The sequence below is a fragment of the Xenorhabdus hominickii genome (genome assembly GCF_002632725.1).
Classification (GTDB): Bacteria; Pseudomonadota; Gammaproteobacteria; order Enterobacterales; family Enterobacteriaceae; genus Xenorhabdus; species Xenorhabdus hominickii.
This window is the reverse complement of sequence record NZ_NJAI01000007.1, coordinates 203,356-261,026: the sequence shown is the minus strand read 5'-3', so window position 1 is coordinate 261,026 and position 57,671 is coordinate 203,356. Positions and strand designations below refer to the sequence as shown.

Sequence of the window (57,671 nt, the reverse complement as noted above, 5' to 3'; positions counted from 1 at the left end):
ACGGCGCCAATACACATTATCGAGAGAGGAACGAATTACACCTTTGCTGGTAGATGCATGAATAAATTGATTGTTAGTATCATAAATACCGACATGTAAGCCACTCTCTCCACTACCCGTCTTGAAAAACACCAAATCCCCCGGCATCAGGTCATCTTTATTAATTCTTGTGCCTAATTTGGTTTGTTCACTCGTTGTACGTGGCAGTTGGATATTGAAACGATCATGAAACGTACGGTAGACAAAACCTGAACAATCAACTCCTCGTCTATCTATACCTCCATAGCGATAAGGTGTGTTATGCCATTTAGCCAGTTGATCTTTCAGGGACACAATAACCATAATTGGGTCAGAAAGAGCAGACCTCAATGGAGGTGGGTTAGATTTGGAAACAGGGTTGCTACAACCAACGAGGAACAGGCTGAATAATAAGCATAAACACCCTGCTCTTATCATCATCTGTATTTCTCCCTGTAATTAAAAACATCAGATACTCAATGCGTTCATTTTGTTTCTGGCCGACTGATCAACCAAACACCCAATAAGATAAAAATAACACCCACCGTTTTCAACCATGAGATGGTTTCATTGAACCAAGGCAATAAAGCCGCCATTAGATATACAAAAACATAACTCAGGCTGAGAATAGGATACGCCTTATTCAACGGCAGATATTTCAGGGTAAAAAACCAACATAGCATGGACAAGGCGTAACCCATTAATCCTGCCATAACTATCAGCAAATGATTACAATTTAACCAAAGCCATTCAATATCCAACCAATATGTCGACAATGAAAACTCAGGTAGATGGGCCACACCCCATTTCAATAATAATTGTGCGACAGTGACCAATAAAGCACTTACCAATCCCCAAAAATAACCTTTCATTGACTCAAACTCATCAACAAAATCCCAAACATAATGACAAAAACACCTATCCAGTGTTTTAGCCCCACTTTTTCCTGATACAGGAATTGTCCAATTAGGGTCACTACGACAAAATTTATGCTAAGCATGGGATAGGCGATACTTAGCGGCAAAAATTGCAATAACCGCAGCCAAAATACCATTCCTATCCCTAACAGAAGAATAGCACCAGACAGCCATATCGCTATAGATACCCCTTTATAGGGGGTATCTCTTTGCCAGCAAATCACAGCCTGTTTTTGGCATAACTGACCCGCGCAGGTTAGCAAGCTCACCAAAATCAATAACACTATATTGCTGCTCATGGTTGTTTCTTATAAATCACAAGAACAAAACGGTGGCTGCGGTGTACCAGATCTGGTTTTGGTAATTCTGGCAGTTCACCTTTTGACGATAATAGGAAAACCATTGCTACCTGACCTTCTTTACGTGCTTTCGCTAACCATTCAGGAAACTCTTCTTGTGTCACATATCGGTGTTGGCTATCAGGATAGGCAAGCCCGTACTCCAATTCTCCAGTACGATCAAACATATAAATATCACTGCGCTTCAACTCCCATGCAATCGCTGCACCCACCCCAACGGACTGAGACAAGATATATTTGCTGTCAGCCAACTCTGTTTCATTTTGTCTGATGAAATGCTGGGGTAATTTAGAATCAATCGTATTGATGGGCAGTGCACTACCGATTGATAAACTGAGGACAAGTGAACAAGATGCTGCCCATAACCAATGTTTACCATTACGTATAAAGCACAGATAACCAATGCTTCCCCAAAAACCAAAGGCAATAATTCCTATCAGCAATTTCAGCCATTCATGAGGCTGATAGAGTGGGCGGCTGCCAATCACTGCCGTGACAACCAGTACCAGAATCGCAATGAGTCCAATGAAGACATTCACCAATCCATTCATCTTCAAGGCTTTCATATTGCCATTTTTGACACAATCAACGCTATATTTTGCCATCATCAATGCCAAAGGGCCGATAAATGGCAACACATAAGTTGGTAATTTTCCTTTTGCGATACTGAAAAATATAAATGGAATAATGAACCAACAAAATAGGAAAAACATTTCTGGATGGCTTTTTTTCTCTTTCCAACTCTTAATCAAAGCCCCGGGTAAAAATCCTAACCATGGGATCACCCCTAAGATTAGGATCGGCAAATAATACCAAATGGGTGCTATATGTTGTGCCTTATCAGAAGAAAAGCGTTGTATATGCTCTACCCAGAAAAAATAATGCCAATAATCCGGCTCACGCAGAGCAATCGCAATCACCCAAGGTAAGCTGATTAGCACTGCGGTAATAACAGCAATCGGCCCAAAACGTACCATTTCCCAAAAACGTTTCTGATATATCGTAATAGGTATCATGGCAATCACTGGTAATGCTAATGCCAAAAATCCCTTAGTCATAAAAGCCATACCACAAGTCAGCCCCAATACTGACCATGCCAAAACCCGTTCTCGGGTACTCCCCGCCTTAAGTGCCCAATAGCAACTCACAATCCCCGCAGTCACCCATAAAGAAAGCATCGGGTCAAGGACACTATAAGTGCCAATCGAAAGAATAATGAACATAGAAATGTAAATCAGGCTAGAAACAAAAGCCGTCCGGCGGCATTGCCACATCATTATCGCCAATCGATAAAGCAGTAATGTACTGATTAATATGCTAAGCACGGAGCCAAAACGAACAGCAAAATTATTATCACCAAAAATCCACTGGCTAATGTTATTGATCCAATATCCAGCAACTGGTTTTTCGAAATAGCGAATATCCAAGAAATGGGGCACTATCCAATCCCCACGTTGCAGCATTTCTCGGCTAATTTCAGCATACCGGGTTTCATCCGGCTGCCATAACAAGCGCCCTTCTAATGGCAATAGGTAAGTAAGGATAAAAAAAAGAGCCATCAAAACGGCTCCTGCTTTACTCGTCCGAGTATTCAACATATCTGCGTTATACCTCTTGTTGGCAACCTAACCAGCCTTCACGACCAGGGAAATCCGCACGAACAATTTTCCCTACAGGAAGCGTATCTCTATTTTCAGGTAGCAAATAACTTAATTTACAGAACGTAATATCTTGCTGATGAAGCATGTTCAGTAATGTTTCAAATTGAGAAGACTTCGACATACCTTCAACTTCAGTATGAATTGTATAAACAGGAACTCCGCAGTCATTTTTGATCGCTTCGAGGATAAAATGATTAAAATCTGCATCACTGACCTGTGTTCCAACAACTTCATCATAAGTTGGCAATGTAACCGGAATTTGTACAGCACCTAGATTTCCATCAGGCAAAAGCGGTCTGAATGGATGAGTCCCACGACAATCGCTGTTGTAATCAAAACCAAAACGCTGTTTAACTGCCAGCACTCGTTCATCAGCTCGCCAACCTGCAACTGCTGAGCAGGTAACAGATTGCCCTATCGCGTTTTTCAACGCATCAATCCCTAATTTTACTTGCTCGATCAATTCAGCCTCTGACCAACGCCCTACTTTTGCCTGCCAGCCTTGGTGATCCCACGCATGTAAACCAACTTCATGACCTGCATCCTGGGTTTGTTTCATCAAATGCCCCAATTCTTTGGCGATTGTTCTCCCTGGCCATGCTGTACCAGCCAGTAAGATATCCAGACCATAAAGGGAAGCAGCATTTGACCTCAACATTTTCCAGAGGAACTTCGGGCGCAACAAGCGCCATAAATGGCGCCCCATGTTATCCGGCCCAACACTGAAAAAAAAGCTGGCTTGAATACGATGCTTCTGCAAAATCTCAAGCAATTGCGGTACACCTTCCTTAGTGCCTCGATAGGTATCCACATCAATTCTTAAACCAACTTGTTTCATGGCCTTATTCCTAATTCCCGATTTCGTCCTAATTTTTCCTTTCTAATCCTTTTTCAGTTCTTCAACTGCTCCTCGCAGGAAGAAATCCAGTGTTTCATCGATGGTTTGTTTCATATCAATGGTCGGCTTCCAGCCAAGCAATTTTTCCGCATTTTTAATGCTTGGTTTACGATGTTCAACATCTTGATAGCCTTGACCATAATAGCTGCTACTTTCGATCTTTTTAAATCCAGAGAACGGCGGAAAATGCCCACGTAACTCGTGTTTTTCAAAACTATCCAGCAGCATTTCGGCCAATTGGCGAATACTGGCTTCATTCGTTGGATTACCAATATTGATAATTTGGCTATCACACAAACCATCCCGGTTTTCGATGATTTTGAACAGCGCTTCAATGCCATCATGAATATCTGTAAAACAACGTTTTTGCTCTCCACCATCTACTAATTTAATTGGCGAACCTTCCACCAAGTTCAAAATTAATTGGGTAATTGCTCTTGAGCTGCCAATACGCGCTGAATCCAAATTATCCAATCTTGGCCCCATCCAGTTAAATGGGCGGAATAAGGTGAATTTTAAACCTTCTTTCGCACCATATGCCCAAATAACCCGGTCAAGTAACTGTTTAGACACAGAGTAGATCCAACGCTGTTTATTAATTGGTCCGACAATCAGGCGCGAAGTATCTTCATCAAATTCCTTGTCGTCACACATGCCATAAACTTCAGACGTTGACGGGAAAATGATCCGTTTATTGTATTTCACACAATAACGGACAATTTTCAGATTCTCTTCAAAATCCAATTCAAAAACACGCAGTGGGTTGCGGGTATATTCAATTGGGGTCGCAATCGCCACGAGTGGGAGGATGACATCACATTTTTTGATATGGTATTCAATCCATTCAGTATGGATACTGACATCCCCTTCAATGAAATGAAAACGAGGATTGCCAATAAAGCGCTCAATGGCAGAAGAACCTATATCCATCCCGTAGATATCATAATTGCCATCATCCAAAAGGCGTTCGGTCAAGTGATTACCAATGAATCCATTAACCCCCAAAATCAGAACACGCTTACGACGGCTGATTTGTGTGGTTGCTTTCGGGCCAACATAAACACCAGCCACGATCCCCATTTCAAGTGCCAGTCGTTTTCCCTGAACATAAAGACCTGATTCACCCTGCCCACTAATAATTTCCAGAGCGCCATCACCACAAGCAATGACCAACGGCGCAGTAGAAATGACGGTTCCAGGGCGTTTGCCATGATCCTGGTTAAGTGGACGTGAGCGCCAAATTGTAATTTTACGCTCGCCTAAGAAAGTAAAAGCACCCGGGTATGGTTCAGTTACGGCTCTAATTAAGTTATTAATTTCTTTAGCAGGTTTATGCCAGAATATTTCACCATCTTCAGCCGTGCGGCGACCAAAATAAGTTGCCTGACTTTCGTCCTGTGAAATCGATGGATAATCGTTTTGTTTTATCTGAGGTAGAATATTATCCAATAACTCAACAGCGGCTTCACGTACCTTTCCGTGTATGTCCAGAGAAGTATCGGTTTCGCCAATCTGTACGACCTGCTGCGCAACAATATCTCCAGCATCTGGTTTCGTCAGCATTTTATGCAGCGTGACTCCTGTCTCTGTCTCTCCATTAAGGACAGCCCAATTGACCGGAGCACGACCGCGATATTTTGGCAATAAGGAACCATGCAAGTTAAATGCGCCCTTTTCAGCCAGTGATAAAATTTCCTGACTCAGCATATTGCGGTAGTAAAAAGAGAAAATAACATCCGGTTTCATCTCACTAATACGTTCTACCCAAAGTGGATGATTCACATTTTCCGGTGCAAATACAGACAATCCCAAATCTGCGCCAACACGGGCAACAGATGAGAAAAAGTGATTTTCATTCGGATCATCGGTATGTGTAAATACAGCCTGAATATCAAAGCCTGCTTTTATTAGCGCATTAAGTCCGACACAACCAATATCATGATAGGCAAAAATAACTGCTTTCATTAGCTTTTTTCCTGATTGTCGTTGGTCTTTTTAACTCCGACCACTTTTTGAATAAAGTAACGAGGGCGAGCACGAACGTCGTTATATATCCGGCCAATATATTCACCGAGCAATCCCATTGCGACGAACTGAGCACCAATAAACATAAAAAGAATAGCAAACAGCGTAAACACCCCTTCAGCAGCCCACATTGAGCCAAAGATAAAGCGTAAAATAATTAACAATACCGATAACAGGAAACCTGTTATCGCGATAATGCTGCCTACCACACTCAATAACCGTAATGGTGCCGTTGTTAAGCAGGTCAGAAGGTCATACATCAGGTTAATCAGTTTCATGAAACTGTATTTAGAATCCCCAAACTCACGCTCGGCATGAGCCACATCAATTTCTATCGTTTTGCGTGCAAAGGTGTTTGCAAGGATAGGGATAAATGTACTGCGTTCATGACACTGTAGCATCGCAAGGACAATGTGGCGGCGGTAGGCACGCAGCATACAACCGTAATCCCCCATTGAACGACCTGTCGCCTTAGTTATCATCGCATTGATGAGTTTGGATGCACTTTTACGGAACCAAGAATCTTGACGGTTGGCACGGCGTGTACCGACAACGTCATACCCTTCTTCGGCCATTTTTACTAAACGAGGGATCTCTTCTGGCGGGTTTTGTAAATCAGCATCAAGTGTAATCACCAGATCACCTTCAGCCTGATGAAATCCTGCCATTATCGCTGAATGTTGCCCATAATTGCGGTTAAGTAAAATGGCAATAACATGATTTTCAGGTATCTCTGCCGCTTGAGTTAAGATATTGACAGAATTGTCACGGCTACCATCATCAACCAAGATTAATTCATATTTCTGCTCAAGTTTTTGACAAGCCGCGATTGTTCTTTCCAATAATTGAGGCAAACTTTCTTCTTCATTGTAAACGGGAATAACAACCGAAATTTTATTGATCTTCTCAAATGTCACTTATTTATGCTCCGCAAGAATTTCAGTTATCGCCTTAACGACACGATCTACATCATCATTGTTCATGTCTGGAAAAAGTGGTAATGAACAAAGCGTTGCCGAGTTCCAGTCCGATGCAGGCAAGGAAAGTTGAGGGTAACGTTCCCGATAATATTTCTGCGTATGGGCTGCTCTAAAATGCAAACCTGTGCCAATATTTTTATCTTTCAGGCGGGCCATAAATGTATCGCGGTCAATACCACAAATATTTTTGTCGACACGTACCATAAAAAGATGGTGGGTATGCAAATGCTCATATTCGGGAGTACTGAGCATTTTTAAAGGTGAATTTGTCAGGGCAGCAGAATATCGTTCTACCAGCTCCCGACGCCTTGCATTCATTGATACCAACCGGCTTAGTTGTACGACCGCAATTGCCGCATGAATATCCGATAAATTGTATTTAAACCCCGGTTCAACTACTTCTGCCTGAGGTTTTCGACCTTGAATTTGCCGATCAAAAGCATCAACAGCCAACCCATGAAATTTTAGACAGCGGATCCGTTGTGCAAGTTCATCATTATCTGTAACGAACATACCACCTTCAGCACAGGTCATGTTTTTAATCGCGTGAAAAGAAAAAATCGCCGTTCCATGCTCTCCCACCCACTCATTTTTATAACGAGTGCCTACAGCATGAGCTGCATCTTCTATCAGCGGAACATTGGCTTCTTTGGCAACAGCGCGCAGAGCATCAAGATCACAAGGTGCTCCTGCATAATGAACAGGGATAATCGCTTTGGTTTTTGGTGTAATCGCTTTTTTGATTGTTTCTGCGTTGACCATCAGCGTATCACGGTCAATATCAACCATGACTGGCTCAGCACCCAGCAAACAAATCATATTGATAGTGGAAACCCAGGTTTGAGAGGGAGTAATCACTTCATCACCAGGACCGATACCCAATGCCAGCAAAGCCAAGTGCATGCCAGCAGTGGCAGAACATAATGCAATCGCATGCTTGCATCCAAACATACGGGAAAAATCTTGCTCTAATTGGTAATTATGTGGCCCTGAAGTAATCCAACCTGAACGTAAAACTTTCTCTACTGCGTCTATCTCTTCACTTCCAATCGACGGAAGGGAAAATGGCAGAAAATTATCCATAATTGCCTTAAGCCTTGTATAACCTGATTTTCTTTATAATCAGAAACTCTAATAGATGATTGTTTAACGAAACCTAAACAGACAGACAAATCTAATTCAACCAGAGCACTAAAAGGCAGTAAAAAGCAATTAATTAAAGTGGATTTCACTCATGGTTGACTCTCCATAATTTATAGTTGTTATTTTGGATATGTACAATCTTTACTTCAAAAATATCCGATAAATTTCGTTCGCTCATTACATTTTCTGGCACACCCGATGCCAATAACTTTCCATGTGAGAGCAACCATACACGAGTAGCCTGTTCATATGTATGATTAAGATCATGACTACTCAACAATACCGTGCCACCTAATGAGCAAAATCGTTTTGTTAACTTACCCAAAATAGCTTGTTGGGTTATATCAAGGTTATTAGTTGGTTCATCAAGCAAGAGTAACTTTCCATTTGGATTCAATTCCGGCCAAACCTGAAAAAAAGTCCCCGCCAGCCTAACACGTTGCCACTCTCCCCCTGATAACTGCCCAATCGATGAAGAAAGTAACGGAAGAAGTTTCATTTGTTGACAAAGTTCATGTAATACCTTTTCACTTTGAGCGAATGGCGCCATTTCAGGACGGAACATGTCCAGATATTGGAAAACAGGCATAACAGGAATAGAGGCTGATTGAGAGAACCAAGCCCGGCATTTTGCCAGTACGTTTGGGCGGTAATTCACCAAGTTTCTGCCATCCAAGTGAATACTGCCGCTGTAGGATAAAACTCCCGCTACTGCTGAAAGTAGAGTACTCTTCCCTGAACCGTTTAAACCAACCAGATGAATTTGCTCCCCAGCCATAACAGAACCAGATAATGCACTTAGTCTGTTATCAACAGTAACATTATTCAAAATCAAAATTGGTTGGTTGGTCATACGATCGTCCTCATTCCTTTCCCCATCTACGGATCTCACACATATTTATCCATTCATTGTTCTTAATAAAAGCCATATAAATATTGGTGCTCCTAAAGTTACAGTGACAACACCAATTGGAACTTCTGCGTGAGATAATGCTAAACGGGAAAATAAGTCAGCCAGCAATAAGCTACTTCCTCCCGCCAATGCACTGGCAGGAAGCAATGTTTTATGATCCATCAAGCCAATCAACCTTAAAATATGGGGGATCACTAAGCCGATAAAACTTATTGCTCCGGCTAAAGCAACACTCAAACCCACTAATAATCCAACCACGAGTACAAATAAATTACGCCACCTATGATGAGAAATACCCAATTGCCGAGCCTGTAGTTCCCCCAATGAGAGATAATTCAAAATATGACCTTTGCAACTTAGCCAGAAAATAGCCGGGAACAATGCAATAACTAGCCATTTTTGACGCCAGTCAATGCCACTGAAACTCCCCATCATCCAATACATCAACTGTCTTAAATCTAAGCTAGTGCTGAGATAAACCATCCATGTCATCAAAGCACCAAATATCACCCCAAAGGCGACACCAATCAGTAGCAGACGACTGTTAGTCACTTGAGATTTTCTGGCAAATTCTAGCAGAATAAGCGTCATAAAAAGCGCCCCAAATACTGCACCAACGCTCAATAACCACAATGGAGCAATGCCATGAAGAGCAAGTATTAAAAATACCACTACAACACCCGCTCCATTGCTGATCCCGAGTAATCCTGGCTCCGCCAAAGGGTTTTCAAATAACGCTTGCATGGTTGCTCCTGATACAGCCAGACTCGCACCGACTACTATCACAGCAATAACTCTGGGTAATCTCAGTTGCCAAATAAACAGTTGAGCCGGATCAGATAGCCATTGATTAGGCCAGAACCAAATTTCGCCAGCGCATAATGACAAGATAAATAGAACAACGAAGAAAACAGATAAAAACGCCATCACTCTATAGGCACGTTTTTTCTGATAAGTGAGTAAATCATAAACAGAATGCATGACGATATGGGATCATTCAGAAAAGAGAGGCATATCTGGTCGTATACGATCAGATAGACAAGATAAGAAAAAGACCGCACAAGTGCGGCCTTTTTTTATGTTTTATTCTTTTGGTAACGCTTTTTCCACCCGATTTTTCAACTTTTGACCCGGACGAAAAGTGACAACACGGCGAGCAGTAATTGGTATATCTTCGCCTGTTTTTGGATTACGGCCAGGACGTTGATTTTTATCTCTCAAATCAAAGTTGCCAAATCCAGATAACTTCACCTGCTCTCCATTCTCTAAAGAACGACGCACCTCTTCAAAGAAGATTTCTACTAGATCCTTAGCGTCACGTTTGCTAATACCCAGTTTTTCAAACAGATTTTCTGACATCTCAGCTTTAGTAAGCGCCATAAGTTCAGTCCCTCAAGGATGCTTGGAATCGCTGTTCTAATGCAGCAACGCATTTGTTGACGGTCGCAGCAATCTCTTCTTCTTCCAGTGTACGCAAGGTATCCTGTAAGATTAAGCTAATAGCAAGGCTCTTATAACCTTCCGCGACACCTTTACCACAATACACGTCAAATAAGTTTATGCCAACTATATGATTTATGCCAACTTTCTTACATTCAACAAGAACATCTTCTGCGGCTACATTATCAGGCACAACTATTGCGATATCACGGCGATTAGATGGGAAGCGTGAAACTTCCTTCATTTCAGGAATTACGCGGTCCACCAGACTGGTCCACAGTAATTCGAATACCACGGTACGGCCGTTCAAGTCAAGTTTGCGTTCCAGTTCTGGATGAACAACGCCGATATAACCAATATAATTATTTTCCAAATAAATCCCAGCACTCTGCCCAGGATGTAAAGCAGGATGTTCTTCTGCCTTAAAGGAAATGCCAGATAGTTTACCAGTCAATTCTAAAACGGATTCTAAATCACCTTTCAAATCGAAGAAATCAACTGATTGTTTTTCCATCGACCAGTGTTCTTCAAAACGATTTCCTGCAATAACGCCACCAAGCATCAATTCCTGACGAATAGCATGTTCCGCATTTTCATCTGGCACAAAACGCAGTCCTGTCTCAAATAGACGGACGCGATTCTGCTGACGATTCTGGTTATATGCAACTGTAGTCAATAACCCTGTCAGCAAAGACAAACGCATTGCAGACATGTCAGCCGAAATTGGGTTAGGCAGGATTAGTGCTTCTTCCTGTGGATGTAAGTGTTGTTGAATCTTAGGATCAACAAAGCTATAAGTAATCGCTTCTTGGTAACCTTTATCCACCAACATTGTTTTGACACGTTTTAGTGACAAATCTGCTTCACAGTGTGAAGTCATAACTAGGTCAGCACGTACTGGTACATCAGGGATGTTGTTATAACCGTAAATACGGGCAACTTCCTCAATCAGATCTTCTTCGATCTGCATATCAAAACGCCAGCTAGGCGCAACAGCTTGCCAGCTATCGTTCTGAACAGTGACCTGACAACCTAAACGCGACAGGATATCAGTGACTTGTTCGTCAGCAATATAGTGACCAATCAAGCGATCCAATTTCTGGCGACTCAGAATAATCGTTGCTGGTTTTGGTAGATGTGATTCACTAGTAACACCAACAATTGCTCCCGCTTCGCCGCCACAAATGGCGATCAGTAGCTGAGTGGCATACTCCATCGCTTTATATTGAATCTGTGGGTCAACACCACGTTCAAAACGATGTGAAGCATCAGTATGCAGGCCATAACGGCGCGCACGACCTGTAATTGCCAGCGGTGAGAAAAACGCACTTTCCAGCATAATATGCTGAGTTTTAGCATTAACACCAGAATATTCCCCGCCAAAAATCCCTGCCATAGCAAGTGCTTGCTTTTCATCAGCAATTACTAATGTTTCAGCAGAAAGTTCGGTTTCATTGCCATCTAACAGGGTAAGTTTTTCACCTTGCTCAGCGAGACGAACAATAATTGAGCCATTTAAACGTTCCAGATCGAACGCATGCAGTGGTTGTCCTAGCTCGAGCAAAACATAGTTGGTGACATCAACAACCGGATCGATCGAACGGATGCCACCACGACGCAGTTTTTCACGCATCCACAATGGAGTGGTCGCTTTGACGTTCACGTTCTTGATAACACGCCCCAAATAACGTGGGCAGGCTTCAGGGGCGTCAACACGAATAGGGAGTGTCGCCTCTGTGGTTGGTTTAACCGCTTCGATTTTGGGCTCTGTCATAGACAACTTATTAATAACAGCTACGTCACGGGCAACACCCATAATGCTCAAACAATCAGCACGGTTAGGCGTAATACTTATCTCAATCGTATTATCATCTAGCTTCATGTAATCACGCAGATCAGTCCCAATCGGGGCATCCAATGGCAGTTCGATGATACCACCCTGATCTTCTGCAATACCTAGTTCGGAAAATGAACACAACATCCCCTCAGAAGGCTCTCCGCGCAATTTAGCAGATTTTATTTTGAAATCACCCGGAAGTACTGCTCCTACTATAGCGACAGCAACACGAAGCCCCTGACGGCAATTAGGCGCACCACAAACGATGTCCAACAGACGCTCACCGCCAACATTGACTTTTGTCACACGTAATTTATCTGCATTAGGATGTTGGTTACATTCAACCACTTCACCAATAAATACACCGTGGAATTGACTGGCTACTTTTTCAACACCATCAACTTCCAAACCAGCCATGGTGATTTGATCAGATAATGCTTCACTGTTAATGGCTGGGTTTGCCCACTCGCGTAACCAGAGTTCACTGAATTTCATGAGATATACCCGCCTTATTTAAATTGTTTGAGGAAACGCAAATCATTTTCGAAGAACGCACGCAAATCAGTCACACCATAACGAAGCATAGTAAGGCGCTCCATTCCCATGCCAAAGGCAAAACCAGAATAGACTTCAGGATCAATACCCACATTGCGCAATACGTTTGGATGTACCATACCGCAGCCCAAGACTTCCAACCATTTGCCATTTTTACCCATGACATCAACTTCTGCGGATGGTTCAGTGAATGGAAAATAGGAAGGACGGAAACGAACCTGCATATCTTCTTCAAAAAAGTTATTCAAGAAGTCATGCAATGTACCTTTCAGGTTGGTAAAACTGATATTTTTATCAACGATCAACCCTTCTATCTGATGAAACATTGGAGTATGGGTCTGATCATAATCATTTCGGTATACACGCCCTGGAGCAATGATGCGGATTGGCGGCTGGCGATCTTTCATGGTGCGGATCTGTACTCCAGAAGTCTGGGTACGCAGCAGACGCGTTGCATCAAACCAAAAAGTATCATGATCAGCGCGCGCTGGATGATGCGCAGGAATATTCAAGGCATCAAAATTATGATAGTCATCTTCGATTTCTGGGCCAGATTCAACAGAAAAACCCAATTCGCCAAAGAAAGTTTCAATACGTTCAATGGTGCGAGTTACAGGATGTAATCCACCATTTTCCATACGACGGCCAGGCAATGAAACATCGATTTTTTCGGCTACCAAGCGGGCATTCAGAACCTCTGATTCCAGCTTTGCTTTACGCACATTCAACGCTTCTTGAACTTCTTGTTTAGCCTGATTAATAACAGCCCCTGCCGCTGGACGTTCTTCGGTGGGTAAGTCACGCAGCGATGACATCTGGAGGGTTAAATGGCCTTTTTTTCCCAGGTATTCAACTCGCACCAAATCCAACGCGGCAACATCCTGGGCTTCTTCTACGGCTGCTTTTGCCTTTGCAACCAGCTCAGTAAGATGTGACATCGTTTTCCTCTTCCTTTGGCCAGATGGCCCTTTTAGTTGTTATCGACTATGCCCCAAACTAATTGATTAGTAGGGTCATAAAAATAAAAAAGCCTCCACATCGGAGGCTCAAGCGCTATTTTTCGTTTCTTTTCTTACGCGCAAAGCCCCCAATTTCAGGCGCTAAAGTAAAAAAAGAAACGAAAAATAGCGGCTTTCATCATGATTATTTTCTCCACTGTATTCTTTTTAACCTGCTCAATAGTAAGCCATATTTTGAGTAAAAGTAAAAGAGGGAGCTTGCTCCCTCTTTTAATCTGACTTATGCCAGAGCGCCCTTCGCTTTTTCAACCAGAGCAGCAAATGCTACTTTGTCGAATACAGCGATGTCAGCCAGAATCTTACGGTCGATTTCAATCGAAGCCTTTTTCAGGCCGTTGATGAAACGGCTGTAAGACATGCCGTTCTGACGTGCAGCAGCGTTGATACGTGCAATCCACAACTGACGGAATTGACGTTTACGCTGACGGCGGTCACGGTAAGCGTACTGACCAGCTTTGATAACAGCCTGGAAAGCAACACGATAAACACGCGAACGAGCACCGTAGTAGCCTTTCGCTTGTTTTAAAATTTTCTTGTGACGTGCACGGGCAATAACACCACGTTTTACGCGAGCCATATACTTCTCCTATCGTCTCTGAGTTCTAATCTAAAAAAATTGCTTATGCGTAAGGCAGGCAAGCAACAACCAGGCCCAGATCTCCTTTGGAGACCATACCTTTTGGACGTAAATGACGTTTACGCTTAGTTGATTTTTTAGTCAGAATGTGACGAAGGTTAGCGTGCTTACGCTTGAAACCACCACTTGCGGTTTTTTTGAAGCGTTTAGCTGCGCCGCGTACTGTTTTAATCTTTGGCATTTTTATTTCCACTTCGCATTGTTGATTACAACGAACTAGTAAGGCGAATAAACTCCATCCAGAACTGGCTGGAGTTTTATTACTTGTCTGCCTGACTATTTCTTCTTAGGAGCGAGCACCATAATCATCTGGCGGCCTTCGATCTTCGATGGGAAGGATTCGACCACAGCCAGTTCATTCAGATCGTCACGGATGCGGTTAAGCATTTCGATACCAATCTGCTGATGCGCCATTTCACGCCCACGGAAACGCAGGGTGATTTTAGCTTTATCGCCATCTTCCAGAAAACGAATCAGGTTGCGTAGTTTGACCTGATAGTCGCCTTCATCTGTACCAGGACGGAATTTAATTTCCTTGACCTGAATAACTTTTTGTTTCTTTTTCTGTTCTTTGATTGACTTACTCTTCTCATAGAGGAACTTGCCGTAATCCATAATACGACAAACCGGCGGTTCGGCATTTGGGCTGATTTCAACTAAATCAACACCAGCTTCCTCAGCTTTCTCAAGAGCTTCCCTCAGATTGACAATACCAATCTGCTCGCCATCTAACCCAGTTAAACGAACTTCAGAGGCGCGAATCTCTTCATTAATGCGATTTGGGCGCGCCGGTTGAATTCTTTTTCCGCCTTTAATACCTTATTCCTCCAATTGGTGAAGATTGCGACTGCGTATTTCTGTCAGCAGTTTTTCTGTAAACTCGCTGACATCAATGCTACCTAAATCCTTGCCTCGGCGAGTACGAACAGAAATTTTTCCTGATTCGACTTCTTTATCGCCACAAACAAGCATGTAAGGTACTCGACGCAAAGTGTGTTCGCGAATTTTAAAACCAATCTTCTCGTTTCTCAAGTCTGCTTTTGCACGAATGCCTACATCTTGAAGTTTTTTAACCAATTCCTGTACATAATTTGCCTGAGCATCGGTAATATTCATGACAACGACCTGCTGAGGTGCCAACCATGTTGGGAAAAACCCAGCATACTCTTCCGTCAGGATGCCGACAAACCGTTCCAGAGAGCCAAGAACGGCACGGTGAATCATTACAGGAACCTTACGTTCGTTATTTTCACCCACATATGACGCACTCAAACGTGCTGGCAGTGAAAAATCGAGCTGCACAGTACCACATTGCCACGCTCGATCCAAACAATCATATAGAGTAAATTCAATTTTAGGGCCATAAAATGCGCCTTCACCCGGTTGGTATTCAAATTCGATACCATTTTGGGTCAGTGCCTTAGCAAGGTCTGCTTCCGCTGTATCCCACTGTTTGTCAGTGCCAATACGTTTTTCTGGGCGAGTCGACAGTTTAACCACTATTTTCTCAAAACCAAAGGTATTGTACACATCATAAATCATTTGGATACAACTACTGACTTCTTGGTTGATCTGCTCTTCTGTACAGAAGATATGCGCATCATCCTGAGTGAAGCCACGTACACGCATCAAACCATGCAGAGCGCCGGATGGTTCATTACGGTGACAACTGCCAAATTCGGCCATACGCAATGGCAAGTCACGGTAAGATTTCAAGCCCTGATTAAAAATCTGGATATGTCCTGGGCAGTTCATCGGCTTCACGCAATATTCGCGGTTTTCCGATGATGTTGTAAACATATCTTCTCTGTAGTTTTCCCAGTGCCCGGTTTTTTCCCACAAGATACGATCCATCATGAATGGACCTTTTACTTCTTGATATTGGTACTCTTTCAATTTAACACGGGCAAATGTTTCCAGTTCACGGAAAACCGTCCAGCCATCATTATGCCAGAATACCATACCTGGTGCTTCTTCCTGCATATGATATAGATCTAACTGTTTACCGAGTTTACGGTGATCCCGCTTAGCCGCTTCTTCCAAGCGTTGCAAATAAGCATTCAGCTGTTTTTTATCTGCCCATGCAGTGCCATAAATACGCTGCAACATTTTATTGTCGCTATTACCGCGCCAGTACGCGCCTGCAATTTTTTGCAGTTTGAAGTGGTGGCAGAAATGCATGTTAGGTACATGCGGCCCACGGCACATATCAACGTATTCTTCATGGTAGTACAGGCCAGGACGATCATCATGGCTAATGTTTTCATCCAAAATTTGAATTTTATATTCTTCGCCACGAGCCGCAAATGTGTCACGGGCTTCCTGCCAACTGACTGTTTTCTTAATGACGTCATAATCTTTTTTGGCAAGTTCCAACATGCGCTTCTCAAGCAGCTCGATATCTTCCTGCGTCAAAGAACGATCCAAATCAACATCGTAATAGAAACCATTGTCAATTACAGGACCGATAGCCATTTTCGTACCGGGCCACAATTGCTTGATTGCATGACCAAGCAAATGTGCGCATGAATGGCGGATGATTTCCAAACCCTCTTCATTCTTGCTCGTGATAATCGCAAGATTAGAATCGGTTTCAATTAATTCACAAGCATCAACCAATTCACCATTAATACGACCGGCAATGCACGCTTTTGCCAAGCCTGCTCCGATATCGCGCGCGACATCCATTACGGAAACAGCATGTTCAAATTGACGTTGACTACCGTCAGGAAGAGTAATTACAGGCATTTAAAATCCTTATCTACAGTGGTGACCCATACGAAAGATCACTTGCATTAAATCAAATTAATTATTAGTCAGCACGTTAGAAACAAATTCTTGCTTCACTCCGCAAGATGTGTACGCATTTAAGGACACAATTTCAGAAGGATCCGGTACATTTGTCCTAACTCACCCCACATACTATCACACAGAGTGGGTGTTAAAATAGTTCATCTTGACATTAAATCAGCCTCATCAATTGCTTGATAATTATTCTGGTGTGAAATCAAGAATTATATTTTTGAAATGTATACCATCAGGAAATTCCGGTATTTTGGCAAGTGTAACAGTCGTTTTAACGTATTCACAAAGTACCTTGTCACTGGTTTCAATGTTTTTTTGTTTAGGCTGTTGTTTTGCTACTGAATACTCTGACACTGATTGAACTGAACTATCAGAGTTTAACTTAATGTATAACGTACAACGTTTTTCTTCATGAGTCTTGCATTCGCATAATAAGTGCCATTGATTGAAAAAAATAAAGAAATTACCAATATCCTTTTCATAAAAACTCCAAATGTGCTTATAAAAATCTTTAAGGAACAGAAGGGTTATTTTAGACCAGAAAAATTCTATGACAAGGCCAATTAACTTGGCAGATACTTAAGCATTACCATCCGTCGTAAGCTCTTTTGCTTCAACATCACCATTATCGCAAATTTCAGATATGGTGAAATAAGAATAGCATTGGAATCAATAGGAAGTGATAGCTTCATCACCATGACTATTAGATTTCTATTTAGTACAAATATACTAGTTTTTATTATCAATACATTCATCAGTCATAGAGCTAAACTCCATTACTCCCAAAATTATTCCGGAATTTAATTTCTTCATAGCATATCCATGTAATTAATTTTTTCTTATGTTATCGCAACAAGATAACAGAATATTTAATATTTAATATTTATTAAAAAATCATTAAACAAGCCAATGTGCACTCTTTGTTTAACATATAAAAATATATGAACTTTATAAACTTGCAATATGATAAAACAGAGTTGTATATTCTCTATATGATTCAAATAGGGAAAACTCAAGGATGTACGCAACATCCATTTAGTTTGTTAATTTACTCTTTTAAAAATACAGCAAATATAAGACTATAATTATGCCGTCTAGATACAATCAAAAAACTCCTGAAGAACTAGTTAAACAACTAAAATACAAAATAGGAGGTATTCAGCCCAATCATCTTGTAGAATTACAAAAATATTCTTCGGAACAACAATGTATTATTGGTTTTCGTTCCGTAGAAAATGTTGCAGGAGACTGGATTGCTGCAGGCTATCCAACAAAATCATTTCATATTAAAGGAAAAAGCTCATCATGGGGACCACAAGCTGGGTTCATTCCTGTAGAGCAGAAATATAGTAAGGTTCAAGGTTCAAGGTTCAAGGTTCAAGGTTCAAGGTTCAAATAAAATTCAAGAGTCTAATAAGAAAATAAAAGAATGTATCAGAAATAGAAATGCCTATGCAATTCCTTTGAAATTAGAAAAACAACTATTTCAAGATAGAGTTAATAGAGGTATATATAAGAGAACAGAAAATAATACTTATACTACACAAGATAAGTACCATTTTAATTTTCAAGCAATACCTGACGAAAAAGAGGATTATACAATTTATCATAACAAAAAACCAATAGAAGTTTTATCGTCTACTAAGACAGGTAAACCTTTAACTGCAGATTATGATCTTTTCTTAATTGCTCCTAAGCTCTCTCTCTATGGCAACGCCGACATTATAAAAAATCCTGAAGTAACATATGAGAATTATATACAACAACGTAGCCATTACAGAGAAAAAAATGCAAAAAATCTCCTTAACAAAGAAGAATTTAATAGCAAAGAAGATCCCAATTTAGGTAACATATCTAATCGCATTGAAAAAATAATTGAAGGAATAAACCAAAAAATCGCATTAAATAAACCAAATCTTGTTCATCACAGTGCTGATTCTGGCAATCCTACAAGCAATATATATGATAATTTTCCCGCTCTATTTTTACTACCAGAAAAAATAGAGGAATTTGAAATCATATTTGTTATTAAAAATTACGAAGAATTTTGTTATTTTGTTCAGCAAGCCAAAAATGCCCACTACTACGTACCAATCAATCCTCTCTGGCCTAATAAGTTAAGAAAATTAAGAAGTGACAGCTTTACGCTCAGCAAACAATTTTTCGAAAAACAATATAAGAAAAATCTGTAAATACAGTGATAATTTTGGATATTTATAGAAAATATAAACATCAGTCACTATGTAATTTTCAGTTAGTCAATAATGGCTAAAGAATGATAAGCATTTTTCACTTTCCATAAATAACGTGGAGCCTGTGGTGCAGGATGGTTGTTCTGAACATATTGATAAAACTCATTTGCCGTCATTCGATTGATTTTATTAATGGCTAAAGCCCGGTTTGAATCAAACGTTCGTAACAATGCTCCTGCACCATTCACATAAGCAACTATCGTTGCATAATACAGTGTTTCTGGATTAACGATGCCTTCTAAATGTTGTTTTTTCAAGATACTGATATAAGCAGTCCCAAGATCAATGTTGGTTTCAGGATCTTTCAATTCATGTATCGTTGGCTGCCCTAATTTTCCTTTTATTCTGTAAGCATCCCGCCCCGCCGTGGACGCTTTAATTTGCATCAGCCCAACCGCATTAGATTTACTGACGACTTCTGGACGAAAACCAGATTCCACCTGAATAATTGCTTTGATAAGCGTTTCATCGACACCATAGCGTTTTGCCGCTTGTTCAATAAAACCATCAAACAGAGTTGATCCAGATAGATTTGTAGACCTACGAGAACCAAAAGCAACATTATTTTTATCAAGCATATTTTTTGCCATTACTTGCCTTTTGACATCAGATTGATGTATTTTTTTGCCTGTACATCCCGTCAATAACAATGCCAACACAATGAAACTAAATGTTAATTTCACGTTACTTTCTCCAAGATTAAGTTTATTCCTATAAATCATATATAATTTTGCTGATAAGCCAAAAATATTTGGCTATCGCGAATTAAAATAAATTAATCCATTTTTCATCTACCTCTAGACAGGGGACTTGTTTTTTGCTCGCATCGTGTTTATTGCCATCATGCAATGCGACAAAAAGTTAAGGGGAGCTGCCAAATCTATACCCCAAAAATTTTAATTTGTAACAGGATGGTAAGAAAGTAAATTCAAAGAAGTATAAATGATTCTGTTCGTGGGATAAATGAGCACGGCAAACGAAGCTGCGACTTTGAAAATTAAGGATATATCACTAATTTGATTCGATATCACCTTGACTTTACATAAACGATACTGATAATCATTATCAATAATGATATATATAACGAGTAAGGTTTGCCATGATGAACAAAAAACGCTCTCTTTCTGTTTTTCCGATATCCAGTATGATCATTGCATTATTAACAATGACTTTATTCTCTCAGCAAGCTCATGCAGATAAAAAATTCAGAATTGTTACGACATTTACTATTATTCAAGATATGGCTCAGAATATCGCTGGAGATGCTGCCATTGTTGAATCCATCACAAAACCCGGTGCAGAAATTCACGATTACCAACCAACACCAAAAGATATTATTAAAGCACAGCGTGCAGATCTCATTTTATGGAATGGCTTAAATCTTGAACGTTGGTTTGAACGTTTTTTTGAAAACATGAAAGAAATACCTGTAGCTGTCATTACTGAAGGTATTACTCCTTTGCCAATTCGTGAAGGCCCCTACAATCAAAACCCCAATCCCCACGCTTGGATGTCACCCCAAAATGCGTTGATTTATATTGAAAATATACGTAAATCTCTCGTCAAATACGATCCCAAAAATGCCGACGTGTATAACCGAAATGCCAAAATCTATGCAGAAAAGATAGCTCAATTGGACATCCCTCTCAGAGAAAGGCTATCCCGTATTCCCAAAGAACAACGCTGGTTGGTAACCAGTGAAGGAGCCTTTAGCTATCTCACGCAATATTATGACTTCAAAGAAGTCTATTTATGGCCGATTAATGCTGAAGAACAGGGTTCTCCTCAGCAAGTTCGTCAAGTCATTGATACAATCAGGATAAATAAGATCCCAGTCGTCTTCAGCGAAAGTACAGTTTCAGACAAACCAGCAAAACAAGTTAGTAAAGAAACCGGGGCGCGTTACGGCGGAGTGCTTTATGTAGACTCTCTCTCAGCTCCAAAAGGTCCTGTACCTACCTACATTGACCTGCTTGACACTACCGTAGATACTATCGCAAAAGGATTTAATCAATGAATCGCACATCATCAAATCGTCAGCCATTATTTGAGCAACCTCACCTAATTGTTGATAAAGCTACTGTCACTTATAACAATGGACATACTGCTATTTATGACGCTAGTTTTGATATTACTGGCGGTACAATCTGTGCGTTAGTCGGTATGAATGGCAGTGGGAAATCTACATTATTTAAAACCATCATGGGATTAGTCACACCTTCTCAAGGGAAAATCACCCTTAACACGCAATCTATTAAAACTGCATTAAAACAAAACATAATCGCATATGTTCCTCAAACAGAAGATGTAGACTGGAATTTCCCAGTGTTGGTTTCCGATGTCGTAATGATGGGACGTTATGGAAAAATGGGATTCTTACGCCGACCTAGCAAACGTGACCATGAAATAGTCGATGATGCACTTGAGCGCGTTGGCTTAACTGAATTACGTGATCGCCAAATTGGTGAACTTTCTGGTGGCCAGAAAAAAAGAACATTTTTAGCCCGTGCACTGGCTCAAGAGGGGAAAGTTTTACTATTAGATGAACCTTTTACTGGTGTAGACGTTAAAACAGAGAATGCCATTATCGATTTGCTTCGTGATTTGCGTGATGAGGGGCATTTAGTGTTGGTATCAACACATAACCTCGGCAGTGTGCCTGAATTTTGTGACCATGTTATTTTAATCAACCGTACTGTATTAGCTAGTGGTCGCACTGAATCCACTTTTACCCAAAAAAATCTGGAAATTACCTTCGGTGGCGTTTTACGCCATATTAATCTTTCCGGCTCTGAACTACATAATGATGATGATCCACGTTCACTGACCGTCATTACTGATGATGAGCGTGCCGCCGTCTTTTATGGGCATAACCATCATGTTCCACCACGACAAAGTCCAAAACAAAAGGAAAAACAACCATGATGGAGCTGCTGCTACAACCATTCAGTTACAACTATATGGTAAAAGCCATGTGGGTAAGTGCCATTGTCGGTGCTGTTTGTGCTTTTTTATCTGCTTATTTGATGTTGAAAGGTTGGTCATTGATGGGAGATGCTCTCTCTCACTCGGTTGTACCGGGTGTAGCAGGTGCATACGCTCTCGGGCTACCTTATGCCGGAGGGGCTTTTTTTACCGGAATGCTCGCAGCATTGTCGATGACACTGGTGCGTCATATTACGCGGCTGCGTGAAGATGCGGTGATAGGATTTATATTCTCTACTTTTTTTGCTGTTGGATTACTCATCGTCTCTTTAAATCCGACGTCCGTGAATGTACAAACTATTATTCTGGGTAATATATTGGGAATTGCTGATGAGGACGTTTTACAAGTCGAAATTATTATCACAGTGTCATTTATCATACTGATGTTGCTTTGGAAAGATTTATTGGTTGTTTTCTTTGATGAAACCCATGCTCTTTCTATAGGCTTATCACCATTACGATTAAAAATTATTTTCTTCACTTTATTAAGTGCTTGCACCGTTGCCGCCTTACAAACGGTGGGTGCCATTCTAGTTATCGCGATGGTAGTGACTCCAGGTGCAACCGCCTATCTATTGACTGATAGGTTTAAGCACCTGCTAATCATTGCTGTCACTATCGGTTCACTCACAAGTGGTGTTGGGGCATATTTGAGTTACTTCCTCAATGGTGCTACAGGCGGTGTGATTGTCACAATGCAAACTGTGATCTTCTTACTCGCTTTCTTCTTTGCTCCCAAACATGGCATGTTAGCCTCCCGCAGACGAGCGAGAAAGGAATCTCTGGCATTAACTCAAGAGGGGCAATCATGATAAATACATTTATTGAATGGCTCATTGAGCCTTTCATGCATGATTTTATGCAACGAGCTATCTTTACCGCCATTATAGTAGGCACAGTCTGTGCAATTCTGTCCTGTTATCTCGTCTTAAAGGGGTGGTCATTGATGGGCGATGCTATTTCCCATGCTGTCCTACCCGGGCTTGTGATAGCTTTTGTAACCGGTATACCGCTGGCAGTAGGTGCTTTCCTTTCTGGTATATTTTGTGCATTTGCTACCGGATATCTGAAAGAACACAGTAGAATCAAAGAAGACACTGTCATGGGAATTGTCTTCTCTGGTATGTTTGCATTGGGTCTGGTTCTGTTTACCCGTATAGATACGGATCAACATCTCACACACATTCTATTTGGCAGCATACTTGGTATTACTCAAAATGAACTGATCCAAACGCTGTGTATTGCAGGCGCCACTCTAGCAATTGTGTTGCTGAAGCGAAAAGATTTTATGCTCTACTGTTTTGATCCCAATCAGGCAAGAGTTATTGGCCTGCCAGTAAAGCTTCTTCATTACGGCTTATTATCTCTGTTGGCCTTAACAATTGTCGCCTCACTACAAGCAGTCGGTATTATTCTTGTTATTGCCATGTTGATTTCACCCGGCATTATTGCTTTTATTCTCTGCCGGAGTTTCGACCGCATGCTTATTGTTGCTATGGTCGCTTCAGTATCATCCTGCGTACTCGGTACAATAGTCAGCTTCCATATTGATGGTGAGACTGGGCCTTGTATCGTCATCATTCAAGCCATTTTTTTCACCATTGCACTTACTCATAACCAAATTAAATTGGCTCACCAGAAAGCACGCAAAAAGTCGTTCGAAAAAACGCTCACGAATACATTGCCAATTACGGAAAAATAAAATTAACGAAACAGAGTGCCATGTCAAATTTTAGATATGGCGCTATTAATTTCTATTAAAAAAACTATTTTAACCTGTTCAAATGCTACATCTGGCTGTAATATGACCATACCAATTGTCAACTTAATGAGGTGAATCATGTGGCAAACTGTGAACCGTCTATTAAGTGAATATTTTGGTGAAGCTGAAATTCACGATAAAACGGAACTAACAGGGGGCGATATTCACCGCTCTTGGTATATTGAATATGGCAACCAGTCTATTTTTGTCAAATCCAACGTGAAAGAAATGCTGCCAGTTTTTAAAGCTGAAGCAGAGCAATTGGAATTACTGGCTCGCAGCAAAACAATCTCGGTTCCCGAAGTTTACGGTGTAGGGCATAGTCGAGATCATAGTTTCCTTTTGTTGGAATTTTTACCCATAAAATCATTTAGTGCCCATAGTGCATATCGTTTTGGTCAACACCTTGCAGAACTGCACCAATGGAGCGAACAACCGAAATTTGGTTTTGATTTTGATAACATGCTTGCAACCACCATACAACCTAATGGGTGGCAGAAACGCTGGAATCAATTTTATGCAGAAAAACGCATCGGTTGGCAATTACAGCTTGCTGCTGATCAGGGAATGATATTTGGAGATATCAGTCAAATTGTCCAGATAATCAGTGATAAATTACACAACCATCAACCTCAACCTTCCCTGCTGCATGGCGATCTCTGGCCCACAAACTGCGCATCCTTAAATAACGATCTTACTGTAACGTTTGACCCTGCATGCTATTGGGGAGATCGCGAATGTGACCTCGCCATGTTGCCACTTTATCCAGACCTTCCCTTACAGATTTTTGATGGTTACCAAAGTATCTGGCCATTGCCACATGACTTTATTGAGCGCCAACCTATTTACCAACTCTATTATTTACTAAATCGATGTAATATTTTTGGTGAGGATAATTTTACCTCAGCACAAAATATGATTGATAAGATCTTGCACGAACAATCATGATAAAAATTTATTAATATGGCATTTAAAAATAAGCAAAACCATTACCAAATCTTAACTAAATATCCCTATAAAGATAAAATTAACAGATTGATTATTGAGCTCAATAAACTCAATACAACAATACGAGTGGAATAAACTTAAAGGGTAGAAAAGAGAGTTATTTAACTATGGGTTGATTAAATTAACTTAATAAAATTAATCTCCTTAAGAAATATGGCTAATTTTTAGATAAAAAACATTGAAAAATACTATCCTGACAAATGATTTCTCATTGAGTAACTCATTACTGTAAAAAGCCGCGTGGACTCACCTTACGCAGCTATTATATTTTATTACCAGCCCAGTAATTTTGATAAAAAATAAGCAATTGCACCGATAATAACAGGTGATATGTAAAGAGGAAAAATTTGGGTGAATAAAGAATGACGTGGAAATTTGATTTTAGCTTCCAATTGTTCCTTAGTCATTCCGTTTTCTTTAGCATTCTCAAGGAGCATTTGATCTTCAATATGCTCTTTGATGAATTTAAATTGATTGTACATTCTTAAACCAGATGCACTCATCGCCAAACCTACAAACATTAAAAGATAGATGACAAAAAAACTGACGCTCCCTCCTGCAATACCAATTATACGATCAGGCGCTGGAGAGTATTTCCAAAAAAAATCCAAAAATGATGTATTGAATTTAATCATTTCTGCCATCATCTTGATAAAATCATTCAATACTGCATTAACGCCATCACCTTGAACACCATGTTGCCATGCTAGCTTGATTACCGAAACAAAAGTTGACAAGAAAGCTGGTACAAAAATAATCCAGCCCAAGATCCGTTTTGCGATAGCAACATATCTAGCTTGTTGATACGTCATTAACATTCCCCATTGGCATAAATCACTCTATTTTTATTCAAAAATAACTCATAAGGCGCTTACTTTAACCTCATTTATAGCGTAATGATCTTACTTTTTCTAAAAAATATTTCTTTCTTTGCTCACAGAATACAGACTAGCCTAGAATTAACCCATAATATTAATATAGATTTATTCACTTTCTGCACCAGTTCAGCTCAAAATCAATTGGACATGCATTAATAAATAAAAGATTTTTCTTATTTACCCCCTATCATCCTTATGCAAAACCCTCTATACTGCCACTGTATGTATAGACAGCAATTAGCGCAATAATTAATATAAATCGTTATGACAGCAGAAGGGCATCTTCTCTTTTCAGTTGCCAGCCTTGTATTGGCTCACCAGCTAGAAATTACTCCAGAAATAGCACAGGGAGATTGGCTACATATGCTTCCTGGCGTACTTCTGGCTTCACTATTACCTGATATTGATCATCCAAGCTCTACTTTGGGTAGATTGTTCCGTTTTATATCCATTCCTATTTCTCGGCTATGCGGACATCGTGGATTTACACATAGTCTATTGGCGTTAATTGTAGGTGTTACTTTATTCCAGACTGAAATGCCTTCTGATTGGCCTATTCCAACTGATTTTTTCCATGCAATGATTGTGGGTTATATCAGCCATTTGATTGCTGATATGCTTACTCCTGCCGGAATTCCACTTTTATGGCCTCTGAGAATACGTTTTTGTATTCCTATTCTCAGAGGAAAGGAGCATAAAAAAGCAGAACGATTTATTGCTGTTTTAGTAGTGGTCATCGCTATTCTTCTCCCACAGCACCTCGATTTTTCATTCATTCACTACTTTGATAAGCTACCAATCGAGAAATTACAGCATCTCTACAAGCAGCTGATTTGAATTGTATTTAATAAATCATCCCCTATGTAAAAGTAGGGGTTATTGAAGAAACATAAATAATATTTCTAATTACTGCGTATTACCTTGCGATCAATACTTATGATTCATCAGACTATCTCGTTTAATTACAATGCCTGTATAGAAATAAGGCTAAGACAGATTAATCTATATAACCAATTAAACTAATTGATGACAAATAATTATATTTAATTCAATTTAATTATAAGCAAGCAGATTCTTATGCTGATACCATTCTCTCTTACACATTTCATGGTATGTATCCGATAGATTTCAAGTCGCAGCACAGCTAACAAGACAACAGATTGAAAGATAAAGGATATACCTGTCATCACCTAACGCGATTACATACCATACAGAAAAATCATATAAATATAGCGATACCCAATAAATTGTAAGTTGCAATGCAGACAATAAAGTTGCAACTTGAAAAATCAGGGTATACAAGTTCTTGGAGGCTAGGGATGAATTTACCACTTGTCATCAACGTGCTCGTTTTTGTAGCGTTGATTATTTTATTAGCAAAAACGAGTTCAGATAAATGGAGCTTGTCCAAAAAAGTTGTGATAGCTCTAATCGTAGGTGTTGTTTTCGGGCTGGCATTGAACATCATTTATGGTGCAAACAATGCTACAGTGAAAAAATCCATCAAATGGTTCAATATCGTCGGCAATGGTTATGTGCAATTACTGCAAATGGTTATCATGCCATTGGTTTTCGCTTCTATTCTGAGCGCAGTAGCACGTTTACATAAAGCTTCGTCTTTAGGAAAAATTAGTTTTCTGACAATTGGCACATTATTACTCACTACAGCCATTTCCGCTTTGATTGGAATTCTAATTGCCAATTTGTTTGGATTAAGCGCAGCAGGGCTAATTCAAGGTACTCAAGAGACAGCTCGTTTATCTGCTATTGAAACCAATTATGTTGGTAAAGTGGCAGATATGAGCGTGCCACAAATCATCCTTTCTTTTATCCCTAAAAACCCTTTTGCTGATCTAACAGGAGCACACCCGACCTCTATTATCAGCGTTGTGATTTTTGCGACATTTTTAGGTATTGCTGCATTGCAAATGCTTAAAGATAACCATGAACAAGGTGAGCGAGTACTCGTTACCATTGATACTATGCAAGCATGGGCAATGAAATTAGTTCGTTTGGTTATGAGCCTAACACCATATGGCGTGATGGCTTTAATGATAAAAGTTGTTGCCAGCTCCAATATTCATGATATTACCCAATTAGGTAACTTTGTTGTTGCTTCCTATATCGCATTGGGTTTGATGTTTGTAGTACATGGCGGACTTCTGGCGTTTACTGGTATTAACCCGCTAAAATTCTTTAAAAAAGCAAACCCTGTGCTGACATTTGCATTTACCAGCCGTTCAAGTGCCGCAAGTATCCCTATGAATGTTGAAACACAAACTCGCCGTTTAGGTGTACCTGAATCCATCGCCAGTTTTTCTGCTTCTTTCGGTGCGACGATTGGCCAAAATGGTTGTGCTGGTATTTATCCAGCCATGCTGGCAGTGATGGTTGCACCAAGCGTAGGCATTGATCCCTTCGACCCTTTGTGGATTGCTACTCTCATTGGAATTGTGACTATAAGCTCTGCTGGCGTTGCCGGTGTTGGTGGCGGAGCAACATTTGCGGCACTCATTGTTTTGCCTGCCATGGGCTTACCTGTCACCTTGGTTGCTCTGCTGATTTCTGTTGAACCACTTATTGATATGGGTCGTACTGCATTAAACGTCAACGGAGCAATGGCTGCTGGTACTATTACCAGTCAATTGATGGGCGAAACCAATAAAGAAATATTTGAACAAGATTAAGATATGGGGGTGATGCAATCCTAGTCTTTTCAGATAGCCCCCGTTATCCATATCAATGCTTCAGTAGAAAATTCCTTTAAAGATGTGATCAAAAAAGCCGGGAAGTCATTATGCTCCCCGGCTTATAATTAATACAACCCACTATAAATTAATACAGCTCCCCAAAGGGGCTTACTGCATTATTTTATATATTCACCGCTACGCAGAGCTTCAATACGCTTATCCAATGGCGGATGGGATAAGAACAATTCGCTGAAACTCTTAGGCTTACCATTAATGCAGAATGCCATCATGCTACCCCCTTCCTGAGGCTCATAGCTGGTTTTAAGACGCTGCAATGCAGCAATCATCTTTTCACGACCAACCAATTTTGCTGAACCTGCATCTGCATGAAACTCGCGGTAACGGGAAAACCACATGGTAATAATACTTGCCAAGATACCAAATACGATTTCCAATACCATGGAAAGCACCATATAAACGATTGGATTACCGTTACTGCTGCTTTCACTTTCATCATCATTGCTTGAAAGAAAGCTTGAAGCGGCCTGTGCAATGATACGTGAAATAAAGATAACGAATGTATTTACAATACCCTGTAGCAAAGTCATCGTTACCATATCACCATTGGCGATATGGCTAATCTCATGTGCAATTACCGCTTCGGCTTCATCACGACTCATATTGTTCAGCAAGCCCGTACTAACGGCAACCAGAGATGCATTACGACGTGCTCCCGTCGCAAATGCGTTGATATCCAGAGCATCATAGATAGCAACTTGCGGCATAGTAATCCCAACCTGATCAGATTGACGACGTACCGTTTCCATCAACCAAGCTTCAGTTTCATTAGCTGGTTTTTCAATAAGTTGACCGCCAACAGAACGCAAGGCCAGCCACTTAGACATTAATAACGAGATGAATGCACCACCAAAACCAAACAAACCGGCCATAATCATGAGGCCAGCAACACTACTCCGCTGAACTCCTGTAAGTGAAAGTATTATCCCAAACACCACCATGACAGCTAGGTTAGTGAGAAGGAATAAGGCTATTCTCATCATATAAGTTTACTTCCTTTAATTATCAAACAGTTCAACTAAAAGTTAAGCCATAAGGTGGGGGCTTACCCCATATTATTCAAGTTTTCTAAAATATTAGGAGATAGAATCAACATAACTTTATAATATAGCAAAAAAGCCAGCTATTAAGCCGGCCTTTTATCTATAACGAACTTGTAAAACTACTTCGTTACAGTCTTTTCAACAGGCTGATGCGCTAAATCTAGTGCAATTTTTACTGATTCATCTAAATAAGGATCTGGCCCTTTGTAATCTTTTGGCAAATCATCAAGTGATTTGAGCAGTTTTTTGCCATCCTGCTTAAAACGCTCATTAATTCGATCCAATCTAATTGTCTCGTATTCCTTATTTTCTTTCTCTCTTTGAGCATAATTCAGAGAATAAACACCATTACGAGCCTTCATAACTTTGTAGTAAGCAATATCCTGTTTGATATGTTTAAACTCAGGGTCATTGGCGATACGTTGGTTATGGAGTTTAGTTAATAGCGGTGTTAGCTCTGAAATAATCTTTAATGAAGTATAAGGTACAGGCCGGATACTATCCCATGGCAATGCGTTGTCTTCCTGGCTTTCACCTCTATCCTCAGAGTCTTCCCCTGTCGGCATAATGATATCTGGTGTCACACCTTTAAGCTGAGTACTGCCACCATTTATCCGATAAAACTTTTGCACAGTATATTGTACTGAACCTGTTTTTGGCCAATCAGGTTGTAACATAAGATCATAGATGCGATCCAGAGAACGGTGTTGTTGCACGGTTCCTTTACCAAAAGTCGGCTCCCCTACAATTAATCCTCGTCCATAATCTTGCATCGCGGCCGCAAAAATTTCAGAGGCGGAAGCACTTCTATTGTCAACTAAAACGAGCAAAGGGCCTTTATAATATATGGCCTCATCCGTATCTGACTCTTCTGCAATTTTGCCGGTATTATCCCGGATCTGAACAATAGGACCAGTAGAAATAAACAAGCCTGATAACGATACTGCTTCTGTTAACGCTCCACCACCATTACTACGCAAATCAATCACAAGCGCGGAAATGCCTTGCTTAGTGAGTTTCTGCAATTGTACTTTTACATCATTAGTCAGACCAACATAGAAACTCGGTATATCAAGGATACCGATTTTTTCCTTGCCAACCGTTTTCACTGACATCTTGACTGCATTGTCTTCAAGACGAACATTTTCACGGGTTAAGGTGACAATATGATTTTTTGCCCCTTTCGTGATTGGCGCGATTTCAAGGCGGACTTTACTCCCTTTCGGGCCTTTGATCAGAGCAACAACATCCTCAAGACGCCATCCGACAACATCGACAATAGGCTTGCCTAACTGCCCAACACCAATGATTTTATCTCCATCTTTTAGCAAGTTACTCTTGGCTGCCGGGCCTCCTGCAACCAATGAACGGATAGCGATATATTCATCTTCGTATTGTAAAACAGCACCGATGCCTTCAAGAGAAAGGCTCATCTCTGAATTAAATTGTTCTGTATCACGAGCAGAGAGATAACTGGTATGAGGATCTATTTCACGAGCAAAAGACATCATGATAGCTTGAAATACATCCTCGCTATTGGTTTGCGTAAGACGTTTCAGCAAAGTTCGATAGCGTTTGGCCAGTGTTTCTTTGATTTCTTTGTCATTTTTTCCAGATAATTTTAAATTTATCCAATCAAATTTAATCTTGGCATTCCAAAGCTTATCTAATTCTTCAACACTCGTTGGCCACAGCGCTTTCGAACGTTCTGTTTCAATCGTATCATGACCCTCTAAATCAATAGGCTGATCCAAATGAGAGAGTACATACTGATAGCGTTCAAAGCGACGCTGTTGCATCAAGTTAAACAGTGCATAAGAAAGTTTTAGATCACCATTAGCAAGAGCTTTTCCTAAAGCACTCTTTTGATCCGCAAACTGTGCGACATCTGATGCCAAAAAAACATTGTGGCTATAGTCTAGTAAGTTCAGGTAGCGATCAAATACTTTCCCTGAAAAATCTGCATCTATATAAAATTGACGATAATGAGAATGCAGAAAACGGGAAACAATCCGTTTACTCACAGTAACATATTGTGGCTCCGGCTTTAAATCTGGCAACTGATTCAGACGGATAACTGCGGAATTATGATCATTAATGGCACTACCACTAGTTGTGTTGCCATTGCTAGCAACATTGCTATTGATAGTATCCGCATACCCTGTACCAAAAAATAATAAACCTAAAACGAAAGCCAAATTAATGAGTTTGTTCATGCCCGAGTTGGCCTCCGTATCAGAACTTTAAGTGTTCTGCGCGTACAATCATTGCCAAGCCAGTAGGTAACTGCACTCTTACACCATCTTTTGCAATTTCAAGCACAGCAGCATCCATTAAACTTTTTCCGACATTGACTTTGATGGTCTGGCCGATTTTTAAAGAGGATACATCTGTAACTGATGTTAACTCAGGTTGTGCAATTTTCTTTGTGGTTTTATCTGTTGGCTTACGTGATTGTTGCAGACGGTTTTGTGAACGAGGTGAACGTTTTTCACCATCACCTGATGATTGACGGCGAGGAGCCGGCTTTTTATTCACTGGGCGTTCACTTTTCTTGTCAGATACGTTTTCAGTTTCACGTTTCTTGGCACGCTGTTCAGCTCGCTGAGCTTGTACACGCGCTTTTGCTTCTGCCAATTGCTGACGCGCATGTTCAACATGCTCAACTTCCAACTCTCCACACGCATTCCCATCAAGGTCAACACGCTGAGCTCCCTCTTTAACACCATAGAGGTAACGCCAACTAGAAGTATACAAACGCAAAGCAGAACGAAGTTGTGTTTTACTTAAACACTCTTCACCCTGAATACGTTCAACGATATCCTGAAAGATCCCGATCTTCAAAGGACGGGCTTCACCCTCTGCTGCAAAGCAGAGCGGGAAACGCTCAGCCAAGAAAGCAATGACTTCTTTACTACTGTTCAACTTAGGTTGATTTTCCATGAAATTTCCTGATTACAACGGTTTTGCCAACCAGCGCAGGCATGAACAGGCGACATTATAATAGCGTTGCTGATAAATGCCACGTCATACGTATATTAAGTTACATTCTGTTGTAGATACTTTGACACAACGCACTGCTCAACATGTTCACAAAGCCTGATAACAAGCGCCTTCAAGCCATTTTCGTCATTTTCGTCAAACCGGTCAAAAACCGTGCTATCGATATCCAAGACTCCAATAATTTGTCCATTGATTTCCAAAGGAAGGACAATCTCAGCATTACTGGCGGAATCACAAGCTATATGACCAGGAAAAGTATGTACATTAGAAATACGCTGGATGCTGTTATTTGCAACAGCGGTTCCGCACACACCTTTTCCTACAGAAATGCGAGTACAGGCGATCTTACCCTGAAATGGCCCTAAGACAAGGGTATCATTATCTACTAAATAAAATCCAACCCAATTAACATTATCCAAACGTTCATATAACAATGCACTTGTGTTGGCAAGAGAAGCGATAAAATCATATTCGCCTGATAATAGTGCTATCAAGCTATCCGCTATCTCTTGATAAAATTCATTTTTATCCATACGCCCCTATGTAACAGATAATGCATTAACAATAAAATTACAATTTATTTACAATTAAATGTTTTTGCCATACTTAACAAAACATTTCTGAAAAGATTGCTTATCATGGCTTACATCTTTCCAAAATGCCGCCTGTTTCCCTGAATTTAAATTTTCTTTAATTATTTTTACCAGTATTCACTTGTAAAATTTAGGGGTATATCACAGCCTATATCAAAAATTACTCTGAATTGCAGTCAGATTCGTGCCCTTGCTCATAGTCTTATTATGAAACACCTTACGCCCATTCTGAACAACTGTTTTATCCCCTCATGCTCATTGTACATATAATTTAATGAAATTATTTCTTAAAAAGAGAGCAAAAGTCTTCGTTCCTCATAATAAATAAAAAAAGGCCGAGTATACTCCGCTACTCAGCCTAGGGAAAATGGCTCTGTTAAAGAGCCCTGCACTAAAAAGTTGCCATTGAGACGTAGAACAACTTACCACTTAAAGAATAGTTGACATGCCATGATTTACCAAATTTTGCTCTTTATTGGCGAGTAAACTAGGTATTTTTTTGCCTTAAGTGTATTATTTTTTATCGCCGGAATGATCGCATAGCGCCGATGCTGCTTTCTGGAATGGCTCGATGTTCATCTTTTGATTGGGATATTCAAGATCATCTAAGAGGATCGTATCTAATGAAGTTGCAATGACTTTATTAAGTTTCATAAGTTGTGTTGCTCGATCATTCAAAGGATACTGCATCAGTGTGCTTGGATTTATCACAAACAACGCTCCATCCGAACGACAATCAAGCATAACTTCTTCACGGGTAAATGCCCATTGTTTCCCAAATTGTAACTTACTAATAGTTTGTATCGGTGCAGCAACGCTCTGAAAAGAGAGAAGCAAAAAAGGCAAAGTCAAAAATAGTCGTTTCATTAATTATTTCCCTGATAGACACATAATCGGATTTTATCGCCAATTCATCTGATTATATACCTTGATTTGCACCAATCATTCAAAAATCATGCAGGAGGTTGAGTTGCAAAAATCGCGACACATAATAATGCAGAAGCTCCGAGAATGATTTCCAACCAGCTGTTGATTATCAACAACTGATAACACCTTTTCTGTCTTAAATTTGGTACTAAAATATAACGATTAATCAGTGCCAAAAGCACCATGCCAATGACTAAAACTATTTTCAACCATAACATGGATTGATATTCGGAAAGAGTACGACTAAAAGTGGGCCAACCCGGGAGCAAGATAACAGTACTCACAATTCCAGTCACAATCACCAGAGCAACGGCAAAATGCCCGAAAAAAGAGAACTGCCTCATTGCCGCTATACTTTCCGCATATAGGTCAACAGTAATATTTCCACAACTATCTGCCTTTCCTGTGTGAACGTGATTACTGTGTATATTTACTTCTGATGCTTTTTCCAAACGCAAGAATTGCAGACATAGTAAAAATGGCCATAGCCCGCCAAACCAATAACCAGCACTCAATAAATGAAGAATCTGATTAGCCTGAAATAATAGCCTGATCTTTCCTTCATACATCGCTGCATGGCCTATGAAGGCATGGCTGGACAGCAAAATGACCGAACACCCCAACAACAGGAAATATCTGGCCTGAGTGTGAGAAAGAAACAATCCGCAGGCAGCAAGCGCCGCAATCAATAGCTGCCATTTCCACACTTGCCCAAAAACAGTTTCCAATACAGCCAGCCAGATATCTGGCTCATAAACATCGTGCCAACCATCCCCCATTAACCCAACCTGTGTAATAAACCAAACGATTGAGGTTATTAAAGCCAGCACGGTGCTGATTGAAACTCCCACATTCAATCGTTCTCTCATTAGCGTCGAAAAATGACCAGAAGCAAGCATTACAATGAATAAATTAAGGCCAAACATTAACATGGCAATGACAAAATGAGAGAAGCGACAAAATAGGTATAACGCCTCTAGAGAGATCATTATTTTACAGTAAAGCGATAAGTACCTTTTGTTTTATGACCATCGACAGAGAGAACACTCCAATCGACACTATACTCACCCGCAGCAAGTTTACCTTCAACGGGTAGGATTAATTCAGTCTTGGTTTCAGGATCAAGTTCCAATTTACCTGTTTTGACTGCTGTTTTTTCTGGGCCAATCAATTTTACCTTGCTAAATCCAAGCTCAATGCGTTCTGAAAAACTGAGTTTTATGGATTGTGGCGCGGCTTCAATAATCGTATTTTCTGCAGGAGCCTGATCTTTCAAATGTGCATGAGCTAAAGCCTGTTGACAAGACATACCGACAAACAGAACCACAAGTGTAGATAATTTTGCCCAAAATGAACGGATGTTAAGAATAGACATAGTAGATAACCCTTTAATATACAGATAAATTTTTTACTCAGATGGGAATTCTATATCAAAAAAAAAGTTTAATCTGCGATAATCTACGAGTAATGTCTTGACCTGTGAGGTACTACTCAAAAATAAGGATGGAAATGAAAATAATCGTTATTCCTGCCTCAAAAATAAACGAAGAAAGCAGGAATAGCGGTACAAAACAGTTCAAATTATGACTTGAAAAGTAGAGAGAGTATCAGGCCTGGGCGGGTGCCATAGATAGTTCCTTCAATTCTTTATCCAGTAAGAACAGAGAGTTACCACTTCCACCTACCATATCCAATTTATCCAGAATGGACTTAAACAATTTTTCTTCTTCATGCTGTTCGGCAACATACCACTGCAAGAAGTTAAACGTAGAATAATCCTGTGTCATCATTGCTACATGAGCAAGTTTATTAATCTCTTCTGTGATCAACTTTTCATGCTCATAAGTCTGGTTGAATACATCAGAGATAGAATCAAATTCAACAGGAGGAGCTTGAATAGCGCCCAAAACAGGCATTGAACCAGTGTCACCCAAATAATCAAACAAACGCTGCATATGCTGCATTTCTTCTTGTGAATGTGATCTCAGAAATGCCGCGGCTCCCTCATACCCTTTATCACTACACCATGCGCTCATTTGTAAATATAAATTCGCAGAGTAGAATTCCAGATTTAACTGCTCATTTAATTGTTTGATCATTTCTTTTTTTAACATCAGCCAACCCTCCTAAAACTTTATTAAATTAGATGTATTATGCCAAGAAAAAACACATAAAACAAAAATAAAATATAAACATTTAACCTTATGATAATAAAAGATTAAATTAACTATAAATATAAGAATAAATCTCATTAAATATAAGTAAACAAGAATCAATTTTATTTAATTTCATTTCCACTTAAAAAGTTAAATTTATAATAAAAATGAGAATAGATATTATTTATATTTACCAAGATGTTTTTTTAAACTTTTTAAACTTTTTAAACAACTTGCTAAAGTCAAAAGAGTCGATTAATTTTCTCTCCCGATAAATGAGAATTACCTTTTAGAGAGGCCATAATGGAGCATAACTTAGCCAAATTATCCAAAGATGAGATGGATAAGGTCAATGTTGATTTAGCAGCATCCGGCGTTGCTTTTAAAGAGCGCTATAATATGCCTGTCATTTCTGACACTATTAAACAGTCACAACCACTGCATCTGCGGGAATATTTCCAACAGCGTCTAAGTCACTACCGCCAACAATCGAGATTCCTGTCCCGCTTACCTTATGAGCCCAAAAGCCGTTAAATAGATGAAAAAAGATAACCACCACTTCGAGGGTGGTTATCTTAGTTATTGAGTAACAAATTTATCGGTGGCTTGGATTAACTGGTGCAAAATGCCCGCTTCATCAAAAGAGTGCCCCGCGCCTTCCACAATGTACAATTCAGCTTCCGGCCATGCTTTTGCCAGATCCCAAGCATTCTGTACCTGACACGTCATATCATAACGCCCATGCACAATGATAGCCGGAATATGCCTAATCACATCAATATGATCCAATAACTGCTGGGTTTCATCTATAAAACCACCATTGATAAAATAATGGTTTTCAATTCGTGCGAACGCTAAAGCAAATTTATCTTCTGAAAATGAATCAGCATTTTCAGAAGGCAATAACGTTACAGTTTCACCTTCCCAGAGGCTCCATAAACGCGCCGCTTCCAATTGCACTTGCCGATCATCACTCACCAGACGTTTATTATAAGCCGCAATCACATCACCACGTTCTTCTTCGGATAAAATGGATAATGTGCGTTCCCATTTATCTGGGAAAAAACGAGAAGCCCCTTCCTGATAATACCAATGCAATTCTTGTGGCCGAAGCAGAAAAATCCCTCTCAATATCAGTTCTGACACACGGTCGGGATATTTCTCCGCATAAGCCAAAGATAAGGTTGATCCCCATGAACCACCAAAGACCAACCACTTCTCAACCCCCATCAAATTACGCAGCCGTTCTATATCATCTATCAAATGCCAAGTTGTATTGTTTTCCAAACTCGCATGAGGTTTAGAACGACCACAGCCACGCTGCTCAAACAACATAATATGATAACGTTCAGGATCAAATAACTGCCGATGATAATTTGCAATACCACCACCAGGGCCTCCATGAATAAATACTGCGGGTTTACCTTTCGGATTGCCACACAGTTCCCAATAAATTTGGTGTCCATCTCCTGTATCTAAATACCCTGTTTGATTCACACCATAAGGGGGATAAAGTTTCCGTTGTTCCATCATCAAGGCCTCTCACTGTTTAAACAAAACGGGATACTTTCCTAGTATCCCGTACATATTTAAAGATAGCATGACAGTCTATTTACTTTATTTCACTATAACTAATAGTCTCTTTGTGACAATCAATAGTGACATTGTAACTTTTGTCATTTTTTGAGCCTCGGACAATAAGCGGAACCTGCAATGCGTTTTTATCACCAGTAATATCGTTGACATTTATCCATGCGACTGGTTTTGGCGTTCCTAATTGCTTTCTATCTTTATCCCAATGGTTAATGCGATTTTGTAGAAAATCTTGCTTAACCTGCGCTGCTATTTGATCTTTGGTTAAATTAGTACAAGAAACAAACGTCGCCACACGCTCATTCTCGGCAGCGGTCGCAGTAAATGAAACAGAAAGCAAAACCCCTACACCCAATAATCCCATACGATGAATAAACTGACTTGCCTTCATATTACCTCCTATTACCATCCAAATATTATGGATTAAAAGTTGTAGTAAACTAACATGTAGTAGAAAGTAATTATGTGATTTTTGTTAAAAATGCGTTGCAGCTATTTTTCATCATCCTCAAATAAAACATGGATCTGTTCATTGTTCTGATGCTTATCGCGCAACTCCTGAGCAACAATGGCAATTGCTTCCCCACTTCCCATTCCTTCTAAAATGAGCTGATGGATCCTTTCTACCGCAATTTGCTGCTCTTCATGGGATAATGCTGGCATACCTGAAAACATAGTTAGAACCTCAGACATAAGATAACAATTAATAGCACAAGCGGGGATTATAGTCTTTTTATCTCAGGTCAGGAGTAAGATTCTGTGATAATCTCGGCTATTTATTATTGATTATCTAACGCCAACACTGGTTCACCATGAAGATTGCATTACAAAAACGACAACTACCTTATACTCCCGACCTTGCCACACGCTATTTTGCCCCGATTTCTTCATCTCCATGGGCAATGTTGTTACATTCCGGCGCTGCCGAACACCCACATAATCGATTTGATATTTTCGTCGCCGAACCCGTGACAACATTCGTTACTCACGGTGGGTCTACCGAAATTACACATGATGGCGAGGTTTCTCTTTCTCAGGAAGACCCCTTCCTGTTGCTAAAAAAACATCTTTATGAATGTGATATCACTCCCTCATTCGATCCCGACCTCCCTTTTCAAGGCGGGGCATTAGGTATATGGGGATACGATCTTGGGCGACGAATTGAAAAATTACCCACAATTGCAGCCAATGAGCTGAATTTTCCTGATATGGCGATTGGGATCTATGACTGGGGGCTGATTGTTGATCACCAGCAACAGAAAGCCACTTTACTGAGCTATCACGATATTGATGGACGGCTGGCATGGTTAAAATCGTTGCAGGAAAACAGGAAGGCAGATTTTTCCCTGACAAGTCAGTGGCACTCTAACATGACTGACCAACAATACCACGAAAAAATTGCCCAAATCCATCGTCATCTACAGAGTGGTGATTGCTATCAGGTTAACTTATCACAACGTTTCCATGCTGATTATCAGGGAGATGAATGGCAGGCATTCACCCAACTCAATGAGAGTAATCAGGCTCCCTTTTCTGCTTTTATTCGCTTACCTGAACACTGCATCATCAGCGTTTCACCTGAGCGCTTTATTCTGCTGGAAGATAAGAAAATCCAGACTCGTCCCATCAAGGGAACATTACCTCGCTTGCCAGATCCTGCCGAAGACCAACTGCAGGCTGAAAAATTAGCAAATTCACGCAAAGACCGTGCTGAAAACCTGATGATCGTTGACCTACTGAGAAATGACATTGGCCGGGTTGCCACTCCGGGTTCGGTTAAAGTTACTGAATTATTTGTCGTGGAACCCTTCCCTGCCGTACATCATCTGGTTAGTACCATTACGGCACTCTTACCTGATAAATATCATGCTACCGATTTACTTCGTGCCTGCTTTCCCGGTGGTTCAATTACCGGCGCCCCGAAAATTAGTGCGATGAAAATCATAGAAAAGCTGGAACCACATCGCAGACATGGATATTGCGGCGCTATTGGCTATATTAGTTTCTGCGGTACAATGGACAGCAATATCACTATTCGTACCTTACTGACAGAAAAGGGAAAAATTTACTGTTGGGCTGGGGGTGGTATTGTTGCAGATAGTATTGCTGAAAAAGAGTATCAGGAAACATTTGATAAACTCGGGCGGATCTTACCTCAATTAGGGAAACTTGATATACCATGACTTCACTTTCTGACTTCATTCATCGGTTTCAATTACAGCTTCCTGAGCAACCAACGCATTTAGCAAACAATGAACGGAATGCCGCCGTATTACTGCCGATTATATGTAAGCCGGAACCAACACTTTTACTCACTCAGCGATCTCACAGCCTCCGTTCCCATGCAGGTCAAATTGCATTTCCGGGCGGAGCCGCTGACCCTGAAGATTACTCCATTATTGCCACCGCCTTGCGGGAGGCAGAAGAAGAAGTCAGTATTCCACAAGATAAAGTCCAAATACTGGGGCAATTAGCCCCTCTGGATAGCAGAGGAGGCTATCGTGTCACTCCGGTGATAGGGCTAATTCCCCCCTCCATCTCTTTTCGGACGAATCCCGCAGAAGTGGCAAAGATTTTTGAAGTTCCACTGTTTGATGCGCTTTCTCTGCCCCACTATCAATATCTAGACATAAAATACCGTAGTCGCCAGCACCGCATCTACTTTTATTGGCATCAAGAACAAATGATTTGGGGATTAACCGCAGCTATTCTCTACCAACTCGCACAACAAGTTCAAAAAACAACCTAAATCGAACGTAAGATGACTTGTTTTCGTGCATTTATTATTCAAAATCATATCAATTGCTATTATAATTAAAAAAAAACTGTAAACTCCTTTATCAACACTACTAAATAACAGTAAAGTAGCGCGCTTTATTATAAATAACTATATCTCTTTCTTCTTAAAGGAGTCTGGCGTGATTAGCGTTTTCGACATGTTTAAGGTGGGTATTGGCCCATCCAGCTCTCATACTGTTGGCCCGATGAAAGCAGGAAAACAATTTGTCGATGATCTTGTAAACCAAGGAGTAATGTCCTCTATCACGCGTGTAGCTGTTGATGTATACGGCTCACTTTCATTAACCGGGAAAGGTCACCATACGGATATCGCTATCATCATGGGTCTGGCTGGCAATATGCCAGCTACTGTTGATATTGATTCTATTCCAGGTTTTATTCGTGATGTTGAGCAAACTCAACGTTTGCCACTGGCAAATGGTTTACATGAAGTCGATTTTCCTCGCGATGGGGGTATGAACTTCCGTAGCGATAACCTGTCACTGCACGAAAATGGCATGCAAATTCATGCGTTCGCAGGTGATAAAAAAATATACAGCAAAACCTACTACTCTATCGGTGGTGGTTTTATTGTTGATGAAGAACATTTTGGCAAACCATCTCAAGATACCAAACCTGTTTCTTATCCATACAGTTCTGCTGCTGACCTGCTCATGAACTGCAACAAAACAGGCCTGTCCGTTTCAGGCTTGATGATGAAAAACGAACTGGACTTACACAGTAAAGAAGAAATTGCTGAGTATTTCGCAGATGTATGGGCGACTATGGAAGCCTGTATTGATCGTGGTTTGAATACAGAGGGAATATTGCCAGGGCCACTGCGCGTTCCTCGCCGTGCGGCAGCACTGCACCGCATGCTAACATCATCAAACAACCTTTCCAATGACCCAATGAATGTCGTTGATTTAGTGAATATGTTTGCATTGGCTGTCAATGAAGAAAATGCCGCAGGTGGTCGTGTTGTTACAGCCCCAACCAATGGTGCATGTGGTATCGTGCCGGCAGTCTTAGCTTATTACAATCACTGCATTGAACCAGTGACACCGGAACTGTACATCCGCTATTTCTTGGCCTCTGGTGCTGTTGGTATCTTATATAAGATGAATGCTTCTATTTCTGGTGCCGAAGTTGGCTGTCAAGGTGAAGTAGGCGTTGCCTGTTCAATGGCAGCCGCTGGTCTTGCAGAGCTACTTGGCGCAAGCCCTGAGCAAGTTTGCATTGCGGCAGAAATCGGCATGGAACATAACCTCGGCCTGACATGTGACCCTGTTGCAGGCCAAGTACAGGTCCCATGTATTGAGCGTAACGCCATTGCTTCAGTCAAAGCAATAAATGCAGCTCGTATGGCACTTCGTCGTACCAGCGAGCCACGCGTTTCTCTCGATAAGGTCATTGAGACCATGTATGAAACAGGTAAAGACATGAACGCGAAGTACCGTGAAACTTCACGCGGTGGCTTGGCGATCAAAGTTCAGTGTGACTAATATAAAATACCACTCATTGACTTTGTGATGACCGCATTGACCTTGTAATGAATAGTATTGTTGCCTACTTTCATTACACCTGAAAAATATCTGGAAAAATACCCTTGCCATTTGGTAGGGGTATTTTTTTAGCTGAAACGGATCATCAAAGTATATTTTTTTCTATTTTATGACAAAAGTATCACAATTTTTTTATGTAAAAATTAATAAAATGTTACCGGAAACAGTAATAAAAACCAAAAATAAATAAAATTTAAGAATAAAATAACAAAAAAATATATATAACAAATCAAAACCCCGTTTTCACCTATTAAAACAGCCTGTCTTAATTTTTCTGACTGATAGCAATTTTCTTGAAGGCTTCAAATGATAATCTAGCGACATATTTTCTTATGTAACGAAATATAACACTATGAGAGGTGAAATATAGAGATAGATTTTCGATAAGACTTTATGTTTGCAGCTATCATATTTGTTAATAGGAAATACGATACATTAAGAATATTGAGCTTGAACCAAAACTGGATTCAATTGTTACAGAGGGGAAAACAAGTGAGTATAGCCATTATGATTGGCACACATGGGGCTGCGGCAGAGCAACTGCTTCACACCGCAGAGATGTTGATTGGAGAACAAGAAAACGTTTCTTATATCGACTTCATACCTGGTGAAAATGCTGATACGTTATTCGATAAATACAACAGAAAACTGGAATCACTTGATACAACGCAAGGAGTTTTGTTTTTTGTCGATACTTGGGGTGGCAGCCCGTTCAACGCTGCAAACCGTATCGTGGTAGACAAAGAAAATTACGAGATTATCACTGGTGTAAACGTCCCAATGCTGGTTGAAGCTTTCATGTGCCGTGACGATAATCCATCAATGGAAGAACTAGTTTCTGTTGCTTTGGAAGCAGGAAAAGAAGGTATCCGGGCACTAAAAACAGAGCCAGAAGAAGAGGTTAAAAAAACAGAGCCAGTCAAACCTGCGGCTCCAGTTACGGCTCCCGTTTCAGCACCAACGGCAGGTGGTCACATGAAAATTGCGCTTGCACGTATTGATGACCGCTTAATTCATGGTCAGGTTGCAACCCGCTGGACAAAAGAAACTAACGTCAAACGTATCATCGTCGTCAGTGACGAAGTTGCTCAAGATATCGTTCGCTCTACCTTATTGAAACAAGTTGCACCACCGGGTGTCAGCGCTCATGTCATCGATGTTGCTAAATGCGTCCGCGTTTACAACAACCCTAAATATGCGGGCGAACGCGTTATGCTGCTATTCACTAACCCTACCGATGTGTTGCGTATCATCGAAGGTGGTGTTTCATTGGAATCCATCAATATCGGTGGTATGGCTTTCCGTCAGGGTAAAACTCAGATCAATAACGCTATCTCTGTTGATAAAACAGATATTGAATCCTTCAAAAAGCTGAATTCTCGTGGTATAGAACTTGAAGCTCGTAAAGTCGCCAGCGATCCTCGTTTGAATATGATGGATCTGCTCAAGAAAGTTTAAAAACAACAAAATATTTCATTTTACTAACCATTACTCAATAACAAAATTCTTACCAAATTACATTTGGTTACAGGAGAAAAACAATGGAAATTACCGTTGTTCAACTTGTGTTGATATTCATCGTTGCCTGTATCGCAGGCATGGGTTCCATTCTTGATGAATTTCAATTTCACCGACCATTAATTGCCTGTACATTAGTCGGCTTAGTGTTAGGCGATATTAAAACAGGGATCATCATCGGCGGTACACTGGAGATGATTGCTCTTGGTTGGATGAATATCGGTGCAGCAGTCGCCCCTGATGCCGCTTTAGCTTCCATCATTTCAACTATTCTGGTTATCGCGGGTGGACAAAATGTCGGTGCAGGTATTGCGCTGGCTATCCCGCTAGCGGCGGCAGGCCAAGTTCTGACCATCATTGTTCGCACACTGACTGTTGGATTCCAGCACGCCGCAGATAAAGCCGCAGAAAACGGTAATCTACGTGCGATCAGCGTTATTCATATTTCAGCATTAATGCTTCAAGCAATGCGTATCGCATTGCCTTCATTGGGCGTAGCATTGTCCGTCGGAACATCCGGCGTCCAAGATATACTGCATTCCATTCCGGAAGTTGTCACGACAGGTCTCAATATCGCAGGTGGAATGATTGTTGTTGTTGGTTACGCAATGGTGATTAACATGATGCGCGCGGGTTATCTGATGCCGTTCTTCTATCTTGGTTTCGTGGCTGCTGTTTATGTCCAAAACCTCGTGATACTGGGTATTGTTGGTGCTGTTCTGGCGATCCTGTATATCCAGCTTAGCCCCAAATACAATCAATCACAGGTAGCCGTTCCAGCCGGCAATACCCCAAATGATCTTGATAACGAATTAGATTAATAGGATGAACAACATGTCAGAGACAACAAATATGAGCCAGAAAAAACTGACACAAAGCGATATCCGTGGTGTCTTCCTCCGTTCTAGTCTATTTCAGGGTTCATGGAACTTTGAACGTATGCAGGCGTTGGGATTCTGCTTCTCAATGGTACCTGCCATTCGTCGTCTTTATCCGGAAAATACAGAAGAACGGAAGCAGGCTATCAAACGCCATCTGGAATTTTTTAATACCCACCCTTACGTTGCAGCACCTATTCTCGGTGTCACTATGGCGATGGAAGAGCAGCGTGCAAACGGTGCCGACATTGATGATGGCGCAATCAACGGGATTAAAGTCGGTTTAATGGGGCCACTGGCTGGGGTTGGTGATCCAATATTCTGGGGTACCGTTCGCCCTGTTTTCGCGGCACTTGGTGCCGGTATTGCGATGGGTGGTAGCTTGTTAGGGCCGCTTCTGTTCTTCTTCTTATTTAACCTCGTACGTTTGCTGACTCGTTATTACGGCGTCGCCTATGGTTATAAAAAAGGGATGGATATCGTCAAAGACATGGGGGGCGGCTTCTTACAAAAATTGACTGAAGGGGCGTCAATTCTAGGTCTCTTTGTTATGGGGGCTTTGGTTAATAGTTGGACAAAAGTCAATATTCCCCTCGTTATATCCAAAGTACCTGATCCAACAACAGGCGTGGTTAAGATAACATCTGTCCAATCCGTTCTGGATCAACTATTGCCAGGTATTGCCCCGCTATTACTGACATTTGCTTGTATGTGGCTATTGCGGAAAAAAATGAATCCTTTGTGGATCATTGTGGGTTTCTTTGTTATAGGTATCGCAGGTTATCATTTTGGTTTTCTGGGCTTAGCCAAATAACCTTGGCGAAAAAGTTATTAGCTATACAAATAAAGGGGAGGATAATACCTCCCTTACTTATTATTAAAGGTTATCAAATCAGGAGACAAAATGAGCTTGAATGATATCATCTTGATAGGTTTAATTTTATTAATGCTTTCTTTTGCAATTTATGATGAATTCATTGTCAATCAACTCAAAGGGAAAACACAATTAAATATAAAACTCAAAAGAAAACAGAGGATTGACGCCCTGATATTTATCGTTTTAATCATCATTATTATTTACAACAATATCATCTCGCATGGTAGCCAGTTTACTACCTATTTATTATCATTCATCATACTAATGACGTTATATCTTGGTTATATTCGCTCACCAAAACTACTCTTCAAGAAGCACGGTTTTTATTATTCCAACCGATTTCTCTCTTATACAAAAATTAAGGAAATGAACTTATCTGAAGATGGTATTCTTATGATCGAATTAGAAGATAATAAAATATATATTTCCGTAACAAATTTGGATGACTTAGATAAAATTTATCAATTTCTGGTGGATAATAAATAACATCATCTATCTCAAATCCATATATTAAATAAGGTCAATAATTCACATTGGTCTTATTTAATCCGATCGATCATAGGATGATAATAGTTATCAATATCATCTTTAAGATGATAATAAAATACTTTTTGCCTTTTATTCTGAATATGTTATTGTCCGCGTTAGTCATTGGGGAGTAGCCTGTTCCAGACAATCTCTGGAAAATTCGTATCAACATACTCGTTTAAAATAAAACGTGGTACGAATGCCTAAAAGAGCCTGACAGAATTCAGGTTGTATACCTAATAGATTTCAGATAAAAGGTATCAATCGGTTGGCAAGACCATAGACACATAGCAACACCATTGGTTGGGGGTGGGTTATGTGTATATGGAATCACCCAACCGAGGCTATTTTGATGAATACCTATGCAATACTGACACTCTCTCTAGCACTTTCCATGGATGCTTTTGCAGCAGCACTAGGAAAAGGAGCTGCCCTCCATCGTCCTCATTTTCGCGAAGCTATCCGTACAGGTATCATATTTGGTTCAGTAGAAGCCTGTACTCCCTTAATTGGTTGGTCATTAGGATTATATGCCAGCCAATATATTATTGAATGGGATCATTGGGTTGCCTTTTTATTACTGTGTATTCTTGGCTGTCGGATGATTATAGAAAGTTTCAAACGTGACCCCGAAATAGCCATCGAATCCATCCCACGCAATCACAGTTCAATGACATTAATTCTCACGGCTATTGCAACCAGTTTAGATGCTATGGCTGTTGGTGTCGGTCTTGCCTTCTTACAAGTTAATATCCTGCATACAGCCATGATCATAGGGATCACAACAATGATTATGGCTACGCTGGGAATGTTAATTAGTCGTTATATCGGTCCTATATTCGGTAAAAGAGCCGAATTGATTGGTGGGTTAGTGTTAATCCTCATTGGATTTAATATATTGTTTGAACACCTTAAATTATTTATGTATGCAGAATAGTTTCTTACTTCAATCCAATTATTTGAAGTGAATTTAAAATAAACCCCCAGCTACATAGCTAGCTATGTAGCTGGGGGTGAATGAATTCGGCTAACAAAGAAGGTAATTGAAAATATAAAAGTGGATTATCAAGTACGTCGATATACCTTCAGCGTAAAATCTGCTTCACAATAAAATTGCTCTTTCTCTACCAACTGATTTTTAACGTCTTCAGATGCTCGCCAAGCAAAAGGTGTCATTTGCAGTAAATTATGGGCTTGTTCACCATCCAATGACATTGGATATGCCAAGGTTTCGGTCGCAATTAATTTAAAGCCTTCCCATTGTTCATAGTTTTCAGGATGCAAATGCACTTCCTGATAAATCAGCTCTTTCAATTGATACAGATGGCGTGGGCCTGGCGTCACAGTTAAAACAATACCATGCGGTTTCACCACTCGCGCCAATTCTGTTGCCTTACAGGGTGCATAAATCCGCAAAATACCATCTAGTGAGCTATCTGAAAATGGCAGTCGGTGACTGGATGCTACACAGAAATTGACATTAGGATAACGTTTAGCACCGTAACGAACAGCAACCTTCGCCACATCCAATCCATATACCGCCAAATGCCGAAGAAGATTTAACTGCTCCTGCACCTCAGCCGTGTAATATCCTTCACCACAACCAATATCCAGTAACGAGTCAGCCGTTTCAGGCAAATACTCATCAAGCAATTCAATCGCTTTTTGCTGCAACAGATAATAGTGACCGGAATGCAAAAACGTCCTTCTCGCTTGCATCATCTCCATACTATCACCCGGCTCTTTTGAGCGTTTATGCTGAACGGGCAGCAAATTAACATACCCCTCTTTAGCACAATCAAATTGGTGATTATTTTCGCAACGCCATTGATGATGGGTAAACAATAATGGTGAATGACATAAAGGACATTGATAAGACATAACATTCCGATGGGATAGGAAAAAATTAAGGGTGTACTATACCATGTTTTTAGACCCCATGTTTTTGCCAAATTGAAGAAACACGTTGACTATTTTGAACTCTAAACCTATTGTTTTTGATTACCATTAAATAACATTATTATTACAAATGAGATCGCTATGCCATTTAATAATTTAGAAACTAAGCGACTTCTATTAAAAAAATTAGTTTGTAATGATACCGTTCAAATTCAGCAAAAATTCCCTCATTGGGATATCGTCAAATACTTAGACAGCAGTGCCGTTCCCTGGCCCTATCCCGACGATGGAGCAGAGTACTTTGTCAATAATATTGCCCTTCCAACAATACAAGCAGGAAAAGCATGGATATGGTCTATAAGGCTAAAGACTCATCCTGATGAACTCATTGGTATAATTGGGTTATATGATAAACAAGATAATAATAGAGGTTTCTGGCTATCTCCAGAATATCAAGGCCAGGGGCTGATGCGTGAAGCCTGTGAAAAAGTCACTGATTATTGGTTTCACACATTGGGAAAATCCGTCCTTACCACACAAAAAGCCAGTATTAATCAGCGCTCGCAAAGAGTCTCGTTGAGACAGGGAGCCAGATTAACAAGAGTGGAAGAAAAAGAATATGTATCAGGAAAATATAACTGTGAATTTTGGGAAATAGCCAAGGATGAATGGTGTAATAGGCAATAAACCAATATATTATACAATAATGCTAGAAGATATTTTATACCGCTCAATTACAAATGTTAAAATACAACTAAACTCATAGTTCCTCGGTTCTTTGTCGGGGAAACTGAGCTTGCAAAAATGGAAGTAATAATAAACCTATCAAAACAGAACAGATGGAAATGGTAATAAACAACCCCGTCCAATGGTAATTTTCCAGAATGATGGCAAAAGGATAACCAGCAAGGGCGGCTCCGGTATAGGCAAAGAGGCCAACAAAACCCGTTGCAGCACCCGCAGAATCTTTATGTGAACATTCAGCCGCAGCCATGCCAATCAGCAACTGTGGGCCAAAAACAAAAAAACCTATCGTAAAAAAACCAATTGATTGGAAAACTAAATCAGTAACAGGCATTAACCACAGAGCGGCCACTGACAAAAAAATCCCCATCGCGAATATCAAATTCATCGGCCCACGATTACCTGCAAATAATCTGTCTGAACCCCAACCAGCCACCAGCGACCCCATAAATCCACCAACCTCAAAAAGTGATAATACCGCATTTGCACTCACTAAATCATAATGATGATATTCCGTCAGGTAGAGGTTTCCCCAGTCGTTAATCACGGTACGGACGATGTACACCAGCACGTAACTAAATGAAAGCAACCAAATGTATTTATTACGAAAAACATAAGTTTTCAGTATTTCTTTGGTGGTTAACCCTTGCCCTTGGCTTTCCTGTATCCTTTCCAAGTGATCGTTACGAAACTGACCAATAGTCGGTAATCCCATCGTCGTAGGTTTGTCACGTAATCGCCAACATAAAAATAGTCCTGCCAAAATGCCCATACAGCCCGGCACAATAAACCCTTCCCGCCAGCTAAAATGTAACGTTAAAAAACTGACGAACAAAGCAACCAACGCACTACCTACATGATGTGATGTGTTCCATAACGACCACCAGAATCCACGTTCTGAACGAGAATACCAAGAGGTGAGCAACTTAGCACATGACGGCGAACCCCATCCCTGAAACCAAGCGTTTAGTATCCAAAGAAAGGTAAACATCACAACCGAGCTGGACAGACCAAAAAATATATTGATTATCCCCGTAGCAATCAGTCCTATTCCCATAAAATAGCGGGGATTTGAACGATCCGAAATAATACCGGAAAGAAATTTGGAACAACCATAAGTGATATAGAACAAAGTACCGATAAGACCAATTTCACTCTTATCGAGGCCAAGATCAGCTATCATGGCAGGCATCGCATAGTTAAAATTTTTACGCGTAAAGTAGAACAGCGCATATCCTACATAAAGGCTCAGCATTATATGCAAACGCCAATAACGGTATTGTTCCCGGATCTCTCCATCAGACAAATGATTGTGATGCGCTGGCTTTGATTGAGAAAAAAATGTCATAACATGCCTTAAAATTTAGGCTATTTATTTTTATTACTTTAAAAACAAATAATTGCATCTATATAATTCGTTATAGCAATCAAATATGTACATATGTATGTACAAACAAGAAAAGCACTCAGAAATTCCAACTCAGAGGATGGCTCTATAGTATTAGACATGCTTTCCACTTACTACAACTTTGATAAATTTCAGCATACGACTATCTGAAAGAGAAGCAGGAGATTGCGGAACGGTAAGAAAGGAAGCGACTGTCGCTATAGGGCAGAAATCTGCTATTTAATATGCAGAGTATCAGCCAAAAGAATTTTCCGATTTGAAATCGGGAAAACATGCACCATGCAGAAGTTAAAGATGGGAAATCCCGAATTTAGATAACCTGTTGATTTTACTAATTTCTCGCATAGAGCGGGAATTCAATTAAATCAAGGAGTTAAAAGGGGAAGCTTTTCCTCTTTTAATGTTTAGAATACAAAAAGAGAGTCATGGGAATTCACAGAAGTAAATATAGGTAGATTCTGTCGTGCATCATCCAGAGTCGTTGCAACTGCTTATGCCAGCATCGTAGATACTTATCAGATTTATGATCTTGAAACCGATAAAGTTATGTTTCTTGGTCTTACAGATAAGGCTTTTGCACACCTTAAGAAAAAAGTGAGTTCAGATAAGAGAGATATTGCTATGGTGCGCAACAATCCTCAAGATCAAAAAATAGTTTATGAGGCATATGATATGCTTTGTAACTCAAACCCAAAATCATATATTCTTAATTATAATAAAATATTTCGTTGATTATATAAGCCCTCATTCCGAGGGCCTTTTCATATCTTTAAAGCTCTAAATCCGCCACCCTCTGCCTTAAAATTTAGGCAAAATAATCGATAAATCAGTACCCAAATAAGTAGAACCATCCTGCCGTTTTTCGCTATGAATCGAAAACTTTCCACCAAGAGCCTGAACACGTTCGCGCATGCCCCGTAATCCAAATCCTTTCATATGATCTTCAGCCTTACAGCCAATGCCGTTATCTTTAATCAATAGGTGAATCATCCCCTTAACGGAAAAATGCAACTCAATGCGATCCGCTTGAGCATATTTCAATGCATTATTCAGGGCTTCCTGACAAAGGCGATATAATGTGACTTTGGTTGTGTCACTCAGTTGCTCAATGATCGCAGCAGAATCTGCAACCCAATGAATATCCACTACTATACCATGGGTTTCAAACTCCATATCCCGCAATAATTGTTCAATTGCTTCTTTCAAGCCGAGATCATCAAGAATTTTAGGACGTAATCGGCTAAGCAATCCTTTAGTTGTATCATAAACATTGAGGGATAATGATTCGATAGTTTTCGCACAATTAGCGCTAATGGGTGCCACTTCTACTCGCTGGATGATATTAGCCTGTGTACGAATGGCGGTAATATTCTGACCAATTTCATCATGCAATTCCCGTGCAATTTCCCGTCTTACTGATTCTTCTGCTTTCACTAATTGACGGGATAAGCTGTGATTGCAGCGTAATTGACGCTCTAACTGTGCATTGAGGTCACGCTGACGCTGGACCGCTATCCCTAGCATGATCCCAGTTAATGTCTGTACCAAAAGTGATAACAGTAAATCAGTGATCTCCATATTCGAAACACCACTGCGTGCGGCAATCAATGCGATACTATTCAATAGAGTACCGAGCACAGCACCTTGCCAGCCATAACGAAAAGCTAACAAAATAATTGGGATGGCTAAACAAAAAGGGGCAAAGTAACGCAATTCATTCGGAACACCAATCTGAATGAAGATATTCCCTATAAACAAGAGGGTATACAGAATAATGTGACGGAGGCGAAAATGAATCTGATGAGATACCAGATTGGCAGTCAAAGGAAACCAAATATTTTGAAACAAGTAATGCCACACTAAATAACACAAAGGAACCAGCATCACACCGCCGGTTAAACTTACCAAAAATGCAATAACCAAAGCAGAATTATGATTGCTTACCACCACAACATTAATGATTGACGTTGCAAGAATGACCCCCATCATGACAGCAAATCGTTGCCATTGGCTGCCACCATAATATCGGCAGGCAAACCAAACAAGGGGCAGGCTGGCTATACTGGCCATTAAGATCGTAAGCCATTGGGGTTGCCCCATTAACAACGCCAAACCAATGGTGAGCCAACATTCTGCGCCGTAAATGGTCGGCCAGTAACGCTTAGGGGTATGTAATACAATCCCAAGGCGTAAAGCGAAAGGAAAAAATAAGATAGCCAGCTCTGAGTCATTGACAAAATAGTAAGCAATTACCCATAAGCAAAACCACCAACAGGAAAACAACAGCCAGCCGCAAAATGAATTAAGCAAATATCGACGCATTAAGGCTCACTAGTGGAAAAATAATTTGCCAGCCCAACGTTATTTGTTACCCCTAATTTACTCATCGCATTGGCTCGATGAACATGCACCGTTTTGTGGCTCAGTCCCAATTCGACCGCTACCATCTTGACATCCATACCTCTGGCAAGCATCTCACCTATTTGCCGTTCCCGTTTAGTCAGATGATCCAATGACTTAGGATTATTTTTTGATGACGTCAATTTAAGCACAATATCCGGTGTGAAATAACAACCATTATTTGCTGTGGTACGCACCGCCTGAAGCAATTCATCCGGGCTACAGCGTTTACTGAGATAACCACGTGCCCCTGCCTTCAACGCATTTTCTACCATCGTGGCAGAATCATGAACACTCAACATAATACAGCTAATACCTGAAGGAAGATCGGGCAGTAATGACAACCCACTTTCATCTTTCATCGAAATATCGAGAATACAGACTGTTGCGCCTGAACCTGGCAAGCCTTGTCTGGCTTCAGCACATGAGCTAAATTCGCCCACCACTTCAATATCAGATTCTAGATTCAGTAACTGTGCAAATCCTGAACGCACGACAACATGATCATCCACTAAGGCTACTTTAATCATCACTATTTATTATCTAATTAGAGAATCAGATAAAGCTACTCTTATTAGGATAGATTCGCAATAGATGCGGCTTCCAGATAAAAAAACAATGAAAAGATGCTGCTGTGGATATAAAGCAGCACCTGTATTTTTGCAATATGATCTATTTGATTCTATTTATTTTTCGGATCTTTCTCTCTTCAGCGATAGCAACAAAAACGAGTAAGCTAAGACACGCAAATGCTGAAGCATCAAGAGCAACAAATGTCCCTTTCCAGCCCGTCAAACCAAAGATAGGTACACCATCAGCAATCATACCCAAACCAAGTTTGGCAAAACTGTCACCGATTAAATAAGCAAACGTTCCTTTAACACCGTCGGCAACACTAATTGCTTTTTTCGGCACGAAACCAACCGCAGCCACGCCAATCAACAGTTGTGGGCCAAACACCAAGAAACCGAGTACAAACAGAGAACCCAGATACATGAATTCGCTGGTAGCATGCTGATAGAACTCAAGGCAGACAATAATCAAACCTAACGAAATACAAGCAACCAGAGCGCGACGACCGTTGGCCAAATCTGACAGATAACCCCACATCAATGTCCCGACCAACGCCCCAACTTCAAACATGGTAAAACCAGTGATGGCTGTTTCTTTTGAATGTCCCAACTCCTGATACGCATACACCGTTGACCATTGGTCGATACCAATACGCACGACATAAAGGAAAATATTGGCAAAACAGAGTAACCAAATCACTTTGTTTTTCAGTATATATTCAACAAAGATCTCACGTTTGGTCATGTTATTTTCTTCTGCCGCTATGTCTTCTTCACTAACAGCTTCACCAAATAACTCTTCTACTTTACCCAAACCGTAACTTTCAGGGGAATCGCTACCATAACGCAATCCAATGAAACCAATGATCAGCGCAATAATAGAAGGGAAAATAAACATCCCGATCACGTGACCATTAAAGAAATAATTGGCACCAAAAAGTGCAACTGCCGCAGCCCCGGCTCCGCCTACGTTATGTGACATATTCCACAAACCAAGGTAGGTTCCGCGCTTATTACGGGGAGTCCATTTAGTAATCGTCGAGTAGCTGGCAGGCCCACCTATACTTTGGAAAAAACCACTCAACGCATAAAATGCCACCATCAGAAAAAGACTGATGCTGGAACTACCCATACTCATACTGAAACCCAGCATGGCAAGACCAGATAGAATCAACATAAATGGCAAAAATTGTTTAGTATTCTTACCATCTGCATAATAAGCAACGACGGTCTTACCAACTCCGTAGGTAATAGAAAATCCTAACCCTATCAAGCCCAATTGCGTCATCGACAAACCATAAGTCGAGATCATGTCATTTTGAGCTATGTTAAAGTTTTTACGTACCAAATACATAGCCATATAACCAATAAAAACGACCAAGTACGACTGCATAAAGGGTTTAAACCACATTTTTCTGCGTACTTCTGCTGGAAGATCCAGCGTCGGCTTACGGATTTGTTCTAAAATTTTAATCATGTGAAATCCTTAGATAACTACGAGAAGAAGGACCTTTTTGATGCAGGTAGAAATAAAAAAGGCGAACCGCAAGAATGCGAAAATTTTCGTAGGTATTGTTATTGCTTAGCAGTTTAAGAAACTGGAGAAAGGTTGGCTTGAGCTAGCGCCTTAGTTAAACTAGGAATATTTCCTAGTTTTGCTTTATTCGAACGTAAAGCGTGAGAAGAATCACACTATTTATTGAACAAGGAGTGATTATCACATACTGACAGATTCAATCAAAAATAAGATATTCAATTCTTATCTGGCCATCGCCATGCAGGTTCATCCAAAATATCTATTCCAGAAATATACGTTTCCCCGAGCTGTTTTGTAAGCTGAATCGGCTGACACAGTGAAGATTGGCCCAATGACGAAATCAACACTGGCGAGTGCGAAACAACCCAAAGCTGCGTATGTCTGGATGCTTGTATAATAAGTCGAGCTAATGAAGGCAAAAGTTCAGGATGCAAACTTGTTTCCGGTTCATTTAAAACCATCATTGAAGGCGGGCGAGGCGTCAACAACGCAGCAATCCACAACAGATAACGTAACGTTCCATCTGATAACTCTGCCCCCGAAAGTGGACGAATAAGACCATGCTGCTGAAATTGTATCGTAAACTGCCCTTCGTCTGAACGAGCAATATGCAAAGATGCCCCCGGAAAAGCATCATCAATGGATTCATCAAGTAATTGAGCATCACCAATTTCGCGGATTGTTTGTAAAGCGGCAGCCAGATCTCGCCCATCGTGGTGTAAAACAGGTGTACGTGTCCCGATTTGTGCTTTGCGAGCTGGTGCATCACTGTCAGTACGAAAATGATCATAAAAACGCCAACCACGAATAAATTCACGCAAGTGAAAGACTTCCGGTGCAGTTGAAGGATCTGCAAGCTGATCGAACATACTGGTAAAACTATTAATATGTTCTGATGCAATTTGCCACTTTCGGCCCTTACGGACCCGAATTATCGCCCCTTTTCGCTCAACCATTAAACCTGCTGGATGGTAGCTTCCTCCACCCCAAATACATTCCTGTTTAATCTCAGGATCTAACGTAAAAGCAGACATTGACGGCTCTGGTAAGCCAAGAGCAATAGAATAACTTAATGAATCAGTCGTGAACCCAAGGCGCAAACGCTTCACTTCCCGCCTTACCCTGCCTTGCACTGGTAAAGTACCAGTGCGTACGGCATTGGAGAAAGTTTCTGGCCCAGCCCAAAATGCAGAATCCAAACCACCTTCAAGAGCCAAAGAGTTAACCACTCCCCCTTGAGCCGTTTCAGACAATAATCGCAATGCCCGATATAAATTAGATTTACCACTGCCGTTTGGCCCTGTAATGACATTCAGAGCACCAAGTACAATCCGCAAATCGCGAATAGAGCGATAATTATTGATAAAAAACGCTGAAATCATAGTATCCTGCTGTTTTAGTGACTCTGTTTACGATTTTTCGTATTCGTAATTCATTCGAGGTTTGGTTTTTTCTTTTAGTTTTCTTGCATTTTTTTATAATGATCAATCTGCTTTTTATTTTCTACTGCAAATTTCTTCCATTGAGGTTCATTTGATTGTTCTAAACAAGATTCATCAATCTTTTTACAAATAGAGAAATTATCAGTTGATAAGTTAACCATCTTTGTTATACAACTGGTTTCGACTCAAGAATACTACATAGATGCTGTAGTTTTACCCACACTATTCAATATGTCACTTATGAGCTGCTTCAATTCTTTGAGTATTAAGAATCAGCGGAGTATGATGGTGTCCAGTTTCCGAATACATGATGCTTCCAGTTACTCTCACCCGATTGCCAACAAGACTTCTATAGATGTCATAAAAATCAGAGCTGATCACCAGTTGCATTAAATTACTATTTCTCCATTTGGCAGCACCTTTAGCACATTCAATAGGTTTATCTGGCTGCAATATCCAATAAGTTTCTGAGAACCTATTCAGAATCTTTTTAAACCTGAATAGGTTCTCATGTAAACTGCTGGGATGAGAAAAGCTTATGCTAGTGACATTAGTCGAGAAGTGTTCATGGAAATTGAACCCCTGTTGCTCAGTAACAGGAAGCGCACACGCCCCAGAAAAGTCGATGTCTATGAGGTATTTTGTGCATTGTTATATTTACTCAAGAGCGGTTGTCAGTGGGATATGCTGCCCAGCAATTTTCCCTCCAAAAGCACGGTTTATTACTACTTCAAACTTTGGAAAGAGAAGCCGTCAGAAACCGAACCCAGCCTGCTCGAGCAAGCTTTAAAAAAATGTCGTTGGCGAGGTCCGCATCAACCATGGTCGGAACGTCAACACCGCTTTCGTGATAGTTGATTCGCAAAGTGTCAGGAACACGGACACGGCGCGTGAAAAAGGGTATGACGCGGGTAAAAAGGTGTCCGGTATCAAGCAGCATATTGCCGTGGACAACCAGGGACTTCCCCATGCTATCACGGTGACTACCGCTGATGTGACGGACAGAAAAGGCATGTTGGCAGCCTTTACTATGCACAAGAATGCGCTTATTGATGTGACGAATATCCTGGCGAATGGCGGTTACACGGGAGCCCCCTTCGCTGATCGTATACGTGAGATATTGGGTCATGTATTAAATAGTTAGATTGAATATCAAAAATAGTACTCACGCTCAATAAAAGTTCCTATCACCTTATCGTACATTTCTTCGGATTTTGAATAACTGATAGTTTTTCTATTCAGTCTTTTTATTCGAGTACGCTGAGTTAAATTCGTTCTCTCTATACGCTGAGTAAACGTCTTTCCAGTCAGGTGATCTTCCTCGGGAAGGTTATCATAAACAACATAATC

At 40.5% G+C, this 57,671-nt stretch carries 58 protein-coding genes, 1 pseudogene, 1 riboswitch and 1 other annotated feature (1 of these 61 running past the window's edge); of the genes and pseudogenes, 20 read left to right on the top strand and 39 right to left on the bottom strand.

The annotated features are described in order from the left end of the window. From Xhom_RS20175 to thrS, 18 genes are all read right to left on the bottom strand, one after another. On the bottom strand, positions 1 to 459 hold the 5' portion of the coding sequence (locus Xhom_RS20175; protein WP_069316054.1) for a C40 family peptidase. Its footprint begins 27 nt before the window's first position; the window shows 459 of its 486 coding nt (coding positions 1-459); its start codon is at positions 457 to 459; its stop codon lies beyond the left edge, outside the window. A 44-nt stretch (positions 460 to 503) separates the two neighbouring features. Beyond that, positions 504 to 890, bottom strand: a complete 387-nt coding sequence (gene arnF / locus Xhom_RS20170) for a 4-amino-4-deoxy-L-arabinose-phosphoundecaprenol flippase subunit ArnF (protein ID WP_069316055.1) — start codon at positions 888 to 890, stop codon at positions 504 to 506. After that, positions 887 to 1,234, bottom strand: a complete 348-nt coding sequence (arnE, locus tag Xhom_RS20165; RefSeq protein ID WP_069316056.1) for a 4-amino-4-deoxy-L-arabinose-phosphoundecaprenol flippase subunit ArnE — start codon at positions 1,232 to 1,234, stop codon at positions 887 to 889. Before arnE ends, arnF begins: the two co-directional genes overlap by 4 nt. Next, the gene (gene arnT, locus Xhom_RS20160) at positions 1,231 to 2,892 is read right to left on the bottom strand and encodes a lipid IV(A) 4-amino-4-deoxy-L-arabinosyltransferase (protein WP_069316057.1); all 1,662 of its coding nucleotides are present in this window, start codon (positions 2,890 to 2,892) and stop codon (positions 1,231 to 1,233) included. The genes arnE and arnT overlap by 4 nt, the downstream gene beginning before the upstream one ends. 7 nt (positions 2,893 to 2,899) lie before the next feature. Beyond that, complete coding sequence (arnD, locus tag Xhom_RS20155; RefSeq protein ID WP_069316058.1) at positions 2,900 to 3,793, bottom strand: 4-deoxy-4-formamido-L-arabinose-phosphoundecaprenol deformylase; 894 nt, start codon at positions 3,791 to 3,793, stop codon at positions 2,900 to 2,902. Positions 3,794 to 3,835: 42 nt separating this feature from the next. Next, positions 3,836 to 5,818, bottom strand: a complete 1,983-nt coding sequence (gene arnA, locus Xhom_RS20150; RefSeq protein ID WP_069316059.1) for a bifunctional UDP-4-amino-4-deoxy-L-arabinose formyltransferase/UDP-glucuronic acid oxidase ArnA — start codon at positions 5,816 to 5,818, stop codon at positions 3,836 to 3,838. Further along, positions 5,818 to 6,795, bottom strand: coding sequence for an undecaprenyl-phosphate 4-deoxy-4-formamido-L-arabinose transferase (gene arnC, locus Xhom_RS20145; protein WP_069316060.1), 978 nt, complete (start codon positions 6,793 to 6,795; stop codon positions 5,818 to 5,820). Before arnC ends, arnA begins: the two co-directional genes overlap by 1 nt. After that, positions 6,796 to 7,941, bottom strand: coding sequence for a UDP-4-amino-4-deoxy-L-arabinose aminotransferase (arnB, locus tag Xhom_RS20140; RefSeq protein ID WP_069316061.1), 1,146 nt, complete (start codon positions 7,939 to 7,941; stop codon positions 6,796 to 6,798). A gap of 145 nt (positions 7,942 to 8,086) precedes the next feature. Next, a complete protein-coding gene (gene btuD, locus Xhom_RS20135; protein ID WP_069316062.1) occupies positions 8,087 to 8,854 on the bottom strand; it encodes a vitamin B12 ABC transporter ATP-binding protein BtuD in 768 nt (255 codons plus the stop codon). Between the two features lie 45 nt (positions 8,855 to 8,899). After that, positions 8,900 to 9,895, bottom strand: a complete 996-nt coding sequence (gene btuC / locus Xhom_RS20130; protein WP_069316063.1) for a vitamin B12 ABC transporter permease BtuC — start codon at positions 9,893 to 9,895, stop codon at positions 8,900 to 8,902. Positions 9,896 to 9,997: 102 nt separating this feature from the next. Continuing rightward, positions 9,998 to 10,294 carry an integration host factor subunit alpha gene (gene ihfA / locus Xhom_RS20125; protein WP_010847339.1) on the bottom strand — a complete coding sequence of 99 codons (297 nt, stop codon included), beginning with the start codon at positions 10,292 to 10,294 and terminating at the stop codon, positions 9,998 to 10,000. A 4-nt stretch (positions 10,295 to 10,298) separates the two neighbouring features. Next, on the bottom strand, positions 10,299 to 12,686 hold the full coding sequence (pheT, locus tag Xhom_RS20120) for a phenylalanine--tRNA ligase subunit beta (RefSeq protein ID WP_069316064.1): 2,388 nt from the start codon (positions 12,684 to 12,686) through the stop codon (positions 10,299 to 10,301). 14 nt (positions 12,687 to 12,700) lie between these two features. Next, on the bottom strand, positions 12,701 to 13,684 hold the full coding sequence (gene pheS, locus Xhom_RS20115; protein WP_069316065.1) for a phenylalanine--tRNA ligase subunit alpha: 984 nt from the start codon (positions 13,682 to 13,684) through the stop codon (positions 12,701 to 12,703). A gap of 82 nt (positions 13,685 to 13,766) precedes the next feature. Further along, positions 13,767 to 13,888, bottom strand: a sequence feature (Phe leader region). Then, positions 13,840 to 13,884, bottom strand: coding sequence for a pheST operon leader peptide PheM (gene pheM, locus Xhom_RS31125; RefSeq protein WP_130383008.1), 45 nt, complete (start codon positions 13,882 to 13,884; stop codon positions 13,840 to 13,842). It overlaps the preceding feature by 45 nt. Positions 13,889 to 13,985: 97 nt before the next feature. Next, complete coding sequence (gene rplT / locus Xhom_RS20110; RefSeq protein WP_010847342.1) at positions 13,986 to 14,342, bottom strand: 50S ribosomal protein L20; 357 nt, start codon at positions 14,340 to 14,342, stop codon at positions 13,986 to 13,988. A 43-nt stretch (positions 14,343 to 14,385) separates the two neighbouring features. After that, positions 14,386 to 14,583, bottom strand: coding sequence for a 50S ribosomal protein L35 (gene rpmI / locus Xhom_RS20105; RefSeq protein WP_006118955.1), 198 nt, complete (start codon positions 14,581 to 14,583; stop codon positions 14,386 to 14,388). Positions 14,584 to 14,678: 95 nt separating this feature from the next. Then, on the bottom strand, positions 14,679 to 15,218 hold the full coding sequence (gene infC, locus Xhom_RS20100) for a translation initiation factor IF-3 (protein ID WP_071933854.1): 540 nt from the start codon (positions 15,216 to 15,218) through the stop codon (positions 14,679 to 14,681). Positions 15,219 to 15,221: 3 nt separating this feature from the next. Further along, positions 15,222 to 17,150: a threonine--tRNA ligase gene (gene thrS / locus Xhom_RS20095; RefSeq protein WP_069316067.1), complete on the bottom strand. Its 1,929-nt coding sequence runs from the start codon at positions 17,148 to 17,150 to the stop codon at positions 15,222 to 15,224. 1,144 nt (positions 17,151 to 18,294) lie between these two features. Between thrS and Xhom_RS20085 the strand changes: the two genes are divergently transcribed. Beyond that, the gene (locus Xhom_RS20085) at positions 18,295 to 18,606 is read left to right on the top strand and encodes an anthrax toxin-like adenylyl cyclase domain-containing protein (protein WP_069316069.1); all 312 of its coding nucleotides are present in this window, start codon (positions 18,295 to 18,297) and stop codon (positions 18,604 to 18,606) included. A 64-nt stretch (positions 18,607 to 18,670) separates the two neighbouring features. Continuing rightward, complete coding sequence (locus tag Xhom_RS20080) at positions 18,671 to 19,399, top strand: hypothetical protein (RefSeq protein ID WP_069316070.1); 729 nt, start codon at positions 18,671 to 18,673, stop codon at positions 19,397 to 19,399. A gap of 62 nt (positions 19,400 to 19,461) precedes the next feature. On the opposite strand, the gene Xhom_RS20075 is transcribed toward Xhom_RS20080, so the two are convergent. Beyond that, on the bottom strand, positions 19,462 to 20,142 hold the full coding sequence (locus Xhom_RS20075) for a transglycosylase SLT domain-containing protein (RefSeq protein WP_069316071.1): 681 nt from the start codon (positions 20,140 to 20,142) through the stop codon (positions 19,462 to 19,464). A gap of 461 nt (positions 20,143 to 20,603) precedes the next feature. On the opposite strand from Xhom_RS20075, the gene Xhom_RS20070 reads away from it, so the two are divergent. The 5 genes from Xhom_RS20070 to Xhom_RS20050 all read left to right on the top strand — a co-directional run bounded on the left by Xhom_RS20070 (position 20,604) and on the right by Xhom_RS20050 (position 25,154). Continuing rightward, positions 20,604 to 21,476, top strand: a complete 873-nt coding sequence (locus Xhom_RS20070) for a metal ABC transporter substrate-binding protein (RefSeq protein WP_232326358.1) — start codon at positions 20,604 to 20,606, stop codon at positions 21,474 to 21,476. Beyond that, positions 21,473 to 22,384, top strand: coding sequence for a manganese/iron ABC transporter ATP-binding protein (locus Xhom_RS20065; RefSeq protein ID WP_069316073.1), 912 nt, complete (start codon positions 21,473 to 21,475; stop codon positions 22,382 to 22,384). Before Xhom_RS20070 ends, Xhom_RS20065 begins: the two co-directional genes overlap by 4 nt. Next, positions 22,381 to 23,256: a metal ABC transporter permease gene (locus Xhom_RS20060; RefSeq protein ID WP_069316074.1), complete on the top strand. Its 876-nt coding sequence runs from the start codon at positions 22,381 to 22,383 to the stop codon at positions 23,254 to 23,256. Before Xhom_RS20065 ends, Xhom_RS20060 begins: the two co-directional genes overlap by 4 nt. Then, positions 23,253 to 24,146, top strand: coding sequence for a metal ABC transporter permease (locus Xhom_RS20055; protein ID WP_069316075.1), 894 nt, complete (start codon positions 23,253 to 23,255; stop codon positions 24,144 to 24,146). Before Xhom_RS20060 ends, Xhom_RS20055 begins: the two co-directional genes overlap by 4 nt. Positions 24,147 to 24,284: 138 nt before the next feature. Further along, complete coding sequence (locus tag Xhom_RS20050) at positions 24,285 to 25,154, top strand: fructosamine kinase family protein (RefSeq protein ID WP_069316076.1); 870 nt, start codon at positions 24,285 to 24,287, stop codon at positions 25,152 to 25,154. Between the two features lie 332 nt (positions 25,155 to 25,486). Here Xhom_RS20050 and Xhom_RS20045 read toward each other — a convergent pair whose 3' ends face one another. After that, complete coding sequence (locus Xhom_RS20045; protein ID WP_069316077.1) at positions 25,487 to 26,026, bottom strand: YniB family protein; 540 nt, start codon at positions 26,024 to 26,026, stop codon at positions 25,487 to 25,489. A 330-nt stretch (positions 26,027 to 26,356) separates the two neighbouring features. Between Xhom_RS20045 and Xhom_RS20040 the strand changes: the two genes are divergently transcribed. Continuing rightward, positions 26,357 to 26,929 carry a metal-dependent hydrolase gene (locus Xhom_RS20040; protein ID WP_069316078.1) on the top strand — a complete coding sequence of 191 codons (573 nt, stop codon included), beginning with the start codon at positions 26,357 to 26,359 and terminating at the stop codon, positions 26,927 to 26,929. 482 nt (positions 26,930 to 27,411) lie between these two features. Continuing rightward, positions 27,412 to 28,779, top strand: coding sequence for an L-cystine transporter (locus Xhom_RS20035; RefSeq protein ID WP_069316079.1), 1,368 nt, complete (start codon positions 27,412 to 27,414; stop codon positions 28,777 to 28,779). 179 nt (positions 28,780 to 28,958) lie between these two features. Here the strand turns inward: Xhom_RS20035 and htpX are convergent, their stop codons facing one another. The 8 genes from htpX to ftnA form a co-directional block, all read right to left on the bottom strand. After that, entirely contained in the window at positions 28,959 to 29,843 is an 885-nt protein-coding gene (gene htpX / locus Xhom_RS20030; RefSeq protein ID WP_069316080.1) for a protease HtpX, read from the bottom strand. Positions 29,844 to 30,022: 179 nt separating this feature from the next. Then, complete coding sequence (gene prc, locus Xhom_RS20025; RefSeq protein WP_069316081.1) at positions 30,023 to 32,119, bottom strand: carboxy terminal-processing peptidase; 2,097 nt, start codon at positions 32,117 to 32,119, stop codon at positions 30,023 to 30,025. A gap of 19 nt (positions 32,120 to 32,138) precedes the next feature. Then, a complete protein-coding gene (gene proQ, locus Xhom_RS20020) occupies positions 32,139 to 32,846 on the bottom strand; it encodes an RNA chaperone ProQ (protein WP_069316082.1) in 708 nt (235 codons plus the stop codon). 95 nt (positions 32,847 to 32,941) lie between these two features. Then, positions 32,942 to 33,439: a GAF domain-containing protein gene (locus tag Xhom_RS20015; protein WP_069316083.1), complete on the bottom strand. Its 498-nt coding sequence runs from the start codon at positions 33,437 to 33,439 to the stop codon at positions 32,942 to 32,944. Between the two features lie 573 nt (positions 33,440 to 34,012). Continuing rightward, positions 34,013 to 34,366 carry a YebY family protein gene (locus Xhom_RS20010; RefSeq protein WP_069316084.1) on the bottom strand — a complete coding sequence of 118 codons (354 nt, stop codon included), beginning with the start codon at positions 34,364 to 34,366 and terminating at the stop codon, positions 34,013 to 34,015. 86 nt (positions 34,367 to 34,452) lie between these two features. Further along, on the bottom strand, positions 34,453 to 35,415 hold the full coding sequence (gene copD, locus Xhom_RS20005) for a copper homeostasis membrane protein CopD (RefSeq protein ID WP_069316085.1): 963 nt from the start codon (positions 35,413 to 35,415) through the stop codon (positions 34,453 to 34,455). Beyond that, entirely contained in the window at positions 35,415 to 35,801 is a 387-nt protein-coding gene (copC, locus tag Xhom_RS20000; RefSeq protein ID WP_069316086.1) for a copper homeostasis periplasmic binding protein CopC, read from the bottom strand. Before copC ends, copD begins: the two co-directional genes overlap by 1 nt. Positions 35,802 to 36,033: 232 nt before the next feature. After that, complete coding sequence (ftnA, locus tag Xhom_RS19995) at positions 36,034 to 36,540, bottom strand: non-heme ferritin (RefSeq protein ID WP_069316087.1); 507 nt, start codon at positions 36,538 to 36,540, stop codon at positions 36,034 to 36,036. Positions 36,541 to 36,885: 345 nt separating this feature from the next. On the opposite strand from ftnA, the gene Xhom_RS19990 reads away from it, so the two are divergent. Next, complete coding sequence (locus tag Xhom_RS19990) at positions 36,886 to 37,116, top strand: DNA polymerase III subunit theta (RefSeq protein ID WP_069316088.1); 231 nt, start codon at positions 36,886 to 36,888, stop codon at positions 37,114 to 37,116. A 45-nt stretch (positions 37,117 to 37,161) separates the two neighbouring features. Here the strand turns inward: Xhom_RS19990 and pip are convergent, their stop codons facing one another. From pip to Xhom_RS19975, 3 genes are all read right to left on the bottom strand, one after another. Then, the gene (gene pip / locus Xhom_RS19985) at positions 37,162 to 38,112 is read right to left on the bottom strand and encodes a prolyl aminopeptidase (RefSeq protein WP_069318437.1); all 951 of its coding nucleotides are present in this window, start codon (positions 38,110 to 38,112) and stop codon (positions 37,162 to 37,164) included. A gap of 82 nt (positions 38,113 to 38,194) precedes the next feature. Continuing rightward, complete coding sequence (gene yebF, locus Xhom_RS19980) at positions 38,195 to 38,566, bottom strand: protein YebF (RefSeq protein WP_069316089.1); 372 nt, start codon at positions 38,564 to 38,566, stop codon at positions 38,195 to 38,197. 101 nt (positions 38,567 to 38,667) lie between these two features. Further along, positions 38,668 to 38,850, bottom strand: a complete 183-nt coding sequence (locus tag Xhom_RS19975; RefSeq protein ID WP_069316090.1) for a YoaH family protein — start codon at positions 38,848 to 38,850, stop codon at positions 38,668 to 38,670. A gap of 137 nt (positions 38,851 to 38,987) precedes the next feature. Between Xhom_RS19975 and pabB the strand changes: the two genes are divergently transcribed. The 8 genes from pabB (at position 38,988) to mntP (ending at position 47,256) form a co-directional block, all read left to right on the top strand. Beyond that, positions 38,988 to 40,358: an aminodeoxychorismate synthase component 1 gene (pabB, locus tag Xhom_RS19970; protein ID WP_069316091.1), complete on the top strand. Its 1,371-nt coding sequence runs from the start codon at positions 38,988 to 38,990 to the stop codon at positions 40,356 to 40,358. Further along, a complete protein-coding gene (locus Xhom_RS19965) occupies positions 40,355 to 40,924 on the top strand; it encodes a CoA pyrophosphatase (protein WP_069316092.1) in 570 nt (189 codons plus the stop codon). The genes pabB and Xhom_RS19965 overlap by 4 nt, the downstream gene beginning before the upstream one ends. 169 nt (positions 40,925 to 41,093) lie before the next feature. Beyond that, positions 41,094 to 42,458: an L-serine ammonia-lyase gene (locus tag Xhom_RS19960; RefSeq protein ID WP_069316093.1), complete on the top strand. Its 1,365-nt coding sequence runs from the start codon at positions 41,094 to 41,096 to the stop codon at positions 42,456 to 42,458. A 552-nt stretch (positions 42,459 to 43,010) separates the two neighbouring features. Continuing rightward, positions 43,011 to 43,976, top strand: a complete 966-nt coding sequence (manX, locus tag Xhom_RS19955) for a PTS mannose transporter subunit IIAB (protein ID WP_069316094.1) — start codon at positions 43,011 to 43,013, stop codon at positions 43,974 to 43,976. A gap of 83 nt (positions 43,977 to 44,059) precedes the next feature. Next, entirely contained in the window at positions 44,060 to 44,857 is a 798-nt protein-coding gene (locus Xhom_RS19950) for a PTS mannose/fructose/sorbose transporter subunit IIC (RefSeq protein WP_069316095.1), read from the top strand. A gap of 13 nt (positions 44,858 to 44,870) precedes the next feature. Continuing rightward, positions 44,871 to 45,728, top strand: a complete 858-nt coding sequence (locus Xhom_RS19945; protein WP_069316096.1) for a PTS mannose transporter subunit IID — start codon at positions 44,871 to 44,873, stop codon at positions 45,726 to 45,728. Positions 45,729 to 45,818: 90 nt separating this feature from the next. After that, on the top strand, positions 45,819 to 46,277 hold the full coding sequence (locus Xhom_RS19940; protein WP_069316097.1) for a DUF986 family protein: 459 nt from the start codon (positions 45,819 to 45,821) through the stop codon (positions 46,275 to 46,277). Positions 46,278 to 46,430: 153 nt separating this feature from the next. After that, a riboswitch (yybP-ykoY riboswitch) is annotated at positions 46,431 to 46,549 on the top strand. A 122-nt stretch (positions 46,550 to 46,671) separates the two neighbouring features. Beyond that, positions 46,672 to 47,256 carry a manganese efflux pump MntP gene (mntP, locus tag Xhom_RS19935; protein WP_145957487.1) on the top strand — a complete coding sequence of 195 codons (585 nt, stop codon included), beginning with the start codon at positions 46,672 to 46,674 and terminating at the stop codon, positions 47,254 to 47,256. A gap of 128 nt (positions 47,257 to 47,384) precedes the next feature. Here mntP and rlmA read toward each other — a convergent pair whose 3' ends face one another. Continuing rightward, on the bottom strand, positions 47,385 to 48,200 hold the full coding sequence (rlmA, locus tag Xhom_RS19930) for a 23S rRNA (guanine(745)-N(1))-methyltransferase (protein WP_069316099.1): 816 nt from the start codon (positions 48,198 to 48,200) through the stop codon (positions 47,385 to 47,387). Positions 48,201 to 48,359: 159 nt separating this feature from the next. Here rlmA and Xhom_RS19925 point away from each other — a divergent pair, with 159 nt between their 5' ends. Further along, on the top strand, positions 48,360 to 48,905 hold the full coding sequence (locus Xhom_RS19925; RefSeq protein ID WP_069316100.1) for a GNAT family N-acetyltransferase: 546 nt from the start codon (positions 48,360 to 48,362) through the stop codon (positions 48,903 to 48,905). A 73-nt stretch (positions 48,906 to 48,978) separates the two neighbouring features. Here Xhom_RS19925 and uhpC read toward each other — a convergent pair whose 3' ends face one another. From uhpC to Xhom_RS37640, 6 genes are all read right to left on the bottom strand, one after another. Further along, positions 48,979 to 50,310: an MFS transporter gene (uhpC, locus tag Xhom_RS19920; protein ID WP_069316101.1), complete on the bottom strand. Its 1,332-nt coding sequence runs from the start codon at positions 50,308 to 50,310 to the stop codon at positions 48,979 to 48,981. Positions 50,311 to 51,168: 858 nt separating this feature from the next. After that, positions 51,169 to 52,692 carry a signal transduction histidine-protein kinase/phosphatase UhpB gene (uhpB, locus tag Xhom_RS19910; RefSeq protein ID WP_069316103.1) on the bottom strand — a complete coding sequence of 508 codons (1,524 nt, stop codon included), beginning with the start codon at positions 52,690 to 52,692 and terminating at the stop codon, positions 51,169 to 51,171. Next, a complete protein-coding gene (uhpA, locus tag Xhom_RS19905; protein ID WP_069316104.1) occupies positions 52,692 to 53,300 on the bottom strand; it encodes a response regulator transcription factor UhpA in 609 nt (202 codons plus the stop codon). Before uhpA ends, uhpB begins: the two co-directional genes overlap by 1 nt. Before the next feature lie 142 nt (positions 53,301 to 53,442). Then, positions 53,443 to 54,819, bottom strand: a complete 1,377-nt coding sequence (gene uhpT / locus Xhom_RS19900) for a hexose-6-phosphate:phosphate antiporter (protein WP_069316105.1) — start codon at positions 54,817 to 54,819, stop codon at positions 53,443 to 53,445. 275 nt (positions 54,820 to 55,094) lie between these two features. Then, complete coding sequence (locus Xhom_RS19895) at positions 55,095 to 56,261, bottom strand: AAA family ATPase (RefSeq protein ID WP_069316106.1); 1,167 nt, start codon at positions 56,259 to 56,261, stop codon at positions 55,095 to 55,097. Between the two features lie 294 nt (positions 56,262 to 56,555). After that, on the bottom strand, positions 56,556 to 56,711 hold the full coding sequence (locus tag Xhom_RS37640; RefSeq protein WP_232326359.1) for a DUF4431 domain-containing protein: 156 nt from the start codon (positions 56,709 to 56,711) through the stop codon (positions 56,556 to 56,558). Between the two features lie 135 nt (positions 56,712 to 56,846). Between Xhom_RS37640 and Xhom_RS19885 the strand changes: the two are divergent. Then, positions 56,847 to 57,444, top strand: a pseudogene (locus tag Xhom_RS19885) (IS5 family transposase); the annotation flags it as partial. A gap of 29 nt (positions 57,445 to 57,473) precedes the next feature. On the opposite strand, the gene Xhom_RS19880 reads toward Xhom_RS19885, so the two are convergent. After that, positions 57,474 to 57,671: IS1 family transposase (locus Xhom_RS19880; protein ID WP_244590797.1), on the bottom strand; the 198-nt coding region annotated here is incomplete at its 5' end.

Coding starts and splice junctions, on each gene's coding strand:
- thrS (WP_069316067.1), bottom strand. CDS start 17,150: ATGCCTGTAATTACTCTTCCTGACGGTAGTCAACGTCAATTTGAACAT.
- copD (WP_069316085.1), bottom strand. CDS start 35,415: ATGATCTCTCTAGAGGCGTTATACCTATTTTGTCGCTTCTCTCATTTT.
- pheT (WP_069316064.1), bottom strand. CDS start 12,686: ATGAAATTCAGTGAACTCTGGTTACGCGAGTGGGCAAACCCAGCCATT.
- Xhom_RS19925 (WP_069316100.1), top strand. CDS start 48,360: ATGCCATTTAATAATTTAGAAACTAAGCGACTTCTATTAAAAAAATTA.
- pheS (WP_069316065.1), bottom strand. CDS start 13,684: ATGTCACATCTTACTGAGCTGGTTGCAAAGGCAAAAGCAGCCGTAGAA.
- arnF (WP_069316055.1), bottom strand. CDS start 890: ATGAAAGGTTATTTTTGGGGATTGGTAAGTGCTTTATTGGTCACTGTC.
- btuC (WP_069316063.1), bottom strand. CDS start 9,895: ATGCATTCTGTTTATGATTTACTCACTTATCAGAAAAAACGTGCCTAT.
- Xhom_RS20045 (WP_069316077.1), bottom strand. CDS start 26,026: ATGACGTATCAACAAGCTAGATATGTTGCTATCGCAAAACGGATCTTG.
- Xhom_RS19895 (WP_069316106.1), bottom strand. CDS start 56,261: ATGATTTCAGCGTTTTTTATCAATAATTATCGCTCTATTCGCGATTTG.
- Xhom_RS20085 (WP_069316069.1), top strand. CDS start 18,295: ATGCCGTCTAGATACAATCAAAAAACTCCTGAAGAACTAGTTAAACAA.
- prc (WP_069316081.1), bottom strand. CDS start 32,119: ATGAACAAACTCATTAATTTGGCTTTCGTTTTAGGTTTATTATTTTTT.
- uhpC (WP_069316101.1), bottom strand. CDS start 50,310: ATGACATTTTTTTCTCAATCAAAGCCAGCGCATCACAATCATTTGTCT.
- pip (WP_069318437.1), bottom strand. CDS start 38,112: ATGGAACAACGGAAACTTTATCCCCCTTATGGTGTGAATCAAACAGGG.
- arnE (WP_069316056.1), bottom strand. CDS start 1,234: ATGAGCAGCAATATAGTGTTATTGATTTTGGTGAGCTTGCTAACCTGC.
- mntP (WP_145957487.1), top strand. CDS start 46,672: ATGAATACCTATGCAATACTGACACTCTCTCTAGCACTTTCCATGGAT.
- Xhom_RS37640 (WP_232326359.1), bottom strand. CDS start 56,711: ATGCAACTGGTGATCAGCTCTGATTTTTATGACATCTATAGAAGTCTT.
- rlmA (WP_069316099.1), bottom strand. CDS start 48,200: ATGTCTTATCAATGTCCTTTATGTCATTCACCATTATTGTTTACCCAT.
- Xhom_RS20065 (WP_069316073.1), top strand. CDS start 21,473: ATGAATCGCACATCATCAAATCGTCAGCCATTATTTGAGCAACCTCAC.
- uhpB (WP_069316103.1), bottom strand. CDS start 52,692: ATGCGTCGATATTTGCTTAATTCATTTTGCGGCTGGCTGTTGTTTTCC.
- proQ (WP_069316082.1), bottom strand. CDS start 32,846: ATGGAAAATCAACCTAAGTTGAACAGTAGTAAAGAAGTCATTGCTTTC.
- Xhom_RS19950 (WP_069316095.1), top strand. CDS start 44,060: ATGGAAATTACCGTTGTTCAACTTGTGTTGATATTCATCGTTGCCTGT.
- Xhom_RS20055 (WP_069316075.1), top strand. CDS start 23,253: ATGATAAATACATTTATTGAATGGCTCATTGAGCCTTTCATGCATGAT.
- arnD (WP_069316058.1), bottom strand. CDS start 3,793: ATGAAACAAGTTGGTTTAAGAATTGATGTGGATACCTATCGAGGCACT.
- Xhom_RS20035 (WP_069316079.1), top strand. CDS start 27,412: ATGAATTTACCACTTGTCATCAACGTGCTCGTTTTTGTAGCGTTGATT.
- Xhom_RS19940 (WP_069316097.1), top strand. CDS start 45,819: ATGAGCTTGAATGATATCATCTTGATAGGTTTAATTTTATTAATGCTT.
- Xhom_RS19990 (WP_069316088.1), top strand. CDS start 36,886: ATGGAGCATAACTTAGCCAAATTATCCAAAGATGAGATGGATAAGGTC.
- btuD (WP_069316062.1), bottom strand. CDS start 8,854: ATGACCAACCAACCAATTTTGATTTTGAATAATGTTACTGTTGATAAC.
- arnA (WP_069316059.1), bottom strand. CDS start 5,818: ATGAAAGCAGTTATTTTTGCCTATCATGATATTGGTTGTGTCGGACTT.
- ihfA (WP_010847339.1), bottom strand. CDS start 10,294: ATGGCGCTTACTAAAGCTGAGATGTCAGAAAATCTGTTTGAAAAACTG.
- Xhom_RS20010 (WP_069316084.1), bottom strand. CDS start 34,366: ATGAAACGACTATTTTTGACTTTGCCTTTTTTGCTTCTCTCTTTTCAG.
- htpX (WP_069316080.1), bottom strand. CDS start 29,843: ATGATGAGAATAGCCTTATTCCTTCTCACTAACCTAGCTGTCATGGTG.
- Xhom_RS19965 (WP_069316092.1), top strand. CDS start 40,355: ATGACTTCACTTTCTGACTTCATTCATCGGTTTCAATTACAGCTTCCT.
- yebF (WP_069316089.1), bottom strand. CDS start 38,566: ATGAAGGCAAGTCAGTTTATTCATCGTATGGGATTATTGGGTGTAGGG.
- Xhom_RS20060 (WP_069316074.1), top strand. CDS start 22,381: ATGATGGAGCTGCTGCTACAACCATTCAGTTACAACTATATGGTAAAA.
- uhpT (WP_069316105.1), bottom strand. CDS start 54,819: ATGATTAAAATTTTAGAACAAATCCGTAAGCCGACGCTGGATCTTCCA.
- arnT (WP_069316057.1), bottom strand. CDS start 2,892: ATGTTGAATACTCGGACGAGTAAAGCAGGAGCCGTTTTGATGGCTCTT.
- Xhom_RS20070 (WP_232326358.1), top strand. CDS start 20,604: ATGATCATTGCATTATTAACAATGACTTTATTCTCTCAGCAAGCTCAT.
- Xhom_RS20050 (WP_069316076.1), top strand. CDS start 24,285: ATGTGGCAAACTGTGAACCGTCTATTAAGTGAATATTTTGGTGAAGCT.
- rpmI (WP_006118955.1), bottom strand. CDS start 14,583: ATGCCAAAGATTAAAACAGTACGCGGCGCAGCTAAACGCTTCAAAAAA.
- pabB (WP_069316091.1), top strand. CDS start 38,988: ATGAAGATTGCATTACAAAAACGACAACTACCTTATACTCCCGACCTT.
- Xhom_RS20015 (WP_069316083.1), bottom strand. CDS start 33,439: ATGGATAAAAATGAATTTTATCAAGAGATAGCGGATAGCTTGATAGCA.
- Xhom_RS19945 (WP_069316096.1), top strand. CDS start 44,871: ATGTCAGAGACAACAAATATGAGCCAGAAAAAACTGACACAAAGCGAT.
- copC (WP_069316086.1), bottom strand. CDS start 35,801: ATGTCTATTCTTAACATCCGTTCATTTTGGGCAAAATTATCTACACTT.
- rplT (WP_010847342.1), bottom strand. CDS start 14,342: ATGGCTCGCGTAAAACGTGGTGTTATTGCCCGTGCACGTCACAAGAAA.
- ftnA (WP_069316087.1), bottom strand. CDS start 36,540: ATGTTAAAAAAAGAAATGATCAAACAATTAAATGAGCAGTTAAATCTG.
- Xhom_RS20040 (WP_069316078.1), top strand. CDS start 26,357: ATGACAGCAGAAGGGCATCTTCTCTTTTCAGTTGCCAGCCTTGTATTG.
- Xhom_RS19975 (WP_069316090.1), bottom strand. CDS start 38,850: ATGTTTTCAGGTATGCCAGCATTATCCCATGAAGAGCAGCAAATTGCG.
- uhpA (WP_069316104.1), bottom strand. CDS start 53,300: ATGATTAAAGTAGCCTTAGTGGATGATCATGTTGTCGTGCGTTCAGGA.
- arnB (WP_069316061.1), bottom strand. CDS start 7,941: ATGGATAATTTTCTGCCATTTTCCCTTCCGTCGATTGGAAGTGAAGAG.